Source organism: Methylobacterium sp. GC_Met_2 (genome assembly GCF_026540795.1).
Taxonomy (GTDB): domain Bacteria; phylum Pseudomonadota; class Alphaproteobacteria; order Rhizobiales; family Beijerinckiaceae; genus Methylobacterium.
The window spans coordinates 1-55600 of record NZ_JALNUM010000020.1 but is presented as its reverse complement, the minus strand read 5'-3'; the positions used below and the strand labels follow the sequence as shown (position 1 = coordinate 55600).

Here is a 55600-nt window from a genome sequence, read left to right as displayed (position 1 = left end):
GGTGGGTTCGACCTGCGTGGCGAAAGCCGCCGCGAGCGTGCCGTCCCGGGCGATCAAGTACTTGTGGAAGTTCCAGCGCGGCGTCTCGGCCGGGCGCTCGGCGGCCGCCCACCGGTAGAACGGATGCGCCGCCGGCATCTTCACGTGAGTCTTGGCCGTGAGCGGGAAGGTGACGCCGTGATTCTTCCGGGCGGCCTCCGCGATGGCCGGACCGTCCAGCGGCTCCTGATTGCCGAAATCCGGCGAGGGCACACCGAGAACCGTGAGACCCCGGTCGCCGAACCGCGTCCATAGCGTTTGAAGCCCGGCGAGCTGCCCGGCATAGCCGCAGGCCGTCGCGGTGTTGACCACGAGGATCGGTTTTCCCGCGTAGGCCGACAGCGGCATCGGGCCGCCCTCCGGCGTCTCGAAGGCGAAGTCGGTGGCCCGTGTCGCCTCGGCGGCGCGGGCACCGCCGGCCAAGCCGGCGCCGATCAGGATCAGGGCCTCGCGGCGCAGCAGCGTCATGGCGGCAACCTCGCTCCGCTCGGGGGGGCTCCCCAGTGCTCCCCGAGCGAACGTATGATACGCGATTCCGGTCCGCGTTTCGAGCGCCGGAACGGCAGCGTCGTCGCAGGCATGACGGCGGCCATCCCGACAGACTGCGTGGATCGGTCAGGCCGCCCGGACCGTATCGAGGAAGGTACGGACTTCCGTGTCGAGCTGTCGCGCCTGAACCGAGAGGTCCGAAGCCGAGTCGCGCACGTGCGCGGCAGCCTCCCCCGCCCTGTTCGCCGCCCGGGCGACGCGCGCGATGGTGCGGGTCACCGCGCCGGTGCCTGTCGCCGCATGCCCGACATTCCAGACGATCTCCTGGGTCGCCGCCCCCTGCTGCTCGATCGCGGCGGCGATACCGCTGGCCAGTCCGTTGATCTCGCTGATCCGCGTGACGATGACGGTGATCGCCCCGGAGGCGTCCCCGGTCCAAGACCGGATCTCCGCGATCTGCCGGGCCACCTCCTCGGTGGCCTTGGCGGTCTGGGCCGCGAGTTCCTTCACCTCGGAGGCCACCACGGCGAAGCCGCGCCCCGCTTCGCCCGCGCGGGCCGCCTCGATCGTGGCGTTGAGCGCCAGCAGGTTGGTCTGGCCGGCGATGCCCGCGATGAGGCCGACCACGTCGCCGATCCGCACCGCGCTGGCCTGCAGGTTCTGCATCAGCTCCGACGATCGCCCGGCCTCGGTGACGGCCGTGTTGGCGACATCCGTCGATGTCTGCACCTGACGGCCGATCTCGCCGATCGTCGCGCCCAGTTCCTCGGCGGCCGCCGCCACCGTGCCGACATTCGCGGCGGCCTGCTCGGCCTCGGTGGCCACCGCGTTCGACTGGTCCGCCGTCTCGGCCGCGGCCGTGCTCATGCTCTCAGCGGTGCCCTGCAGCTCGGTCGCCGCGGCGGCGACGGCGCGCACCACGCCGCCGACCGCCGCCTCGAAGCTCTCGGCCATCCCGTGCATCGCGGCCCTGCGCTGCGCATCCAGCGCCGCCCGCGCCTGGATCGCCTCCGCCTCCAGGGTCTTGGCGCACACGAGGCCATCCCGGAAGACCTGCACGGCCTCGGCCATGGGTCCGATCTCGTCGCCCCGGCCCACCCCGGGCACCGCGACCGCGAGATCGTCCGCGGCGAGCTTGCGCATGGTTACCGTGATGGCGCGGATCGGCCTCGCGATGCCGAGTTGGAGGAGCACCAGTCCGATCAGCGCGATGGTCGCCGCCAGCCCGAGACCCCCGAGGCTGGCGACGCGCGATGCGGCAATCGCCGCGCCCGACGCGGCCTCGCGTTCCTGCATCAGGGCCCGCTCGGTCTGCGCGATCTCGGCGATCTTGGCGCGGATGCGGTCCATGATCGCCATGCCGGTCCCCGCGCTGGCAATCTGCCGGGCCTCATCCCGGGTCGCGGCATCGCCCATGAGCGCGATCTCGCGGTCCGCGATCTCACGGCCCCAGCGCTCGGCCAAGCTCTTCAGCTCCGAGACCCGCTCCTGCTGCATGGGATTGTCGATGGTCAGCCGCCGAACCTCCGTCCACGCGCGTAAGAACGTCTGCCGTCCGGCCGTCTCGGGTTCGAGGAACCGCTTGTTCCCGGAAATCACGTAGCCGCGCAGGCCGGCTTCGCGATCGACCATCGCCGTATTCATTTGCTCGACCTCGACGAGCAGCGCGTGCGTGTGCGCATTCCACCGCTCGGCCTCCTCGATGCGGCCGATATTCGTGAGCGAGATCGTCGTAACGGCGACCATGACAGCAAGAATTGCTCCCATGACGAACGCAATCTTGAGGCTGATTCTGACCTTTATCATACGAAATGGCATGCCTCAGCCTCCCAGCCACGGGTCTCTATGATCGTCCGGGCAAAGAATCGGACTTATGAAGCATACGAATCGTACATGAATGTATTATTTATTGTTCGTTGTGATGCAGAACGTCTTTATTAGACCTGCAATCGTCGTTCAATCCCGCTTAAGCAGTAATTCTCGGTTACAGGTAAGATTGTCATCGAAGATCATGACCGGATTTCGGCCCATCGCCTCAACTGCGCCGCCGGAGCGCCCTACTGATACGCCTCTTGCAGATCGATCGTGCAATCCCGGCCGACCGCCTCGTAATTCTCCGTCAGCCACGCCTGCGCGGCGGCGCGGCCCTTGTCGCGCAGGCGCTTGAACACGGTCCAGCGGGCGTCGAGCTTGGAGGCGGCGTTGTAATCCTCCAGGGCGTCGGTGCCGTCGATCCGGTGCACCAGGACCCGGCGGTACTGCCCCTGGCCGAGGGTCCCCTCCTCGATCAGCCCGTCGAGGAAGTCGATCGCCCGCAATTCCCGCATCAGGTTGGCGTTGAAGGTGATCTCGTTCAGCCGGTCGCGGATTTCGCTCTCCGTCCGCGGGGTCTCGCGCCGCTCCACGGGGTTGATCTGTACGAGGAGGATATCGCGCGTCTGGGCCCCGCGGTGGAGCGGGTAGAGCGGCGGGTTTCCGAGATAGCCGCCATCCCAATACGGCACGCCGTCGATCTCCACTGCCTGGAAGACGGTGGGCAGGCAGGCCGAGGCCATCAGGTGATCGACGGTCAGGCGCTCGCGCTCGAACACGGCCAGCTTGCCGGTCCAGACATTGGTGGCCGAGACGAACAGGCCGGCCGTGTCGGCCTCCCGCAGGCGCTCGAAATCCACCTGATCGGCGAGCGCCTTGCGCAGCGGGTTGATGTTGAGTGGGTTCGACACGTAGGGGCTGGGCGAGAACGCCTTGGCCCAGAACTCGGCGACCGGATTGCCCTTCCACAGGCTGAACAGCCCGCTGACGAAGTTGCGCTGGGCCGGGCCGAGGTCACCATCGAGGCTGACCTCCCGCCAGAACCGCTCCAGCCCCTCGCGGGCGCCGTCCGGGCCGCCTTTGAGCCAGCCATCGACCAGCACGACGGCGTTCATCGCGCCCGCGCTCGCCCCGGTCACCGCCTCGAAGCCGAGACGTCCATCCTCGATCAGCGCGTCGAGCACACCCCAGGTGAAGGCCCCGTGCGCGCCGCCGCCCTGGAGGGCCAGGGCCACCGGCTTCTCGGCGTTCGGCCCGGCCAGCATGTGGTTCGGGCTCTGAGCGGGCAGCGCGTCGATCGCGTCCGAGACGGGGGTCTCGGGCACCGCGGTGACGGGATTGTGCGGCTCGGCGCCGCCGTGTTGCTCGCTCATGTCGGCCTCCTGACGTGCCATGAGAGATGGGATGCTGCGCTGCAACATCAACGATGCGCCAGGGTTGCGCGCCCCAGGGAGCCGGCGCGCGGCCGTGAGCGAATCGGCAACAGCGCCGGACGAAAACGCGTTTGCGGCCGTGGTGGGGCCTTGAGCGGGCGCAGGAAACTCGACATCCGCGCCCGGATACGACATGACAGCGGCGATGCTGTCTTGCGCGATGCTGTCCTGCGCGGCGCCGGCTTGACGCGGCACCGGGTCATCCGCAGCTAACCCGCGGCAGCCCCGAAGTTCCGGCGAGGCGTGTCCCCGGGGACCGGCCCGGCAGCCATCAAGGCTCCGGCACCCCGCGAGGCGCGCACGCGAAGGTCCGCGATGGAAGTCATGGAAGCCACCCGTTCCAAGAACCCTGCCGAGAACCTTGCCGAGGCCCCGCTGTCCTATGGCGGCCCGGAGATCGCCGGCCCCACGCCACGGCACCGCACGGTCGGCGTCACGGTCGGCGAGGGCGAAGGGGCAGTCACGGTCGGCGGCGGGGCGCCGATCGTCGTTCAGTCGATGACCAACACCGACACGGCCGACATCGACGCCACGGTGGCGCAGGTCGCCCAGCTCGCCCGGGTCGGCTCGGAGCTGGTCCGCATCACGGTCGATCGCGACGAGGCCGCCGCCGCGGTGCCGAAGATCCGCGAGCGCCTCGACCGGATCGGCGTCCACGTGCCGCTGGTCGGCGACTTCCACTATATTGGGCACAAGCTGCTCGCCGACCATCCGGCCTGCGCCGAGGCATTGGCCAAGTACCGGATCAATCCCGGCAACGTCGGCTTCAAGGACAAGAAGGACACGCAGTTCTCGTCGATCATCGAGCAGGCGATCAAGCACAACAAGACCGTGCGGATCGGCGCCAACTGGGGCTCCCTCGACGGCGAATTGCTCACCCACCTGATGGACGAGAACGCCAAGCTGCCGCGACCGATCGATGCCCGCGCGGTGATGCGCGAAGCGATGGTGCGCTCGGCAATCGGCTCGGCCGACCGGGCCGTGGAACTCGGCCTGCCGCAGAACAAGATCATCCTCTCGGCCAAAGTCTCTGCGGTGCAGGATCTGATCGCCGTCTACCGCGAGGTGGCGCGCCGCTCGGACTACGCGATCCATCTTGGCCTGACCGAGGCCGGCATGGGCTCGAAGGGCTTGGTCGCCGCCTCGGCCGCCATCGGCGTTCTCCTGCAGGAGGGGATCGGCGACACGATCCGCTACTCGCTGACGCCCGAGCCCGGCGGCGACCGGAGCGTCGAGGTGAAGGCCAGCCAGGAACTCCTGCAGACCATGGGGTTCCGCACCTTCGTGCCGATGGTGGCGGCCTGCCCGGGCTGCGGCCGCACGACGTCGACCACCTTCCAGGAGTTGGCCCGCGATATCCAGAACTGGCTGATCACCTCCATGCCGGAATGGAAGAAGACCTATCCGGGCGTCGAGGGGCTGAACGTCGCCGTGATGGGCTGCATCGTCAACGGCCCGGGCGAATCGAAGCACGCCGATATCGGCATCTCGCTCCCCGGCACCGGCGAGACCCCGACCGCCCCGGTCTTCATCGATGGCAAGAAGGCGATGACTCTGCGCGGCGCGACGCTGGCCAAGGATTTCGAGACGGTGGTGATCGACTACATCCAGCGCCGATTCGGCCAGCAAGGCGGCGGGACACGCACCGCGGCCGAGTGAGAGCGGCCGGCAGAGACCCGCGCACCCCCTCCCCCCTCTGTGGGGGCGGGAAACCGCCCATCACGGCCTTACCCTGCCGAGACCCTGCCCCCCACCCTTCGCAACGCAACACGGTTTCCGCCCGCACGCGGCCGTGGTAGCAACGCGCCACGATCCCGTGAGCGGTCGGCCCGGTGGCCGGCCCGCGCGGTTCGGCGGAGTCTTCGCGTTTGCCGCATGGCCCCGACGGGCCCCCTGAGCCGAATCGCGAAACGCCGGCCACGCCCGAGCCTCCGACAATCCGCATGAGCCAGACCTTCGCACCCGGCGTAGACGCCCAGCCCGTGCCCGCGGCCGCGGACACCGCGGCATCCGGCGGTCCTGATGTCGGGCAGGGACCGGCCCCCGCCGGCTCCCTCGATTCCCCCGAGAAGGCCGAGACTCGCCACGGCCATGCCGGGTTCTGGACCCTGCTGGTCGGCTCGGTCGGCGTCGTCTACGGCGATATCGGCACCAGCCCGCTCTACGCGTTCCGCGAGGCGCTGGTCCCGGCCCGGACCGACGGCATCCTGCTGCCCGAGGAGGTGATCGGAACCGTGTCGCTGATCCTCTGGGCGCTGTTCATGATCGTGACCGTGAAATACGTCGCGATCCTGCTGCGCATGGACAACAACGGCGAGGGCGGCATCCTCTCGCTGATGGCGCTGGCCCGCAAGGCGCTCGGCGGCTCGCGCATCGTGTTCATGCTGGGGCTGCTCGGCGCCTCGCTGTTCTACGGCGACGCGGTGATCACCCCGGCGATCTCGGTGCTCTCGGCCGTGGAGGGGCTGAAGCTCGTCACCCCGGCCCTGAACGACTACGTGCTGCCGATTACGGTGACGATCATCGTCATCCTGTTCCTCGTGCAGAATCGCGGTACCGCCAAGGTCGCGGCCTTCTTCGGACCGATGACCGTGGTGTGGTTCGTCGCCATGGCGCTCGCGGCCCTGCCGCATATCGGCCTGCACCCGGAGGTGTTCCGGGCGGTCAACCCCTGGTACGCGGTGCATTACCTGCTCGGCCACGGCAGCGGGGCGCTGGTGGCGCTCGGAGCAGTGTTCCTGGCGGTCACCGGCGCCGAGGCGCTGTTCGCCGATCTTGGGCATTTCGGTCGCAAGCCGATCCAAGTGGCCTGGGTCTGCCTCGTCTTTCCGGCGCTCGCCCTGAACTATCTCGGGCAGGCGGCCCTGGTGCTGGAAAAACCCGACACCGCCGATCCGTTCTTCCAGCTCGTCCCGGCCTGGGGCCTGCTGCCGATGGTGGTACTGGCGACGCTGGCCACAGTCGTGGCAAGCCAAGCGGTCATCACCGGGGCCTTCTCGCTGTCCCGGCAGGCGATCCAGCTCGGCCTGCTGCCGCGGCTTGAGATCCGCCACACCTCCGAATCGCATGCCGGCCAGATCTACCTGCCGCAGATCAACGGGCTGCTGATGGTCGGAGTCGTGCTGCTGGCGGTTCTGTTCAAGACCTCCTCGTCGCTGGCCTCGGCTTACGGCATCGCGGTGACCGGCACGATGCTGCTCACCGCCTCCATGACCTTCCTGGTGATCTGGCGGATGTGGGGCTGGTCGCCGGTGGCGGCCGCCGCCGTGATGCTGCCCTTCATCATCCTCGAATTCCTGTTCCTGCTCTCCAACCTGATCAAGGTGGTGGAGGGGGGCTACGTGCCGCTGCTGCTGGCCGGCGGCCTCGTCATCCTGATGTGGACCTGGGTGCGCGGGGTCACGATCCTGTTCAACAAGACCCGAAAGACCGACGTGCCGCTGGTGGAACTGGTCGGCATGCTGGAGAAGAGCCCGCCCCACCACGTGCGCGGCACCGCGGTGTTCCTGACCAGCGATCCCGAGATCGCCCCGGCCGCGCTCCTGCACAACCTCAAGCACAACAAGGTGCTGCACGAGAAGAACGTGATCCTCACCGTCGAGACGGTGGACACGCCCCGCTCCAACCAGGCTGACAAGGTGCGGATCGAGCCGGTGGGGCCGCATTTCTATAAGGTCGTGATGAAGTTCGGCTACATGGAGACGCCGAACATCCCGAAGACGCTGGTGCTGCTGCGCCGCCAGGGCTTCAAGTTCGACATCATGGCGACCTCGTTCTTCCTGTCCCGCCGCTCGATCCGGCCGGCGGCGCATTCCGGCATGCCGCTCTGGCAGGACCGGATTTTCATTACCCTCGCCAAGAACGCCAACGACGCCACGGACTTCTTCCAGATCCCCACGGGGCGGGTGGTCGAGGTTGGAACGCAGGTGACGGTGTGAGGCTCGCGCCGCTATGGTCATCGGCACCCGCGTCCTGACGATCCGGAGCCCGGATGCGGATATTCCGGTTCCGGTCCAGCTTTGCGCGCCGGAATATGCGGATGAGCACTGGATCCGCCGCTACACGATCGCTTGGCCCGAGCATCCGCGGGACAGCTTCGGAGCCGGCGTCGATGCGTTGCAGGCGCTTCATCTGACGATGCAGAAGATCGGCATCGACCTCTACAGCAGCGCGGCCCACAAGGCCGGAACTCTAATGTGGGATAAGTTTGGCGACGGATACGGCTTTCCCATCCCGAAGAACGGCCGCGATCTGCTGATCGGCATGGACAAGATCTTCGAGGGCTGATGCAGGTGGGGGTGGGGCCAGCAGCTGGTGTAGATCCGCGCGAGCAGTTATCTACACCAGGCATCGAGGGCGTACCCACATGCCAATCAACGTCAACAATCCCGAAGCCGACGCGCTGACGCGCCGGTTCGCCGCCATTGCGGGAGTCGGTATCACCGAGGCGATCGTCATCGCCATGCGGGAGGCGATCGAGCGCAGGCACCGGGCGGAGACGCCGCGGGAGACCGCGGCCCGGTTGCGCGCGCAGCATGGGATCACGCTCGGCGAGACCGCCCGGAAACCTCTGCCGCGGGAGGTCTACGACGCCATGTGGGAAAGCCGCTGATGTTCGTGGATGCGTCCGCGATCGTCGCCCTACTGGGGGACGAGCCGGAGGCCGACCGGATTTCCGCAGCGCTCGCTTCGGCCAGCCATTGCAGAACCTCGCCTGTTGCGGTTCTCGAAACGGTGCTGGCGCTCGCGCGGCCCGACAAATTCGACATGACGGTCGAGGCAGTCGGACCGATCGTCCTCGAATTTCTAGACGCCAGGGGCATCGAGATCTGTGATCTCCCGCCCGCCAGCGAGACGACGGCGCTCGCCTTATCGGCCGCGCACCGATACCGGGCCGGCCGCCACGGACTCAATCTCGGCGATTGCCTCCACTATGCTGCGACGCGGTTCCTTGGCGTGCCGATCCTCGCCACGGCCGACGAATTTCGCAGGACGGATCTGGAGACCGTCCCGTAAAGACGTCAGCTTTCGAGAGCGGCGTTGATCACCAGAGGGGTGGATCTGCGATCCGAACGCCCGCCTTGCGCCGTGGCGATCGTCTCCGCGTGATCCAACGATGTGCGTCGCCGCACGCGACATACCCTGAGTGCAGCCCCCCGGGGATGAGGCGGCCGCCCTCTACGTTGCGCCCGACCAAGGGCCTGCTTTAGAATATTTATTATTCTGAGCTTGAGCGCGGACCCGGCGGCGACCCCGCATCGGTCAGCGTTAGCCGGCAAAACCGGTATCGGCCCCAGGCCCGGCTCGGACCCGACTGAACGCCGCTCCGGCGCCGCCAGACAGGACGCAACGATGATCAAACTCACCGTGAACGGGGCTGCGCGCAGCTTCGACGGCGACCCCGACATGCCGCTGCTGTGGTACCTGCGGGACGAGCTCCAGCTCACCGGCACCAAGTTCGGCTGCGGCGTCTCGCTCTGCGGGGCCTGCACGATCCATCTCGGCGGCGCGGCGACCCGCGCCTGCATCACACCGGTCTCGGCGGCCGAGGGCCAGGAGATCGTGACCATCGAGGGACTGTCGCCGGACGGCAACCACCCGGTGCAGGCGGCGTGGCGCGACCTGAACGTCGCGCAGTGCGGCTTCTGCCAGTGCGGCCAGATCATGCAGGCCGCCGCCCTCCTGAAGGATACGCCGAAGCCCTCCGATCAGGACATCGACGATACGATGAGCGGCAACATCTGCCGCTGCGGCACCTACCCGCGCATCCGCGCCGCGATCCACCAGGCCGCCGGCCAGACGGCGCCCGCCACCAAGGGAGAGCGCCTGTGATTCACGACGCGAAGCTGAGCGCCGAACTCGCCACCGGCACCAAGCCGGCCCTCGACAACGTCAGTCGCCGCGGCATCCTCGGCGGCGCCGGCGCCCTCGTGCTGGCCCTGTCGCTGCGCCCCGCCCGGGCCGACGAGACCCAGACCGAGGAGCAGAAGGCCCAAAAGTTCGGCGCCGACGGCATGCCGCATGGCTGGCGCGACGATCCGAAAGTCTTCGTCGCGATCGCGCCGGACGGCACCGTCACGGTGACCAACCACCGCTCCGATATGGGCCAGGGCATCCGCACCTCGGTGGCCTTCACGGTCGCCGACGAGCTGGAGGCCGACTGGGCGAAGGTGAAGGTGGTCCAGGCCTGGGGCGACGAGACCCGCTTCGGCAACCAGGACACCGACGGCTCGCGCTCGACCCGCCACTTCTTCCAGCATTTCCGCCACGCCGGCGCCGCCGCGCGGCTGATGCTGATCCAGGCCGCGGCCAAGCAATGGGGCGTGCCGGCCTCCGAGGTGACGGCGGTCAACCACACCCTGACCCACGCCAAGTCGGGTCGCACCCTCGGCTACGGCGCGGTGGCGCAGGCAGCCGCCGAGCTTCCGGTTCCGACCGACGTGACGCTGAAGGACCCCAAGGACTTCCGCTATATCGGCACCGGCAAGGTCGGGCTGATCGACAACTTCGACATCACCACCGGCAAGGCGATCTACGGCCTCGACACCAAGCTCGACGGGATGCTGTACGCGGTCGTCGCGCGCCCGGCCGTCTACGGCGGGACGGTGAAGTCCTTCGATGATTCCGAGGCCAAGAAGGTCCCGGGCGTCGTGAAGATCTTCAAGATCGACGCCACCCCGATTCCCACGGAGTTCATGCCGCTCGGCGGCGTCGCCGTGGTGGCCAAGAACACGTGGTCTGCCATGAAGGCGCGCGACGCCCTCAAGATCACCTGGGACGACGGCCCGAACGCGGGCTACGACACCGACGTGTTCCGCAAGGAGCTGGAAGCCGCCGCGCGCAAGCCCGGCAAGGTCGTGCGCACGCAGGGCGACGTCGAGGGCGCGATGGCGAAGGCCAAGACGAAGGTCCAGGCCGAGTACTTCGTGCCCCATCTCGCTCAGGCGCCGATGGAGCCCCCGGCGGCGGTCGCCCGGGTGAAGGACGGGTTCTGCGAGGCCTGGGCCTGCGTCCAGGGCCCGCAGGCGGCCAACGACCGCCTGATGAAGGCGCTCAAGCTGCCCGACGACAAGGTCAAGGTGAACGTCACGCTGCTCGGCGGCGGGTTCGGGCGCAAGTCCAAGCCCGACTACGTGGTCGAGGCGGCGCTCTGCTCGCAGGCGGTTGGCGGCGCGCCGGTGAAGCTCGCCTGGACCCGCGAGGACGACCTCCACCACGGCTTCTACCACACGATCTCGGTGGAGCATCTGGAGGCCGGCCTCGACGACAAGGGCATGCCGGTGGCGTGGCTGCACCGCTCGGTGGCGCCGACGATCGGCTCGATCTTCGCGCCCGATCCGAAGCACGAACTGCCGTTCGAACTCGGGATGGGGCTGGTCAACACCCCGCTGAACATCCCGAACATGCGGCTGGAGAACCCCGAGGCCGCCGCCCATGTCCGGGTCGGCTGGTTCCGCTCGGTGTCGAACATCCCGCACGCCTTCGCGATCCAGTCCTTCGTGTCGGAGCTGGCGCATGCCGCCGGCCGCGAGCCGAAGGCGTACCTGCTCGAACTCCTCGGCCCCGATCGGAAGATCGACCCGACCGAGATCGGCGATGTCTGGAACTACGGCGAGGACCCGAAGCGCTACCCGATCGACACCGGCCGCCTGCGCGGCGTGATCGAGGCAGCTGCCAAGGGCGCGGGCTGGGGGCGTGAGATGCCCAAGGGCCGTGGCCTCGGCATCGCCGGCCATTACAGCTTCGTCACCTACACGGCGGTGGCGGCCGAGGTGGAGGTCGACGACAAGGGCCAGTTGAAGGTGCACGCGATCGACATCGCGGTCGATTGCGGGCCGCAGGTCAACCCGGAGCGCATCCGTTCGCAGATGGAGGGCGCGGTGGTCATGGGGATGGGGCTCGCCCTCACCTCCGAGATCACCTTCAAGCAGGGCCGGGCGGTGCAGAACAACTTCGACGGCTACGAGATCACCCGGATCGACGCCGCACCGAAGGTGATCCGCGTGCACCTCGTGTCGACCGGCGCCTATGACGGTCCGCTCGGCGGTGTCGGCGAGCCCGGCGTGCCGCCGGTCGCACCGGCCATCGCCAATGCGATCTTCGCGGCCACGGGCCGGCGGGTCCGGCAATTGCCGATCCGCGATCAGCTGAGCGCCTGAACCCTCGCAGGTCGCGAGACGTTGGGGCCGTGGGGGAACCCGCGGCCCCTTCTTTTTTGGAAAGCACCCGACTCGATGATGCGTCCCGCCGCCATTACGGCCTGCCTAACCCTGTTCCTCACGGCCCCAGCCCTGGCCTCGCCCTGCGGTGACCGGATCGAGGGCGTCTCCAAGCGGGTGCAGGCCGAGCTGACCCAGTCGATCTCCGCCTCGACCAGCGGCCAGGGCAACGCCGCCAAGCGCGGCGGCGAGGGCGTGACCGGCACGGAGGGTCAGCGGGCGAACGAATCCCCCGAGGCCCCGCCGGAGAAGTCGGCCCAGGCCGGCCAGGGGGCAGATGCCGCCCAGCAGGCGAAGGTTGCCCTCGAGGAGGCCCGCACGGCGGATTCGAAGGGCGACGCGGCGGGCTGCGATGCGGCCGTTTCGCGGGCCGAGCAGCAGCTCAAGAAGGCGCCCTGACCCAAAATCAGGGTTTCAAAAGGCCCGGGACCTTTTGCGGGTGCAGAGCAGAGTCCTGCGATGGAGCTTCGCCCGATACGCCGGGGTTCTGCCTCGGCAACCCGCCAAAGGGCTAGCCCTTTGGAAACCCCGTGCCGCCGGCCCTCACGGGACCGGACGGTCCCGCGGGATCGTCAGGGCATGTTTTTCCGGAGTTTGAATCCGGTCTTTGAGAAACGTGGGGTACCGGTACTCCCGGGATCGGGACGGATCCAGCTCCGGCGGCGCGCCCGCTCATCTCGGAGGAATCGTCCCGTGTGTATCCCGCGTGCGGGATACGGGAGCGGCCGCACCGCTCCCAGCAGCCTCAGGCCGCTTTGGCCGCCAGGGCGTGGCGGTGGCCGCTGAGGCCGGCGCAGAGATCGTCGATCTCCGTCAGGTTCAGGGCCTCGCCGGAATGGACTGCGATCGTGTCGATCAGGTGGTCCTGACGTGGGTCGAAGGGATGTCCCTGCATCCGGTAGAATTGATAATAGCGCAAAGCCGCCAGAACGGTGTCACGCTCGCGGTCGGTTACGGTGAAGTGCTGCATGGGTCGTGGCTTCCCCTTGTGGCTTCAACGAACGCTCGGGAGGGCCGCGACGCCGAGCCCAAGCTTGACCGTTGTAACCGCTAGGCAACTATCCGAACAGTTCTTGACAGCGCGCAACGACGTGATTCGAGTGAATTAGGATATCGATCCTGGGCGATGGCAAGGCCCTTTAGGCCGAAATGCACAGCCTTTACAGGGCTTTGCCAGCTCAGATTCGGTCACAGGCCCAGATCGGCCAAGTAGCGCGGCAGCGCCTCGCTGGCCGGCCCATACCGGGCTGCGTCGAACGCATCGGCGTTGTCGGAGGGTTCGAGGTTGATCTCGCAGGTCGGAATTCCGAGCGCCCGGGCCTGCCGCACGTAGCCGGCCGCCGGGTAGACCGCCCCCGACGTGCCCACCGCCACGAACAGATCGGCCTCTGCCAGTGCCGCCTCGATCGCGTCGAGGTGCATCGGCATCTCGCCGAACCAGACCACGTCGGGCCGCATCCGGCCCGCGACGCGGCAGGCCGGGCAGGCATCCGCACGCGTGAGGTCGGCACGCCAGGGTGTGACCGTCCCGCAGGCGCAGCAGCGCGCCTTGAGCAATTCGCCATGCATGTGGGTGACCGCCCGGGAGCCCGCCCGCTCGTGCAGGTCGTCGACGTTCTGCGTGCAGAGGAACAGCCGCCCGCCCCGCGCGGTGAGCCGGGCTTCCGCCTGCGCCAGGGCGACGTGCGCGGCGTTCGGCTCGGCCGCGATCACGCCCCGGCGGCGATGGTCGTAGAAGTCGAGCACCGTGTCGGGATCGGCCGCATAGGCCTCCGGGGTGGCAAGCTTCATGGGATCGAACCGGGCCCAGATCCCGCCGCGGTCCCGGAATGTGCCGAGCCCGCTCTCGGCCGAGACGCCGGCCCCGGTCAGCACGAAGAGTCTTTTGGGGTGTCCGGTCATGCGCGTGCTCCGGGCGGCTGCGTGGGATGGCCGGAAATGTCCGCTCGTTGGCGGCACGGTTGCTTTCGCGCCGAACCCGCGAGACGGATGCTCACACGGCATTCATCCCTCGGGAGGCACGAAATGTCCGATGTTGCGCTGCTGGTTATCGATGTCCAGGATTCCTTCCGGCATCGGCCGTTCTGGAATGACGCCGATGTCCGGCGCTTTACCGAGCGCCTGCAGGCGCTCATCGACGGCGCCGTAGCGCACGGCATCCCGGTGCTGCAGGTGTTCCACGTCGCCGAGACCGGCCTGTTTTCCCTGGATTCGGGCCATATCCGCACCCTCGATCCCATCGCGATCGCGCCGTCGGCTATCTTTCACAAGCGCCGGCACAGCGCCCTGGTCGATACCGGCTTGGCGGGCTGGCTGACGCAGCACGGCATCCGCCGCCTGATCGTATCGGGGATCCGGACCGAGCAGTGCTGCGAGACCACCACCCGCCACGCCTCCGACAGCGGCTGGCAGGTGGATTTCGTCACGGAGGCGACCCTGACCTTCGCCATGATCCATCCGGACGGCCGCCGCTTCGAGGCCGACGACATCAAGGCCCGCACCGAGCTGGTGCTCACCGAGCGCTTCGCCCGCATCGCCACGGTGGAGGAGGCGCTGGCCGGCTGGGCGCTGCCCGCCGCCGCATGACCGAGCCGGGGCGCCGCATTCCGGTCTTGGTGCTGCTACCGCCCCGCGCGCTGCTGCTCGATCTGGCCGGCCCGGTGGAAGTGCTGCGGATCGCCGGGGCGGTGCAGGACCGGATCACCTTCGACCTGCGCTACGCGGCGCCGCAAGGATCGATCCGCAGCTCGATCGGGCTCGATCTCGGCGGGGCCGGCCCGCTGCCGCTGGAGATCGCGCCCGGGACGGTGGTGCTTCTGCCCGGCGCGACCGAGCACCCGCTCGGCCCCAAGCGGGACCCGGCCGCAGAGGCCGCCGCGGAGGCCGAGATCGTTGCCTGGCTACGCGCGTCGATCCGGCCGGGCCACACGGTCGTGACGGTCTGCGAGGGCGCGCTGCTGGCAGCCCGGGCCGGCCTGCTCGACGGCTACGCCTGCACCACCCATCACGGCAGCTGCGCCCGCCTCCGGGCGGCGGCGCCCCACGCGAACGTGCTGGAGAACAGGCTGTTCGTGCAGGATCGCGACCGGTTCAGCAGCGCCGGCGTCACCGCCGGCATCGACCTGATGCTGCACCTCGTGGCCGAATGGGCCGGCCCAGCGACGGCCGTCGCGGTGGCCCGCACCCTGGTCGTGTACATGCGGCGCGGGCCGGACGATCCGCAGCTCTCGCCCTGGCTGGAGGGCCGCAGCCACCTGCATCCGGTGGTCCACCGGGCGCAGGACGCGATCGGCGCCGACCCGGTGCGGGACTGGTCGCCCGCCACGCTCGGCAAGCTGGCGGGGGCGAGCCCGCGCAACCTCGCGCGGCTGTTCCGGCTCCATGCCGGGATGACCGTGACGGAGGCGGTCAACCGCGTCCGGATCGCGCGGGCCGGGGACCTGATCGCGCAGACCGATCTCGGCCTCGAACAGGTGGCCGAACGGGCGGGCTTCGCCTCGGCCCGGCACATGCGGCGGGTATGGGGGCAGTTCCACGCGACGGCGCCCTCCACGCTCCGCTCCAAGAGCCCGGTTTCGAAAGGTCGGGACCTTTCGCGGGTTCAGGGCGGAGCCCTGATGGGTTCGGGCAAAGCCCGACATCGGGGCCAAAGTACTTGGGTCTCTGCCCGATCCCCCGCCAAAGGGCTGAGCCCTTTGGAAACCCATGACGGGGAGCCGCTGGACCCCGACGGCGGGCTGTGACCTCCTGCCGCCGCGATGACGGTCGCCCGAATCGGCGCGGACCATGCATCGGCCCCTCGGCGCAGAGGAGTGAGCGGCATGCCCGAATTCGATCTGGCGATCCGCGGCGGCACCGTCGTCACGGCGAGCGATACGGTGCGGGCGGATATCGGCGTGCGCGGCGGCCGGATCGTCGCGGTGGCGGAGGCCATCGCCGACGCCGCCCGGGTGATCGACGCCGCCGGCCTGCTGGTCCTGCCCGGCGGCATCGACAGCCACGTCCACATCGCCCAGGATTCCGGTCCCGGCATCGTCATGGCCGACGACTTCGCGAGTGCCACCCGGGCCGCGGCGGCCGGCGGCAACACCTGCGTGATGCCCTTCGCGCTCCAGCCCCGGGGCGCCTCGCTGCGCGGCGCGGTCGACGCCTACCGGGCCAAGGCCGAGGGCCAGTGCCACGTCGACGTGGCGATCCACATGATCATCTCGGACCCGAGCGAGGCCGTGCTCGGCCAGGAGTTGCCGGCACTGGTGGCCGACGGCTACACCTCGTTCAAGGTCTTCATGACCTACGACGATCTCGTCCTGAACGACCGCCAGCTGTTGGACGTGTTCCACGTCGCGCGGCGGCAGGGCGCCCGGGTGATGGTCCACGCCGAGGGCTACGACGCGATCCGCTACCTCAGCGAGCGACTGGAGCGCGCGGGCGAGACCAAGCCCTACGGCCACGCCCTGTCGCGGCCCGAGGTGGTCGAGCGGGAGGCGGCCCACCGGGCGATCAGCCACGCCGAGCTGATCGACCTGCCGATCGTGATCGTCCACGTCTCGGGCCGCGAGGCCACCGAGCAGATTGCCTGGGCGCAAGCGCGGGGCCTGAAGATCCGCGCCGAGACCTGCCCGCAATACCTGACGCTGACGGCCGAGGACATGAAGGGGCTCGGCCAGGACGATCCCATGGCGGGGTCGAAATACGTCTGCTCGCCGCCGACGCGAGACGTCGAGAGCCAGGAGGCAGTGTGGTCGGGGATCCGGCGCGGGATCTTCGACGTGGTCTCCTCCGACCATTGCCCGTTCCGCTACGACGACCCGCAGGGCAAGCTGAACCCGCGCGGAAAAACCTCCTTCCGCTGGATCCCGAACGGCATCCCCGGCATCGAGACGCGGCTGCCGGTATTGTTCTCGGAGGGGGTCTCCAAGGGGCGGATCAGCCTCAACCAGTTCGCGGCGCTGACCGCCACGAACCACGCCAAGCTGTACGGTCTCTATCCGCGCAAGGGCTCGATCGCCCCGGGCTTCGACGCAGACCTCACCCTGTGGGATCCGAACCGACGCGAGACCATCCGCCAGGCGAACCTGCACCATGGCTCGGACTACACGCCCTGGGAGGGGTTCGAGGTCACCGGCTGGCCGGTCATGACGATCGCGGGCGGTGAGGTGATCGCTGAGGACGGGAGGGTCCTGTCCGCGCCGGGTCGCGGGCGGGTGCTCGACCGGGCGGTCGATCCGGCCGAGCGGCGGGACGCCTGACGGCCGCGCTGGCCCGTCGCTTGCGTGATCTCCGGGGGGGAGCACCGTATGAACGTCGAGCTGATCGGCCTGACCAAGCGCTACGGCGCGGCGATTGCGGTCGATGGCATCGACCTGAAGGTGCCGTCCGGCGCCTATTGCTGCCTGCTCGGCCCCTCGGGCTGCGGCAAGACCACGACGTTACGGATGATCGGCGGCCACGAGCGGGCGAGCGCCGGCGACGTGGTGATCGGCCCGAAGGCGGTGGGCGATGCGCCCCCGGCCGAGCGCGGCACCGCCATGATGTTCCAGAGCTACGCGCTGTTCCCGCATCTCGACGCGCGCGACAACGTCGCCTTCAGCCTGAAGATGCGGGGCATCGGCAAGACCGAGCGCCGCGCCAAGGCGATGGCGATGCTCGACCTCGTGCAGATGGGCCACCTCGCCAGCCGCCTGCCGGCCCAGCTCTCGGGCGGCCAGCAGCAGCGTGTCGCCTTGGCCCGCGCCCTCGTCACCGGCCCGAAGGTGCTGCTGCTCGACGAGCCGCTCTCGGCGCTCGACCCGTTCCTGCGGGTGCGGATGCGGGTCGAGCTGAAGCGGATCCAGACTGAGCTGGGGCTCACCTTCATCCACGTCACCCACAGTCAGGAGGAGGCGATGGCGCTCTCCGACCTCGTGGTGGTGATGAATGCCGGCCGGATCGAGCAGGCCGCCGACCCGCGCACCGTGTTCGAGCGCCCCGCCACCGCCTTCGTGGCCCGGTTCATCGGCGGCCACAACGTGATCCGGCTGCCCGACGGGCTCGTCGCCGTGCGCGCCGACCGGATGCGGCTCGGCGCCGAGGCCGGCCCCGCCGCGCTGCCGGCCCGGGTGGTGGCGGTGGAGTACCAGGGCACCAGCGTCCATGTCGGCCTCGACGCCGACGGGCTGGAACGCGCGCCCGAGAGCCCGGCCGCGCTGACCGCAATCCTCAGCGATGCGGATTTCGCCGCCCGCCCGCTCCGCCCCGGCGACACGATCCCGGTCGGCTGGGATGCCGCCACTGCCCACCGCCTCGACGCGTAACAGTCACGGAGACGACCATGGACCTGCCCTCGAAGCCGAGCCGGCGCACGCTGCTGAAGGGCGCCGCCGCGCTGGCCGCCACGCCGGTGACCGGCTTCCCGGCGGTCCATGCCGCCGAGCCCGTGACCCTGCGCTACCTCGGCACCGCGGTGAGCCAATCGTCCGACATCGCCCGGAAGGTGAAGGAAGATCTCGGCATCACCCTGGAGTACATTCCCGTCGTGACCGACGAGGTGACGAAGCGGGCGGTGACCCAGCCGAACTCCTTCGACCTGATCGACACCGAGTATTTCAGCCTCAAGAAGATCATCCCCTCGGGCAACCTCAGCGGCCTGGATGCCAAGCGGATCAAGCTCGCCGACAAGATCACCGGCGTGTTCACCAAGGGCGAGGTGAACGGGAAGCGGATCGGCGACCAGGGCACCGCGCCCCGGAAGGTGTTCTACCTCGAAGGCCAGAATGCCAAGACCTTCGCGTCCGCCCCAACCGAATGGCTGACCCTGATCCCCACCACTTACAACGCCGACACGCTGGGCATCCGGCCCGACCTGATCAAGCGGCCGGTGGAGAGCTGGAAGGACCTGCTCAGCCCGGACTTCAAGGGCAAGGCGTCGATCCTCAACATCCCGTCCATCGGCATCATGGACGCCGCCATGGTGGTGGAGGCGACCGGCGACTACACCTACGGCGACAAGGGCAACATGACGAAGCCCGAGATCGACCGCACCATCAAGGTGCTGATCGAGGCCAAGCGCGCCGGCCAGTTCCGCGCCTTCTGGCAGGACTTCAACGAATCCGTGAACCTGATGGCCTCGGGCGAGACGGTGATCCAGTCGATGTGGTCGCCCGCCGTCACCAAGGTGCGCGCGCAGGGGGTGCCGTGCGTCTACCAGCCGTTGAAAGAGGGCTACCGCGCCTGGGCCCAGGGTTTCGGCGTGCCGAAGACGCTCACCGGCCGGAAGCTCGATGCCGCCTACGACTTCATCAACTGGTTCCTGTCCGGCTGGGCCGGGGCCTACCTCAACCGGCAGGGCTACTATTCCGCGGTGCTGGAGACCGCCCAGGCGAACATGCAGCCCTACGAATGGGCCTTCTGGATGGAGGGCAAGCCCGCCGAGAAGGACATCCTCGGCCCCGACGGCACCCTGATCGAGAAGGCCGGCGCGACCCGCGACGGCGGCTCCTTCGAGCAGCGGATGGGTTCGGTGGCCTGCTGGAACGCCGTGATGGACGAGAACACCTACATGGTGCGCAAGTGGAACGAGTTCATCGCGGCGTGAGCGGGCTGGGCACCGTCACCCCGCACGTCCTCCAGTTCGGGTACTTGGAAACGCCCCTCCTGCGCGACCACGCGGCCGCCGGATGGAACGCGGGTCCCCTCTCCCGCACGGGCTACGATGTTCACGGATTTCTGGTGGACACCGGCGCCGATGACGGAGCGGGACGGTCCCCCTCTCCCGAGCGGGAGAGGGTTGGGGTGAGGGGCGAGAACTCTCAGGACGGGGCACGTGATCGATGCGCCGACAGGGTGCGACTCCTCCGGACAGACCTGATCCCTCACCCTGTCCCTCTTCCGCCCGGGAGAGAAGACCCGCGCTCGATCCTGAGCCGGTATGGCCGGACCCGGTGTGTGAATCCGCAAGTCCGCCTGGGAAAGGAGGCGCGTCGTACCGCGCAGGGGTCGATGTGTGAGCATCGTGATCCGCGGAGGAGAACGGATGCATCCGCACGCGTGGGGCGAATCCAGTGACCGATCTCGCCCTGCCCGCCTCCGCGCCAACCGATCGGATCGTTAAACCGGCCACCCCATCCCGACCCCGCCGCCGCACCCGCGCCTATCTCCAGGCTGCGCCGCTGACGCTCGTCTTCCTGATCTTTTTGGTGGTGCCGCTGGTGCTCACCGGGATCGTCTCGCTCTGGGAGTACAACGAGTACGAGATCATCCCGGCGCTGACCCTGCAGAACTACCTCGACGTGTTCGACGGCTGCCTGTCGGCCGACCTCTGCACCACCGTGCGGACCTACCTCTCGACGGTGAAGTTCGTCGTGCTGACGCTGGCCATCACCCTGCCGCTGGGCTTCGCCATCGCGTACTTCCTCGCCTTCCACATCCGCTCCGGCACGGTGCGGATGGGCCTGTTCCTGCTCTGCACGATCCCGTTCTGGACCTCGAACGTGATCCGCATGATCTCGTGGATCCCGCTGCTCGGCCGCAACGGCCTCATCAACGACACGCTTCGCACCCTTGGGCTGATCCGAGAGCCGATCGAGGGCCTGCTCTACTCCGACTTCGCGGTGGTGCTGGCCTTCGTGCACCTCGACACGGTGTTCATGATCGTGCCGATCTTCAACAGCCTTGCCCGCATCGACCGGCGGCTGATCGAGGCGGCGCGCGACGGTGGTGCGTCCGGCGCACAGATCCTCTGGAACGTGATCCTGCCGCTCGCCAAGCCCGGCATCGCCATCGGGACGATCTTCGTGACGACACTGGTGATGGGCGACTTCGTCACCGTGGGCGTCATGGGTGGCCAGCAGATCGCGAGCGTCGGCAAGGTGATCCAGGTGCAGATGGCCTATCTGCAATTCCCGGCCGCCGCCGCCAACGCCATGGTGCTGCTCGCCGCGGTGCTGCTGATGATCCTGGGGCTGACCCGGATGATCGACCTCCGGCGGGAGCTGTAGCGATGGACCAGCCCCGCGGCCTTGCCTTCTACGGGCTTGCCGGACTCTTCACCCTCTACGTCCTGTTCCTCTACGGGCCGACGCTGACGATCCTGGCGCTGAGCTTCCAGGGCCCGTCCGGCGGCCTGACCTTCCCGATGAACGGGGTCTCGACCCACTGGTTCGCCAAGCTGTGGGCAGGCGTCGGCGTGGTCGACATCTGGGCGGCGCTGCGGCGCTCCCTGGCGCTCGGCCTCGTGGTGATGGCGCTCACCGTGGGAATCGCGTTCTACGCCGGCCTCGCCTTCCGCAAGGGCTTTCGCGGCGCTGGCCTCGTCTTCGCCCTGGCGGTGTCGAGCCTGATCGTACCCTCCATCGTGGTCTCCCTGGGCATCGGGCTGGAGTTCCGGCTCCTCGACGACGCCATCAAGGCGCTCGCCGCCGCCACCGACTGGGGATTCCTGCAGGACCACGGCACCCTGATGGGCCTCTACAGCTCGGCGCTCGGCGCACACCTCACCTGGACGCTGCCCTTCGGCCTGCTGATCATGTTCGCGGTGTTCAACCGGTTCGACCCGGCCTACGAGGAGGCCGCCCGCGATCTCGGTGCCAGCGGCCCACAGACGCTCCGCCACGTGGTGGTGCCGATTCTTGCGCCCGCGCTCGTCGGCGTCGCGCTGTTCGGCTTCACCCTGTCGTTCGACGAGCTCGCCCGCACCAGCCAGGCGATCGGCGGCCGCAACACGCTTCCGTTGGAGCTGCAGGGACTGACCACCACCGTAACGACGCCCGAGATCTACGCGCTCGGCACGGTGACCACCACGGTCTCGGCCCTGGTGATCGGTGCGGCGCTCGGCCTGACCCTGTGGTTGCAGAAGCGCCGGGCGCGGCGGGCGCTGGCGGGGTTGCGTCCATAATGCGGGTGGGCTCGGCCAGCCTTAAAGAGGCACGTCCTGCGCCGACAGATCGCGACCTGCGTAAAGCACCCGCAGGATCGTCACGACGGTGTCGGTGACGGTGAGCGCGACCAGCAGGCGCCGCTCCAGAGCCACCGTGCGCAGCCCGGGCACCAGATCGTCGCGCGGCACGGTCCGCTCGGGCAGGTCAGCCAAGCTCATGCAGAGCCGCCGGATACGATCCAGATAGGCCCCGGCCCGCTCCGGGCCGGATTGCTGCTCGATGAAATCGTAGAGGCTGAAAAGGTCTGCGCGCGCCAGCGGATGAAAGCGGACGCTACGCACCACGCTTGGCCGCTGTCACACGCGCAGCATGGTGGGCCTGCAGTTCGGCGAAGACCTGATCGGCCGGGATCGCCGGGCGCGGATCGTCGAGCGCTTCCTGGACCCGCTGGCGGAGGACGGCATCCAAGGCCGCTTCCTCGCGATCGAGGGCTCGCAGCCCCGCACGGACAACTTCACTCACGCTGGTGTAGCTGCCGGACTGGACGCGCGCATCGACACGGTCCTGCAAATCTCCGAGGGTCACGGTGACGGGCCTGCCAGCACGCATGAGGAGCCCTCCCATCCCGAGCACATCGCGTATGACAATGTCATACACGCCCCTCGAACGTCTACCGGCTGCCGGTCTGTCGAGAATCACGGGTTCGGCGCCGGTCCGCGATGGACCCCGACATTGCCAATCCACCCCCATCCGTGTAAGCGCACCCGGCGCCCCCGAGACACCCTTGGAGGCAGGGGCGCGCCGGGAAGGGGTTGAGCCGTCCGCATCGGGCGGCTTTTCGCGTTCCGGCTCCAGCCATCACTAAGGATCACGCCATGAGCGCAGTAAAGACGCTTGAGGCCGTGGCACGCGACCGGGTCGGCAAGGGGGCCGCCCGGGCCGTTCGTCGCCAGGGCCAAGTTCCCGCCGTTATTTACGGGGGCGGCCAGCCGCCGCAATCCATCGCGGTCGATCTCGTCCGCGCCCGCACGCTGATTTACGCCGGCGGCTTCAAGACCACGCTGTTCGAGATCAATGCCGGCGGCAAGAAGATCCGCGCGATCCCGCGCGACTTCCAGCTCGACCCGGTGAGCGGTGTCCCGCTGCACGTTGACTTCCTGCGCGTCGTCTCGGGCCAGACCGTCACGGTTGAGGTGCCGGTGCACTTCATCAACGAGGACGAGGCCCCCGGCATCAAGAAGCTCGGCGGCACCCTCAACATCGTGGCCCACACGCTCGCCCTGGACGTCGCCCCCGACCAGATCCCCGACGCGATCGAGGTCGACCTGACCGGTCGTCAGATCGGCGACGTGATCCACGTCTCCGACGTCAAGATCCCAGCCGGCACCTACACCGGCGAGCAGACCGATCCGGTCGCCAACATCGTGCCGCCGACCGTGCTCGGCGCCGAGGTGGAAGCCGAAGAAGCCGCCATCGCCGAGGCGCAGTCGGCCGAGGCCGCTGAGGAGAAGGCCGAAGCTGAGGCCGAGGCCGAGGACGAGAAGAAGGACGGCGAGGAGGCCTGAGCCTCGTCGTAACCGCACACGCGAGAGCCCCGGCCTGGCCGGGGCTCTCTTCGTTTCAGGACCCCGGCCTCAGGGGTAGAGCCGCGCCCGGCTCCAGCCGTCGCCGGTCCGGGTGAAGCGGACCCGGTCGTGCAGGCGGAAATCGCCGTTCTGCCAGAACTCGATGCTCGTCGGCGCGATGCGGAAGCCGGTCCAGTGAGCGGGCCGGGGAATCGGCCCGTCGCTGTAGCGTGCGGCAAGCTCCGCCACCGCACCCATCAATGTGGCGCGGTCGGCGAGTGGGCGGGATTGCTGGCTGGCGATCGCGCCAAGGCGGCTTTCCGGGTGACGGCTCGCGAAATACGCATCCGCGTCCTCCGGGCTCACCGGTGAGACTTGGCCCCGGGCGCGCACCTGCCGCCGCAGGCTCTTCCAGTGCAGCACCAGGGCCGCCTGCGGATTCTGCGCCAGCTCCTCGCCCTTGGCGGACTGGGCGTTGGTGTAGAACACGAAGCCGCGGGCATCGAAGCCCTTCAGGAGCACCACGCGGACATCGGGCAGCCCGTCTGAGCCGGCGGTGGCGAGCGCCATTGCGTTCGGATCCTCGGGCTCGGCGGCCTCCGCCTCCTTCATCCAGGCGGAGAACAGGGCGACCGGGTCGTCGCTCTGGGTGAAGTCCGCTCCTCGCGGGTCATCGGTCCTTAACTGATCCACGCCAAGACTCCTGCTTGCCGCGTCCAGGGGCCTGAGGGGGCACCGACATCGGCATGTTCGGTCGAGCGGAAAGCCCGTCGTGAGTCAGGTGTAATGCGGCGATGCGCGTGTAAAGGGCCACGGCTGCGGTCACGCTTCGGTGCGACCACACTGTCGCTGGCGATGATGCTGGTCCTGGGCGGCTGCAGCCAGCCGCTGCTGGTCTTCCGTGGAGAAGACGAGGCGCCGCACGTAGTCGCGGAGCCCACCGTCACCGGCAGCATCGAGAAGCGGCCTCTGAGCTTCGGGAACGAACTCGCCGAGGAGGACTGGCGCCGGGCTCGGGCAGCCCTGACGGTCGCGCTGGATCCGCAGGGCAACGGACGCCCCGTCAAGTGGGACAACCCCGAGACGAGCCTGCATGGCACCGTGAATCCGACCGGCCTACCCTACGTGGCCGACGATCTGATCTGCCGTGACTTCCTGGCGTCCATCGTCGGGCCGAAGCGCAGCCGTTTCGTGCGCGGCACCGGCTGCAAGCCGTCGGGCGGCGCTTGGACGCTCACGCGCATCCGGACAGCGAAGGGTCCGAATGCGTCTGATGACGGCCGGTCCCATAAGGAGGCCGGCGCAGGCGGCACGGCTCAGTAGGGGTAGCCATAATAGGGCCGCATGCGCAGACGCGGCTGGGCAGCCGGCGGTGCGGCATAGCGGGCGGCCGCCTCCGGATCGTAGGTCCGAATGTAGGGATCGAGCGCGGGGTCGCGATAATTGCCGTTGTTCACGCCCGCCGAGCGGTCGTTGCCGCTGAGCGCCGCATAGGGCGAGAGCCCGCTGCCGCTGTCACCGCCACCACCGCCACCGAACGCGAAGGCCGTACCCGGCAGGGCGACGAGAAGCATTGCCGTAAGCGTCAGCGTCTTGCGCGTCATGTCCTGTCTCCAAAACCTCTGACTCGGCGAACGGCGCAGCCGAACGGGGAGTTCCCGAGCGGCCCGGATCAACCGCGTGACATGGTATCTCGCCCGCGCAACAGAGATTTACGATGCCGGACGAAACAGATCAATTTTTCATGACGCCGGCAGGAATCGCCCGGCATGACCGGCCTGCTGTGGTGGACAACCGATCGGTCTTGCTGGATCGTAACGCCAAGCAACAGTTTCCGAGCCCGCATCGACCGTATTGGCGGCCGTCTGAGGGCGTTTTCCAGGGCCCTTCACCGTGCGCGTCGTGACGCAATACGATAGGCCGAGCGCAAGGCCGTTCGGCTGATGGAGCGTGTGATCGGCGGCTCGGACCGACCGATGGCCGGCCTTCGGGCTCCGGCCTGTCCCGACCTCCAGCCGCTGCGTTCAGGCGCCGCCGCGCGGTCCGTCACCGTGCGTCTCGACCGCCGGTCCCTGCGCGGCTGGCATATCCGCCTCCTCGACCAGCTCGGGCAGCGTCCGGACCGGCGCGTCCGGATCGCCTGGGTCACGCAGGGCGGTGGCCTGCCGGCGAATGCCGAGCTGCTGTTCCGCCTGGAGGCGGCGATTCACGGGCTGCCCCGACCCGGCCTCGCCACTGCGGCCGAGCCGGTCGCCCTCGCGCCCTACGAAGCCCGCCCGGACGAGACTGTGACGACCGGGGACGACATTGTTCTCGACCTCTCGGGTGCCCCCGCCGCCCCGACCGACTCCTCGACCACCGCGCCGGTCTGGCGGCTCGATTTCGACGGCCTGCCCGGGGAGGCGGGCCTGCTCGCCGCCCTGTTCGCCCGCCGGGCGCCGGTGGCGGCCCTGCGCGGGCCGGACGGCGCCCCGGTGGCGGTGGGCCGCCTCGGGGCGGAATCCCACACCGTGATGCTCGCCGCCTTCGAGGATTACCTGGCGCGGACGATCACGCTGATCGCCGCCGCCCTCGACGGGGCCGGATCGCTGAATCTGCCGGACGGCGCAGAGGCACCGCTGCAGCCGGGCCGGGCCTTCGACCTCGACGGTTTCGGGGCCGGGCGGCGCGCCGCCGGGGGGCTCGCCCGGCAGATCGCCCGCCGGCTCTACGCCCTCTGCTTCCGGGGTCCGCAATGGCGGGTGGGCTGGCGACAGGTCGTCGGTCCCGACCTGATCGACCTGCGCCGCCACCCGGAGGGCGGCTGGAACGACCTGCCGGACGACGGGCGCCGCTTCTACGCCGACCCCTTCGCCATCGCCCGGAACGGGGCCGTGACCCTGTTCGTCGAGGAGTTCGACTATCGCCGGGGCAAGGGCGTGATCTCGGCAGTCGATTTCGAAGTGGACGGCCCCCGGGGCCGCCCGGAGCCGGTGCTCGAACTCGAAACACACCTCTCCTACCCGTTCGTCTTCGAAGCGGATGGGCAGGTCTGGATGATCCCGGAATCGCACGCCTCCGGGACGATCGACCTTTACCGGGCCACCGCTTTCCCGCGGGGCTGGGTCCACGAGGCGGTGCTGGTGGACGGGGTCGTGGCCAGCGACGCGACCCTGCTGCACCACGGCGGACGCTGGTGGCTGTTCGCCACCGTTCGGGCCGGCGGGGGCAGCTATTCCGACACGCTGCACCTTTGGCACGCGCCGCATTTCCGCGGCCCCTGGACGCCGCACCGGCGCAATCCGGTCCTGATCGATGTCGGCTCGGCCCGGGCCGCCGGGCCGGTCGTGGCGCGGGGCGGCGCGCTGATCCGGCCGGTGCAGGATTGCCGCGGCGGCTACGGCGCGGCGCTCGGCCTCGCCCGGATCCTGCGCCTCGACGAGGAGGGCTACGCCCAGCGGGTCGAGACCCGGCTCGGGCCGGGAGCGGCCTGGCCGGGCTCGCGCCTGCACATGCTGAGCGCGGCCGGGGGCCTCGAATTCATCGACGGCTCGCGCCCGGCCCGGCCGCGTCTGCTGCGCTGATCCGGCCCGCACGATCCCCTCCGGTGCCGAACGGCACGCGCTTGCGGCTCGCATCCCGGCGCCGGCCGCGCTAATCGGATGGCTCACGCGCGAACCGTAGAAGAACCGCCGGGACGATCTTCATGGCGAGCCCCGTCGAACATGCGAGCTTCCTGCCGCCGGTCCTGACCTTCCTGTCGGCGGCGGTCATCGGCGTGCCGATCTTCCGGCTGATCGGCCAGAGCGCCGTGCTCGGCTACCTCGTGGCCGGCGTGCTGATCGGGCCCTCCGGGCTGTCGCTGATCGCCGAGCCCGAGACCGCCGCGAGCGTCGCCGAGATCGGCGTGGTGCTCCTCCTGTTCATCGTCGGGCTGGAACTGCACCTGTCGCAGCTGGTCTCGATGCGGCGCGACATCTTCGGCCTGGGCGCCGCGCAGCTGGTCGTCTGCGCCCTGGTGCTGGGCGGGGCCGGCCTGCTGGCGGGCCTGAATTTCGGCGCGGCCGCGGTGATCGGCCTCGCGCTGGCCCTGTCGGCGACCGCGGTGGCGCTGCAACTCCTGGAGGAGCGGGGCGACCTGAACAGCGCCTACGGCGCCCGCGCCTTCGCGGTGCTGCTGTTCCAGGACCTCTCGGTGGTCGGCATCCTGGCGCTGATGCCGCTGCTGGCCTCGGCGGGTGGGGCGACCGACCCGGCCTGGCTGGGGGATGCCGCGCTCTCCACCGGCAAGGCGGTCGCCGCGATCCTGACGGTGGTGCTGGTCGGCCGCTACGGCCTGAACCCGTTCTTCCGGCTGCTCGCGGCCAGCGGCGCCCGCGAGGTGATGACGGCCGCCGCCCTGCTGGTGGTGCTCGGCACCGCCCTGCTGATGGAGCAGGTCGGCCTCTCGATGGCGATGGGTGCGTTCCTCGCCGGGATCCTGCTCGCCGAGTCGAATTTCCGCCACCAGCTGGAGGCCGATATCGAGCCGTTCCGCGGCATGCTGCTCGGCCTGTTCTTCATGAGCGTCGGCATGTCGATCGACGGCACCCTCGTGCGCGAGGTCTGGCCGGCTTTGTTCGGGGCGACGCTCGCCGCGATCCTGGTGAAGGTCGCCCTGGTGGCCGGCCTGTTCCGGCTGTTCGGCTCGGATACGCTCGGGGCGCTGCGCGGCGCCGCCGTCCTGGCGCCGGCGGGCGAGTTCGCCTTCGTGCTGCTGCCGCAGGCCGCGGATCTCGGCCTCACCGGTGCCACCGCGACGCGCTTCGCGGTGGCGCTCGCCGCGCTGACCATGCTGATCGGGCCGATCGCCGCCAAGGGGCTCGACAAGCTGATCGAGCGGCGCAATGCACGGACCACGCACGACATCGAGGAGCCGTCGACCGAACTCGCCGAGAGCGGCGACGCCCGCGTCCTGGTGATCGGCTTCGGGCGGTTCGGGCAACTGCTGACGCAAGTGCTGCTCGCCGAGGGCATCACCGCCACCGTCATCGACAAGGATGTGGAGCAACTGCGCGCGGCCTCGCGCTTCGGATTCCGTATCTATTACGGCGACGGCACCCGGCTCGACGTGCTGCGCGCCGCGGGCATCGGCCGGGTCGAGCTGGTCTGCATCTGCGTCGACGACCGGGAGGGTGCCCTCAAGATTGTCGACATCGTGCACGAGGAATTCTCGGAGGTGCGCACCTACGTGCGGGCTTACGACCGCCTGCACGCGGTCGAGCTGATGAACCGGGACGTCGATTACCAGATCCGCGAGACCGCGGAATCCGCCCTTGCCTTCGGGCGCGCGGCGCTGGAGGCGCTCGGCCTGTCGCCGGAGGCGGCGGCGGCCCGGACCGAGGACGTGCGCAAGCGCGACATCGCCCGCCTCGTCCTGCAGCAGGCGGGCGCCCTGCCGGACGGCTCCAGCTGGATGCGCGGGGCCGCGGCGGACCTGAAGCCCGAGCCGCTGACCGTGCCCATCCGGCCCGCCCGGGCGCTGAGCACCGAAACCCGCGACCTCGTGGGCAGCGACCTGCGCGAGGCGGCCGAGCGCCTGCTCGACAAGCCCGCGCTCGCCCCGCAGGAGGTGGAGACCGCCGAGGCCGATCCGGAGGCGGAGCTGGAGACGGAAGGCGGCATCCGGGATGCGTGACGGCCACGTCCTCCCTCCCCCCTTTGCGGGTGAGGGAGGCCCCCGAAGGGGGTCGGTAGAGGGGAGCGACGGTGCAGAATTGCGCGTAGCCCGTCCCGCCGGTCGCTCTTCTTCCGGAAGCCGGGTTCCCCCCTTGCGGGACTTCGTCCCGACCCGACCCCTGCTCACGCAGGGGCCACCCTCCCCCGCAAAGGGGGAAGGGGGAGACGCGGAACGGTTCGCGCGAGTATTCCCCGACCGAGATGCGTAACCCCGCAAGCCCACCGGAGACCGGCCGCTTCGTCACGGGCTCGATCCTCCGGCACGTCGTGGTGATGGGCGCCACCGGCTCTGTGGGTCTGCTGGCGATCTTCGCCGTCGACCTGCTGTCGCTGCTCTACGTCTCGACGCTGGGCGACCCGAACCTCACCGCGGCGGTCGGATTCGCCGGCATCGTGCAGTTCTCCGCCACCGCGGTGAATATCGGCCTGATGATTGCCGCGGGTGCCCTGGTGGGGAAGGCCGTGGGTGCGCACGATCTAGCCGCGGCACGCCGCCTCTCGACCTCGGCGCTGACGCTCGGAACCCTCGTCTCCGCCTTGATCGCGGGGCTGATCGCATTCTACGCCGAGCTGCTTCTGACCCTGATCGGCGCACGCGGCGAGGCCCTGCGGGTGGCCACGCTGTTCCTGCACATCACCCTGGTGTCGAACCCCCTGCTGGCCGCCGGCATGTTGTTCACCGGCCTGCTCCGGGCGGTCGGCGCGGCCGGGCAGGCGATGATGGTGACGCTCGCCGGCGCCGTGATCACTGCACTCCTCGACCCGGTGCTGATCTTCGCCGCCGGCCTCGGCGTGGAGGGCGCGGCGATCACCGTCTGCGTGGCGCGGGTGACGTTCGTGGCGGTGGGTCTGCGCGGCGTCGCCCGACATGGCCTCCTGGGTTGGCCCCGCGGCGCCGACCTCCGGGCCGACACGGTCGCCCTGGCGGTCGTCGCGGGGCCCGCCATCCTCACCAACCTCGCGCCGTCGGCGGCGAGCGCGTTCCTGGCGCGCCTTTATGCCGGCTACGGCGCCGAGGCGGTCGCGGCCGCCTCGGTGATCGACCGCCTGACGCCGGTGGCCTTCTGCGGCCTGTTCGCCCTGTCGGGGGCGATCGGGCCGATCCTCGCGCAGAACTGGGGCGCGGGCCGGTTCGACCGGATGCGCGGCGTCCTGCGCGCCGCCGCCGGGGTGACGCTCGCCTACGTGAGCACGGTCTGGCTCGCCCTGGCGCTCGCCCGCGGCCCGATCGCCGCCCTGTTCGGCCTCCATGGGGTCGCGGCCGATCTGTTCGGCTTCTTCTGCCAGGTCGGCGGCGCGATCTGGTTCTTCAACGGGCTCCTGTTCCTGGGCAACGCCGCCTTCAATAATCTCGGCTTTCCCTTACGCTCCACGCTGCTGAACTGGGGCCGGGCGACGCTGGGCACGATCCCGCCTGGCCTGCTCGGTGCCGCGCTCTACGGCCCCCGGGGGGTGGTGGCCGGCATGGGGCTCGGCTCGCTGGTCTTCGGGGTGCTGGGATTTCTGCTCGCGCGTCGCACCGTCGACCGGCTGGAGGGCGCCGGGCCGAACCTGCTGCTGCCCACGGGCGCCTCGGAGGCGCCCCACCGGGTCGCGCCTTTGCCGGTCGGCCAGGCCCATCCCGGTCCGGCAAGCTGAACACGACGGTCGAGCCGCACTGAGCACAAGTTCCGCGGGCGGGAACTGGTATTTCCCCGCGCGACGGGTCACGATGCTCCATCCCGGCTGGTCCGACCGGGCCAGGATCAAGGCGTCATGTTCAACCCGCTCGAGATGTTCCAGGCCCAGGGCGAAGCCGGCTTCCAGGCCCTGGGTCAGCAGTTCGGCCTGACGACCGAACAAACGGCCCGCGCCTTCGAGGCCCTGATGCCCGCCCTGACCCTCGGCCTCCAGCGCGGCGTCGGCATGGATCCGGGCAACCTCGCGCGGATGTTCGGCTTGCCCGATGCGGCACGCCCCGCGGGGCGTCAGGGGCTCGATCCCCTCAGCCAGATGTTCGGTTCGGCCCAGTTGCTGCAGGGGGTGTTGCAGCAGGCCTCGGCCACGAGCGGCGTCGGCGCGCAAGTGCTGCGCCAGATGCTGCCGATGATGGCGGGTGCCGTGGTGGCCAGCATCGTCCACGTGCTGATGAACCAGCCGCAGCCCGCGCCAGCCCAGACACGGGCGAGCGCGCCGCCCCCGCCGGTGCCGTTCCCCTTCGGACCGGCCTGGGCCGAGATGGCCAAGGCGTTCATGCCTGTCGCCGAGCCCCTGGCCCCCAAGCCGGCGCCCAAGCCGCCGGGGACGAAGCCCGGCGAGGGCGGCTCGGACATGCTCCAGCAGATGCTGCGCACCGGAGCCGAGGTGCAGGGCAACAACATCCGGGCGATGCAGGACCTGTTCGAGACCTTCTGGCCCTCGACGGGGACGCCGGCCGACGGCCACCGGGACGCGCAGGCTGGCGGATCACACGAGCCGCAGGCCGCGAAGCCCAAGCGTGGGCGCCCGCCCCAGGGCGGGACCGGGTGACGCAGGGACGCAGCCCCCGCGGCCGTTGCCTCGGCGGATCCAAGCCGCATCTCCTGGCGATACCCGTTCGATCCTATCCGGCTGCCAGGGAAGCCCAGTGACAACCGACCACCTGACCGCCTGGGACGACCGGGCGGAAAGCATCGCGGCCAACGGCGTCGCCAAGCGCACGATTCCGGGCGCGGGGGCGAGCCTCGTGCGCGTGGTGGTGCCGGCGGGCGTCTCCGCTGCGCGCCACAGCCACGATCACGAGCAGTTCGTACAGGTTGTCTCGGGCTCCGGGATCCTGGAGACCGAGCAGGGCCGCAAACCGTTCGCCGCCGGCAGCGTGTTCCACTTTCCCGCCGGGGCGTGGCATGCCGCCGCATTCGAGACTGAGACGGTGTTGATCGAGACCAACATGGCGCTTTGAAGAGCGCCGCCTTCAATTTCTTTCATCCCGGCCGAAAAAAGGCCTGTGCTTGGCCTGAGGGTTCGGCCCGTGTAGAAATCGGGCCTTCAACGCCCGCCCGTGCACGCCGACGAAAGGCCGGGCATCGCCCCTACCAGAACAGAGGCAGACCATGAGCGCCGGTACCGCCGCCGACAAGCACTTCTCCAACAGCTTCTTCGCCGCCCCGCTGACCGAGGCCGATCCCGAGATTGCCGAGGCGGTGGCCAAGGAACTCGGCCGTCAGCAGCATGAGATCGAGCTGATCGCGTCGGAGAACATCGTCTCCCGCGCCGTGCTGGAAGCGCAGGGCTCCGTGCTGACCAACAAGTACGCGGAGGGCTATCCGGGCCGGCGCTACTATGGCGGCTGCCAGTTCGTCGACATCGCCGAGGATCTCGCCATCGAGCGCGCCAAGCGCCTGTTCGATTGCGGCTTCGCCAACGTGCAGCCGAATTCCGGCTCCCAGGCCAACCAGGGCGTGTTCCTGGCGCTGCTGCAGCCCGGCGACACCTTCCTCGGCCTCGACCTCGCGGCCGGCGGCCACCTGACCCACGGCGCCCCGCCGAACGTCTCGGGCAAGTGGTTCAAGCCGGTTTCCTACACGGTGCGCCGGGACGACCAGCGCATCGACATGGAGCAGGTCGCCCAGCTCGCGCAGGAGCATAAGCCGAAGGTGATCATCGCCGGCGGCTCGGGTTACCCGCGCCATTGGGATTTCGCCAAGTTCCGCGAGATCGCGGATTCGGTCGGCGCCTACTTCATGGTCGATGCCGCGCACTTCGCCGGGCTGATCGCGGCCGGCGTGCATCCGTCGCCGTTCCCGCACGCCCACGTGGTCACCACCACCACGCACAAGACGCTCCGCGGCCCGCGCGGCGGCATGATCCTGACGAACGACGAGGCCCTCGCCAAGAAGTTCAATTCGGCGATCTTCCCCGGCATTCAGGGCGGCCCGCTGATGCACGTCATCGCTGGCAAGGCGGTGGCCTTCGGCGAGGCGCTGAAGCCCGAGTTCAAGATCTACGCCCGTCAGGTGGTGGAGAACGCTAAGGCGCTCGCCGACACGCTGATGTCCGGCGGCTACGACATCACCTCGGGCGGTACCGACAACCACCTGATGCTGGTCGATCTGCAGCGGAAGGGCCTGACCGGCAAGGCCGCGGAAGCCGCGCTGTCGCGGGCGGACATCACCTGCAACAAGAACGGCGTGCCCTTCGACACGCAGAAGCCGACCATCACCTCGGGCATCCGGCTCGGCACCCCGGCCGGTACCTCGCGCGGCTTCGGCGTTGCCGAGTTCAAGCAGATCGGCGGCTTCATCGTCGAGGTGCTGGACGGTCTCGTCGCAAAGGGCGAGGCGGGTGACAGCGCGGTCGAGGCCGACGTCAAGACCCGCGTCCATGCGCTGACGGACCGGTTCCCGATCTACGGCTGAGGCGTGAACGGGGCCGGTCTTTCGGGCTGGCCTTCGGTGGATTAGGAAACGGCCGCGGATCCCACCGATCCGCGGCCGTTTCCATGCCTGAGTATCGAAATCCATGCGGTGTCCCTATTGCGGCGGCTCCGAGACCCAGGTGAAGGATTCGCGGCCCTCCGAGGACGGCGCCGCGATCCGCCGCCGCCGGGTCTGCCCGGATTGCGCGGGCCGCTTCACCACCTTCGAGCGGGTGCAGCTGCGCGAGGTCGTGGTCCTCAAGCGCTCGGGCAAGCGCGTGCCCTTCGACCGGGACAAGCTCCAGCGCTCCATCGACGTGGCCCTGCGCAAGCGCAGCGTCGAGCCGGAGCGGATCGAGCGGCTGGTCAGCGGCATCACCCGGCAGCTCGAGAGCGCCGGCGAGCCCGAGGTGACCTCCGAGGCGATCGGCGAGCTGGTGATGGCGGGGCTCAAGGGTCTCGACGACGTGGCCTACGTGCGCTTCGCCTCGGTCTACAAGAACTTCCGCGAGGCCAAGGATTTCGAGGACCTGCTCGGCACACTCGGCGACGGCACGCCGCTGCCGGGGTCCGAGACCGCCTTGGAGGTGGAGCCGGAGCCCGAGGCCCCGGGACGCCGCCGCTCCGGTCGCACATGAGCGACGATTCGACCTTCATGCGCCTCGCCCTCGCCCTGGGCCGGCGGGGCCTCGGTAGCACCTGGCCGAACCCGTCGGTCGGTGCCGTCGTGGTCGAGCCCGCCACAGGCCGCATCCTCGGGACGGCGGCCACGGCGCCGGGCGGCCGCCCGCACGGGGAGCCCCTGGCGCTCGCCGCCGCGGGGGATGCCGCCCGGGGCGCGACCCTCTACGTCACCCTGGAACCCTGCTCGCATCACGGCCGCACGCCGCCCTGCACGAACGCGATCCTGGCCGCCGGGATCGCCCGGGTGGTCAGCGCTCTGGAGGATCCCGACCCGCGGGTGGCGGGGCGCGGCCACGATCTCCTGCGGCAGGCGGGGGTAACGGTCGAGACCGGGTTGATGCGGGCAGGGGCGGCCCGCGACCATCTCGGCCACATCACCCGGGTGACGCGGGGCCGGCCGGCCCTGCACCTCAAGCTCGCCCGCACCCGCGACGGCTTCTGCGCGTCGGCCGGTCCCGAGCGCCTGCGGATCACCGGGCCGGTGGCCGATGGGGCGGTCCATCTCTGGCGGGGCCATGCCGACGCGATCCTGATCGGCATCGGCACCGCCCGGGCCGACGATCCGTCGCTCACCGTACGGCTGCCGGGACTCACCGGGCGCTCGCCTCTGCGGATCGTGCTCGACACGCATCTGCGGCTCTCGCCGGCGAGCGTGCTCGCCCGGACCGCCCGCGACACGCCGACGCTGGTGCTGACCACCCGCTCCGCCCCGGCCCATGCCAAGCGCGCCCTGGAGGCGCTGGGCGTCGAGGTCGCCACCGTGCCGGCGGACGCGGCCGGCGGGATCGACCTTCCGGCCGCCCTGGCGCATCTGGGCGAGCGCGGCCTGACCCGCCTTTGCAGCGAGGGCGGGCCCCGCCTTGCAGAGGCGCTGGCGCGCGCCGATCTGATCGATACCTGCACGCTGGTCACCGGGCCGGTGGAGCTGGGGTCGGCCGGGGGCCTTCCGGCGCTGGGACCCGCCCTGGCGAAAGCTCTGGCAAGTGACCGGTTCCGCGAGGCCGAGCGGCTCCAGCTCGGACCCGACGCGGCCGTGACCTACGAACGCAACAGGACGTAAGCGATGTTCACCGGGTTGGTCAGCGCCGTCGGCACGGTGGTCTCGGTCTCGGGCGAAGGCGACCTGCGCCGGATCGTGATCCAGGCCTCCTACGACCCCACCACGATCACGCTCGGCGCCTCGATCGCCTGCGCGGGCCCGTGCCTCACGGCGGTCTCGGTGGAGCCGGCCGAGGGCGGCTGTGTCTTCGCGGTGGACGCCGCCGCCGAGACCTTGATGCGCACCACGGTCGGCTCCTGGGCGCCGGGCACGCGGATCAACCTCGAACGCTCGCTCAAGGTTGGCGACGAACTCGGCGGCCACCTGGTCACGGGCCATGTCGATGGCCTCGCCGAGATCGTGGAGCGCACAAGCGTCACGGCGGATGCCTGGGGGGCCAGCGAACGCTTCACTTTGCGGGCGCCGGCCGCCGTGAAACACTTCATCGCCGAGAAGGGCTCGGTCTGCCTCGACGGCACCTCGCTCACCGTGAATTCGGTCCAGGACGACCAATTCTCGGTGCTGCTGATCCCGCACACGCTGCAGGTCACCACGTGGGGCGAGCGGCGCGCCGGGGACAGGCTGAACCTGGAGGTCGATCTGATCGCCCGCTACGCAGCCCGGCTCGCCGAGGCACGGGGCTGACAGCTTGTTCGCCCCGAGATGGTCTCCAAGGCTCCGCCCTGGACCCGCAAAAGGTCTCGACCTTTCGAAACCATGACTTGAGATGCGGAACGCCGCGCGCGCTCAGCGCGGTGGGATCGAGTAGGTCCCGGTGGCGTGGCAGACGAGGTCGGGGTTGCCGTCCGCGGTGATCAGAACCTCGCCCACCGCGAGCCGCCGGCCGAGCTTCAGCAGCCGGCATTCGGCCAGGAGATCCCCCGAGGCGGGCTTGCGCAGGAAGTTGAAGTTCAGGCTCGTGGTCACCGCGAGAGCGACAGGGCCGATATTGGCGAGGATCGCCGCGTAGAGGGCGTAATCGGCCAGCGCCATCATGGCCGGCCCCGAGACGGTCGCGCCGGGGCGCAGGAACCGCTCGTGCGCCTCCAGCCGCATCCGGGCCGAGAGCGATCCCACAGCCTCAAGGTGATAGGCCCGGCCGCCCGCCTGCATCTGCGGGAATTCAAGGTCGAGGAAATCGCTGGTCTCTTCGAGGGTGAGGGTCGTGGCGGTCATTGTGTCATGCAGTACGGGTTAGTTGTTCAGAACACGCCGCCTCCCGCACGAACCCTCCCTCTCCCGTCGAGGGGGGAGGGAAACGCCAGGTTGTCGTCATCCAAGTCAGAAAAAAATCGGCCGCGCGCTGGCTGTGATCTCGCCCAGCACCGTGCCGGTGGCCGGTTCGACCTCCTTGAGCACCACGTCGTAGCCCCAGAGGTCGGCGAGGTGCTGCAGCACCCGCTTGGCGTCGTCCTTCTGCAGGGTGATCTTGTTGATCGCCTTGTGGTGCAGGATCAGGCGGCGGTCCCCTTCGAGATCCACATCCACCACCTCGATATCCGGATCGAGCCACGCCACGTCGTACTGACGCGCGAAGGAGCGTCGCATCTTGCGGTAGCCGCGCTCGTCGTGGATCGCCTCCACGCGCAATTCCGGCTCGTCGGGGTCGTCGACCACGTGGAACAGGCGCAGGTCGCGCATCAGCTTGGGCGACAGGAATTGCTGGATGAAGCTCTCGTCCCGGTAATTCTCCCAGCAATCGCGCAACACCGCCATGGCGTCGCCGGTGCCGGCGATCTCCGGGAACCAAGCCCGGTCCTCGTCGCTCGGCTGCTCCACGATGCGGGCGATGTCCTGCATCATCGCGAAGCCGATCGCGTAAGGGTTGTGACCGCCGTAGGAGCGGTCGTCGTAGTTCGGCTGCCGGATGACGTTGGTGTGGGATTGCAGGAATTCGAGGTAGGCCGCCTCGGTGATCTGTCCCGATTCCGACAGGGCGTTCATGATCCGGTAGTGGCTGTAGGTGGCGCAGCCCTCGTTCATCACCTTGGTCTGGCGCTGCGGATAGAAATACTGGGCGACCAAGCGGACGATGCGCAGGATCTCGCGCTGCCATGGCCGCAGGCGCGGCGCGACCTTCTCCAGGAAGTAAAGTATATTCTCCTGCGGTAATTCGAGGAGCGCCTTGCGCCGTTCGGCCGCCACGTCCGGCCGCACGGTGCCGATCTTCTGCGGCAGGGTGCGCCAAAGATCGTTGTAGATCTGCTCGCCGTGCTCGATCCGCTCGCGCTCGCGCCGTTGCTCGGAGGCGAGGTCGGGCCGCTTCTTGCGTGGGTAGCGGTGGACGCCCTGGCTCATCAGCGCATGCGCAGCGTCGAGCACCTGCTCCACCGCCTGATGACCGTAGCGCTCCTCGCAGCGGGTGATGAAGCCCTTGGCGAAATCCAGATAGTCCAGAATACCTTCGGCGTCGGTCCACTGCCGAAACAGATAATTGTTCTTGAAGAAGTGGTTATGACCGAAGGCGGCGTGCGCGATGACCAGCGTCTGCATCGTCGCCGTGTTCTCCTCCATCACGTAGGAGATGCACGGGTCGGAGTTGATGACGATCTCGTAGGCGAGCCCCATCAGGCCGCGGCGATAGCCGGCCTCGTGCTGGGCGAAGTGCTTGCCGAACGACCAGTGCTTGTAGAACAGCGGCATGCCGATCGACGCGTAGGCGTCAAGCATCTGCTCGGCCGTGATGATCTCGATCTGGTTCGGATACCACGACAGGCCGAGCTGCGGCCCGGCGATGGCCTCGCAGGCGTCGTGGATGCGTCGGATCGTGTCGAAATCCCAGTCGTTGCCGATGAACAGGGGTTTCTGGTTGCCGGAGATGATCTGGGGCGTGCGTGCCTTCACGAGCGTCATGCGGCCTCCCGATCGATTGATGCGCGCGCCGCCATCAGGCCTCCGCCTCCGCCCGCGCATCCTGGCGGCCGAACAGCTCGCGGAAGACCGGGTAGATCTCGCGCCGGTGGTTGACCTTGCGCATGGCGATCGGGCCGCCCGCCTTGGCGATCGCCTCGTAGGTCCGCCAGAGGGTGGTGCGGTGCTCCACGAAGCCGGCGCGCGGACCGTTCTCGTCGCCCACCTCCAAGTAGGCGAAGTGCTGGCAGGCCGGCAGGATGTGCGCTCGCAAGAGCTCCGTGGAAGTCGGCCCATCCGAGGAGACGTTATCGCCGTCCGAGGCCTGCGCGGCGTAGATGTTCCAGTCGTTGGGGTCGTAGCGCTCGGCGATGATGCGCTTCATCTCGACCAGCGCCGACGAGACCAGCGTGCCGCCGGTCTCCCGGGAGCCGAAGAAGGTCTCCTCGTCCACCTCGGTCGCCCGGTCGGTGTGGCGGATGAACACGATCTCCACGTGCCGGTAGCGGCGCGTCAGGAAGATGTGAAGCAGGATGTAGAACCGCTTGGCGAGGTCCTTCATGTGCTCGGTCATCGAGCCGGACACGTCCATCAGGCAGAACATCACCGCCTGCGCGATCGGCCGCGGATAGGGCTCGAACCGGCGGAAGCGCAGGTCGAGCGGGTCGACATACGGGATGCGCTTGGCCCGCTCACGCAGCTTCAGCAGCGCCTGCTCCAGTTCCGCGCGCTCGGGGTCACCCTCCGACAGCGCGTCGAGTTTCGCCTGCAGGGCCGCGACCTCCTCGGGCTTCGGTCGCTTGAGGGCGATCCGCCGGGACATCGAATTGCGGAGGGTGCGGGTCAGCGCGAGGTTGGCGGGCGAGCCCGTCACGGTGTAGCCGGCCCGGCGCAGGCCCTCGGTCTCGACCACTGCCAGCCGCCGCTTGGCGAGGTCCGGCAGTTCCAGGTCCTCGAGGAACAGCTCCAGAAACTCCTCGCGGGTGAGCACGAAGCGGAACGCATCCTCGCTGTTCTCGCCGCCATCCCCGCCCTCGCCGGAGCCGCGCCCGCCACCGCCGCCCGGCGGCCGCTCGATCGTATCGCCCTCCACGTAGGTCTTGTTGCCCGGCAGGATGTGGTCCTGAAGCCCGGTGCCGGGCTGGCGGGAGAAGCGCGGCTCGCGCACGCCATCGGCCGGCACCGAGACCCGGCCGTCCTTGCCCAGCTCCTTGATGTCCTTCTCGCGGGCGGATTCGCGCACGGCGCGCTGGGCCACGTCCTTGACGCGGCGCAGGAAGCGCTGGCGGTTGGGGAGGCTCTTGCCGCCCGGGTTCAAACGTCGGTCGACGATGTGCATCCGCTGCGAAAACCCTCGTCCGCGTGTGCCGGCCGGGTTCCGACCCTTGTCGTACCATGCTGCGGCCGAAGGAAAGGATCCCGGGTTCGCAGCAGGGCCGACATCGTCACCGGCCGGTCGTCCGAAACTGTGCCAGCGGAGGGTCGGAACGGGGCCCGACTGACTGGGCCCCGTCGTCCCTCAGCCGGCCTGCTTGACCCGCATGTACCATTCCACCAGACGGCGGACCTGCCGCTCGGTGTAGCCGCGCGACACCATCCGCTCGACGAACTCGCCGTGCTTCTTCTCGGTGTCGCCGTCCTTTTTGGAGCCGAAGGAGATCACCGGCAGCAATTCCTCCACCTGGGAGAACATCCGCCGCTCGATCACCTCGCGCAGCTTTTCGTAGGAGGTCCAGCTCGGGTTGCGGCCGCCATGCTGCGCCCGGGAGCGCAGGGCGAACTTCACCACCTCGTTGCGGAAATCCTTCGGGTTGGCGATGCCCGCAGGCTTCTCGATCTTGGTGAGCTCCTGGTTCAGCAGCTCGCGATTCATGAGCTGGCCGGTCTCGGCATCCTTGAAATCCTGGTCCTCGATCCAGGCGTCGGCGTAGTCGATGTAGCGGTCGAACAGGTTCTGGCCGTAATCGTGGTACGATTCGAGATAGGCCTTCTGGATCTCGTGGCCGATGAACTCCGCGTAGCGCGGGGCCAATTCGGTCTTGATGAATTCCAGATACTTCTTCTCGGTCTCGGGCGGGAGCTGCTCGCGCTTGAGCGCCTGCTCCAGCACGTACATCAGGTGCACCGGGTCGGCCGAGACCTCGGTGGTGTCGTGGTTGAAGGTCGCGGCCAGAACCTTGAAAGCGAAGCGGGTCGAGATCCCGTCCATGCCCTCGTCGACGCCAGCCGTGTCCTTGTATTCCTGCATCGAGCGGGCGCGGGGATCGACCTCCCGCAGGGACTCGCCGTCATAGACCCGCATCTTCGAGAAGGCGTTGGAATTGGCGTGCTCGCGCAGGCGCGACAGGACCGAGAACCGCGCCAGCATCTCCAGCGTGCCGGGTGCGCAGGCCGCATCCGACAGTTCCGAGCCGGAGATCAGCTTTTCGTAGATGTGCTGCTCTTCGGTGACGCGCAGGCAGTACGGGACCTTGATCACGTAGATCCGGTCGATGAACGCCTCGTTGTTCTTATTGGTCTTGAAGGTCTGCCACTCGGACTCGTTCGAGTGGGCCAGGATCACGCCGGTGAACGGGATCGCGCCGATATTCTCGGTGCCGACATAGTTGCCCTCCTGCGTCGCCGTGAGCAGCGGGTGCAGCATCTTGATCGGCGCCTTGAACATCTCGACGAATTCGAGAACGCCCTGGTTCGCGCGGTTCAGGCCGCCCGAATACGAGTAGGCGTCGGGATCCGCCTGCGACAGGGTCTCCAGCCGGCGGATGTCGACCTTGCCGACCAGCGAGGAGATGTCCTGGTTGTTCTCGTCGCCCGGCTCGGTCTTGGCGATGGCGATCTGGCGCAGGCGCGACGGCCGGACCTTGATCACCTTGAAGCGGGAGATGTCGCCGTTGAACTCGTCGAGGCGCTTGAGTGCCCAGGGGCTCATCAGGCCGGTGAGCCGCCGGCGCGGGATGCCGTAGCGCTTCTGGATCTCCTCGCCCATCGTGTCGGGGTCGAACAGGCCCAGCGGGCTCTCGAAGACCGGCGAGACCTCGTCCCCGGCCTTGAGCACGTAGACGGGGTGGACCTCCATCAACAGCTTCAGCCGTTCGGCGAGCGACGACTTGCCGCCGCCCACGGGGCCGAGCAGGTACAGGATCTGCTTGCGCTCCTCCAAACCCTGCGCAGCGTGGCGGAAGAACGAGACGATCCGCTCGATCGTCTCCTCCATCCCGTAGAACTCCCGGAAAGCCGGATACGTCCGGATTGTCCGGTTCATGAAGATCCGGCCGAGGCGCGAATCCTTCGAGGTATCAACGAATTCGGGCTCGCCGATCGCCGCCAGGATCCGCTCGGCGGCCGAGGCGTACATCAGGGGCTCGTCGCAACAGGCTTCGAGATACTCGGAGAGCGTCATCTCCGTGTCGCGGCGGGCCTCGTAGCCTCGGGCGAAGCTCTGGAAAAGGTCGTTCGTCGCATGCATCGGCATTCGATAACCCTCTCAGACCGTGACAGCTTCATCCTGTCTCGGCTCGGATGCAACCGACAGGCCCGCTTTTGTCGCAGTGCGGCGAGCATGTCGCCGGGCATGTCGATTGCATGCAACACTCTCCGGCCGTGAAGGCGGCGCAAACGAGAGTCTGTGCCGCCTTTGAGCATGTGTCGAGAGCTGAAAAACTGCGCAGGTGCCGCAGTTGTTCGCCGCAGCTCACAAATCGGTGCCCTCTTTCTTGGCATCGTCTCCGGATTTGGCACCGCTTCCACCGACCGTGATTTTCACGGTCTGCGTCTGGACTTGCCCGTCGGAGGCTCTCACCTCGAAGGTGACTTCGTCGGCACCCGTGAAGCCGGCATTGGGCTGATAGAACAACGCTTGGACCGCGGCCTCCTTGTTGGGGCAGCGGTAGCTCGCCGGGGTCTTCAGCTTGCCGACCTTGGTGATCACCGAGCCGTTCTTCGGCGGGCCGGAGACCTTGAACTCCGGCATCGGGCCGGTCGAGCAGTCCTTCTTGAGATTGGGGGCGATCTCGAGCCGCACCGTCTTGCCGGGGGCGACGGTCTTCGATCGGCTCGTCGGGGATTGGGCCAGGGCCGGCCCGGCTAGCGCCAGACTCCCTGCGAGCAGCACGGCGAGCGGACGAAGGGCGATCATGAAAGCGTCTCTCCGGTGCCGATGCGGGCGCGCTCTCCGGAGGCCGCTCCGGGCGCCCCTTCCATCGGTGACGAGCATGTGGGGACGGCCGGCACGGGCGTCGAGTGCGCCCAGCACCGGTTCATCGGGATGCTGCTTAATTTTGAAGCACTGCCGCCACGATCCCGGTGACGCGGGCGATTTGCGCCGCGTCAAGCTCGCCTGCCAGGGCGGCGTTGAGGCGTGCCTCGACGCGGGCGCGCTCGCCGGCGTCGGCGATCGGCATGGAGGGTATCTCGTCCTCGGCGAGGCGGCAGACGCGGCGGATCGCCTCCGCGGCCGAGAGCAGCTTCTCCCGGTCGGCCGGGCCCATCTCCCAGAGCGGGTTGCGCAGACGGCTGATCACGCGCTTCGCATCACGGTATTCCCGGTCGACGCTGGTGGCAGCTTCGATCTGGCTGACGAGGAACATCAGTTCCAGCATCTCCCCGGCCGCCTCCGGGCAGGTGCGGACGATCCGCATGATACGGGCCATCAGTTCCTGGCTGGGCGACAGCTTGGATCGGGGCGAGGCCATGCGGGCGACAACGCGGGGTCCTGGCGAAAGTTCGCCCAGCCCCTGCAAGAGCTTTGCCGTGAGCTTTGCCGTGAGCTTGGCCGTGGCTTGGCCGCGCGCCCCGGGACCGGGTCGTCAGGCGTCCGGGGGCGTGCGCAGGCCGTCCAGCAGGGCGCGGCAGGCGCGCAGCTCGTCGAGGGCTGCCGCGAGGGCCGCGCGGTCCGGATCCGCGAAGGCGCCGGTTTCCGCCTCGGCATCCTGGACCAGCGGCTCGGCCGCAACGGCCTCGCCACGGCCCACCGCCTGGACGAAGCGGACGCCGTTCTCCTTGAGCACCCGCTGCGCGCCCGCGATGGTGTAGCGCTGAACATGCAGGAGCTGGCGGATGCCGGCGACGAGTTCGACATCGTGGGGCCGGTAGTAGCGCCGCCCACCCGCGCGCTTGACGGGGCGGATCTGGCCGAAGCGGGTCTCCCAGAAGCGCAGCACGTGCTGGGGCACGTCGAGCTCCTCGGAGACCTCGCTGATCGTGCGGAAGGCATACGCGCTCTTCTCGCCGGCTTCGGGGAGGTGTTCGGCGGCGAGGGCTGGCGGCATGGCGGTTCGACGGCGGTTCAGCGGCGGTCCGGTGCAATCTTGACGGGTCATGGGGCCAAGCTCAAGCCTGTTCGGCCCCGGAGCGGATCGTACCGCTTGTGGCGCCGGCCGCTTCGGTCTAACCGTCCTCCCCTCGCGGGCGCCCCGTGCCGCCCGCCAACCCCCAAAAAACCGGCTGGACGAGAGCCATGGTCGCCCATACCCGCGCCGACGCGGCGCCGAAGCCCCAGGACCCGGCGCTCGCCGGGGCCCGCATCCTCGTGGTCGAGGCGCGCTACTACGATGCCCTCGCGGACGAACTCCTGGCCGGCGCCCGCGCGGCGATCGAAGCGGCCGGCGCGCACGCGACCGTGGTGACGGTGGCGGGCGCCCTGGAGATCCCCGCCACCGTGGCGATCCTACTCGACGCGGAGGCCTACGACGCCGTGGTGGCGCTGGGCTGCGTGATCCGCGGCGAGACCGGCCATTACGACATCGTGGCCGGCGAGAGCGCCCGGGCGCTGATGGATCTCTCGGTCGACCGCCGGATTCCCCTCGGCAACGGCATTCTCACCGTCGAGACCGAGGCGCAGGCGCTGGCCCGCGCCCGGGTGGCCGAGATGAACAAGGGTGGCGGCGCGGCCGAGGCAGCGCTCGGCGTCCTCGCCCTCAAGCGCGCCGCGGAAGCTGCGCGCTCGCGATGACGGATACTCAGATGACCGACACGAAGCCGGAGACGGGCGGCAAGACGATCAGCCTGCGCACCGGAGCACGCCTCGCCGTCGTGCAGGCGCTCTACGAGATGGATGTGTCCGGCAAGGGCGTCCTCGAAGCGCTCGCCGAGTTCGAGGCGTTCTGGATCGGCCAGGAGATCGACGGGATCGAACATCCCCAGGCCGAGACCGCCTTCTTCCGCGATCTGCTGCGCGGTGCCGTCGAGGAGCAACGGGCGATCGACCCGAAGCTCGATCAGGCGCTGGCGCAGGGCTGGCCGCTCCGGCGGATCGAGATCGTGCTCCGGGCGATCCTGCGGGCCGGCGCCTACGAGTTGATGTTCCGCCTCGACGTACCGGCGGCGGCGGCGATCTCCGAATATGTCGACGTGGCCCACAGCTTCTATCCGGGTGACGAGCCGGGTCTCGTCAACGCGGTGCTCGACCGGCTCGCCCGGGAGGTCCGGCCCGGCGAGGTCGGCCCCGCCAAGGGCTCGAACAAGCCCGGCTCGTCCAAGCCGCTGCCCACGAAGACGGCGCCCGGGAAGGCCTGACCCGTGGCCGGCCCGGTCCGCGCCTCCGAGGAGGGGCTGATCGCGCGTTACTTCGCGCCGCTGGCCGGGCCGGGTGCCGACGGGCTCCGGGACGATGCCGCGACCCTGACCCCCGCGCCCGGCCACGACCTCGTCCTCACCGCCGACGCCGTTGTGGCGGGGATCCACTACTTCCCCGACGATCCGCCGGCCTCCATTGCCCGCAAGGCCCTCGGGGTGAACCTCTCCGACATCGCCGCCAAGGGCGCGGTGCCGCGGGGTTTTCTTTTAACGTTGGCGCTGCCCGACGACTGGACCGAGGACTGGCTCGCTGCCTTCTCGGCGGAACTCGGCGTGGCCGCCGCGGAGGCGGGCTGCCCGCTTCTCGGCGGCGATACGGTGCGCTCCGGCGGACCGGCCCTGATCAACATCAGCCTCATCGGCGAGGTCCCGGCCGGCACGATCGTCCGGCGCCATACGGCGCGGATCGGCGACCGGATCTGCGTCACCGGCACGATCGGCGACGCGGCGCTGGGCCTGCGGCTGCGGCTAAAGCCGGAAGCGCCCTGGGCGACCGCCCTCGATCCGGCGCTGCGGGCGGTGCTGGCCGACCGCTACCTGCACCCCCGCCCACGCCTCGCCGCCGCGCCGGCGATCCGCCGCCACGCCACCGCGTCCATGGACGTCTCCGACGGGCTCGCGGGGGATCTCGCCAAGATGCTGGGCGCGGGCCGCACGGCCCGGATCGCTCTGCCCGCGGTGCCGCTCTCGGAGGCGGCCCGGCATGCCTGCGCGGCGGAGCCGGGCCTGATCGCGACGGCTCTGACCGGCGGCGACGATTACGAGATCCTCTGCACGGTGGCTCCGGAGGCGTTGGCGGCTCTCCAGGCCGAGGTGGAGGCGGCCGGGATAAAGCTGACTGTCATCGGCACCGTCACCGCGGGCGAGGGGCCGCCGCGCTTCGAGACGGGAGACGGCGGGGTCCATGTCTTCGCCGCCGGGGCCTTCAGCCACTTCTGAGGCCTATCGTTCCAGGAGGCCCAGGAACGGCCGCGGTGAGAGCTGATCTGCGACCCGGCAACGTCCGGAAGCGGCTTCCGTGCCCGAGGACGCACAGGGTGTCCATGCCGGTGTGACGTCCGTTAGGACCTCAACCCTGGTGATGCGAATCGAACGACGCGCGCCTTACCCGGCCTGATGTTCGGGACGCGACGTTGTGTCGAAACCCACCGATCCGGTGGGCCTGAGACCGCATAGGCGATCGTGCCAAGCGCAGACCACGCGGACAGTCTCTACTGGTGGACCTGTCTGAAACAGATCCCATCGCAGCCATTCGGCTTTATGTATAATAATTCTAGTTCGATCTCGTTGTGCGATGCAGCGTTCGCGCGCTGAGCTGCGAGGCCGTCAAACACAGCGTTTGCGCTCCCCGGCGAAGTTTGGCAATCAAGGCCTTGTTCTGGGAAGGAAAGCCCCGGATCCGAGCACCGCGTCCCATGGCCATCCCCCCGGCGGCCAAGCTCGACAAGCATAAGCCCCAGCCAGGCACGATAATGACAAGGACGGTCGCATGATTCCCTTGATTCTGATCATCGTGGGCGGGCTCTGCGCCATCGCCTACGGCATCGTCACGATCCTCGACGTGATGCGGCGCGATGCCGGCACGCAGCGCATGCAGGAGATCGCCTCCGCCATCGCGGAAGGCGCGCAAGCCTATCTGAAGCGCCAATACCTCACGATCGGTCTCGTCGGCGTGGTGCTGTTCGTGCTGCTGGCCGTGTTCCTCGGGATCAAGGTCGCGGTCGGTTTCCTGATCGGCGCCGTGCTCTCCGGCGCGGCCGGCTTCATCGGCATGAACGTCTCGGTGCGGGCCAATGTGCGCACCGCGCAGGCCGCCTCGACCTCGCTGGGCGGCGGCCTCGATGTCGCTTTCAAGTCCGGGGCGGTGACCGGCATGCTGGTGGCGGGCCTCGCCCTCCTCGGGGTCGCCTTCTACTACCTGTTCCTGACCCGCGGAGCCCATCTCGATCCGTCGAGCCGCGAGGTGATCGACGCGCTGGTGGCGCTCGGCTTCGGCGCCTCGCTGATCTCGATCTTCGCGCGCCTCGGCGGCGGCATCTTCACCAAGGGCGCCGATGTCGGCGGCGACCTCGTCGGCAAGGTCGAGGCCGGGATCCCGGAGGACGATCCACGCAATCCCGCGACCATCGCCGACAACGTCGGCGACAATGTCGGCGATTGCGCCGGCATGGCGGCCGACCTGTTCGAGACCTACGCGGTCACGGTGGTGGCCACGATGGTGCTGGCCGCGATCTTCTTCTCCGGCCCCACCGGCAGCGGCCGGGACGTGCTGGAACCGATGATGCTCTACCCGCTGGCCATCGGCTCGGCCTGCATCCTCACCTCGATCGCCGGCACCTACGCGGTGCGGCTCGGGGCCAACCAGTCGATCATGGGCGCCCTCTACAAGGGGCTGATCACCGCGGGGGTGCTCTCGGTGGTGGCGATCGCGGCCGTCAACATGACCCTGCTCGGCGGCTTCTCGACCACCTTCACCACGTCGACCGGCGTCACCTTCACGTCGGCCGGCCTGTTCGGCTGCGCGGTGATCGGGCTCGCCATCACGGCGCTGATCGTGGTGATCACCGAGTACTACACCGGCACCAACTTCCGCCCGGTGAAGTCGATCGCGGACGCCTCGGTGACCGGCCACGGCACCAACGTGATCCAGGGGCTGGCGATCTCGCTCGAATCGACCGCTCTGCCCGCCATCGTGATCGTGGCCGGCATCATCAGCACCTACGCGCTGGCCGGCCTGTTCGGCATCGCCATCGCGGTCACCGCCATGCTGGCGCTCGCCGGCTTCATCGTGGCGCTCGACGCCTTTGGGCCGGTCACCGACAATGCCGGCGGCATCGCCGAGATGGCGGGCCTGCCCCCGGACGTGCGCAAGTCGACCGATGCCCTCGACGCGGTCGGCAACACCACCAAGGCGGTGACCAAGGGCTACGCAATCGGCTCGGCCGGCCTCGGCGCGCTGGTTCTGTTTGCCGCCTACACGTCGGACCTGAACTACTTCATCGCCAATGCCAGCCCGACCCAGTACCGCTTCTTCCAGGGCGTCAGCGTCGATTTCTCTCTGTCGAACCCCTACGTGGTGGTCGGGCTGCTGCTCGGCGGCCTGATCCCGTTCCTGTTCGCCGGCATCGCCATGACGGCGGTGGGGCGGGCCGCGAGTGCGGTGGTCGAGGAGGTCCGGCGCCAATTCCGGGAGAAGCCCGGAATCATGCAGGGCACCGACCGGCCGGATTACGGCCGAGCGGTCGACATGCTGACCCGGGCGGCGATCAAGGAGATGATCGTCCCGTCGCTGCTGCCGGTGTTGTCACCGATCGTGCTGTTCTTCGTGATCCAGCTGATCGCCGGCAAGAGTCAGGCCTTCGCCACGGTGGGCGCGAGCCTGCTCGGCGTGATCCTGACCGGCCTCTACGTGGCGATCTCGATGACCTCGGGCGGCGGCGCCTGGGACAACGCGAAGAAGTACATCGAGGACGGCCACCACGGCGGCAAGGGCTCGGACGCCCACAAGGCGGCGGTGACCGGCGATACGGTCGGCGACCCCTACAAGGACACCGCCGGCCCGGCGGTGAACCCGGCGATCAAGATCACCAACATCATCGCCCTGCTGCTGCTGGCGGTGCTGGCGCATAGCTGAGGGATCCCGTCCCCGCGTCGCCCCGGAGCGGATTCCCGGGGCGACGCGATTTGTCCTGCGGACTTCGAGTGCGTGCGGAATCGCGGTATGCTCCGGAACCGCCGAGCCGATGCGTCTGGATGCGTCTGATGACTGAGGGGGAACGCTTCGTCGGCAGTCTGCCCGTGAAGACCGATTTTCACGATCGCAGCAAGCGGCGCTCGTATGACCTGACGCGGCGTGTCGCCGTGCATCTCATCGACGATCCAGGTCTCCTCGCCAACGGCCAGGCCTACCTGGAACGGTGCGTGCGCCCGGATTTCGCGCAGGCCCGATATTACGCACTATGGGCGGATCTTCTGGGCCAGAATGTCCGGCAGATCGTCCGGCAGTTGCTGGAGGACAGCCCGCAGGGCGAACTTCTGCGCGACACGCAGCCCGTCTTCGTCGTGATCCCGTCCCTGGAACGCTCCGCCGAGAGCCTGGGCCGGCGAGTTCCGGACCTCACCGGATGATGCGGAAGGACAAGCTCGATCATCTCTTCGGGGCAGCCGGGGAGGTGACGGGACATCGGCGCTTCGTCCTGGTCGGCTCCGCCGTCGTCCTGATCCGGTGCCGCAACATTCCCGGCGACATGTTGCTGACTCCGGAGGCGGACCTCTACGTTCCGGACGTGCCGAATTCCGACGATCTGTCCGACGCGATCGATGCCAATATCGGCCAGGGGTCGAGCTTCCATCTGCAGTACGGCTATTATTGCGACGGCGTATCGCCTGAAACGTCATTGATGCCGAGCGACTGGTCGGCGCGCACCACGCTGTATGCGAGTGCCGGCTGTCCCGGCATCACGGTGATCGTTCCGGACCCCGACGATGTGGCTTTGGCCAAAGCCGTCGCGTGGCGGGAGAAGGACAAGGATTGGCTCACGTCGGGCCTGCGATCCCGGCTCCTCTCGATCGACGCGATGGCCGGACGGCTTCCCGGCATGCCGGCTGCGGCACCGTCCGGTGGAGAGATGAAACGCCGCCTCGTCTGGCTGGCATCCGAATGCGAGCTGGTCTTCGTTCCCCCTCCGTGACCGAAGGCGCACCCGCCGCGCCATGTGCGCCCCCGCACGCCGCCGCACGCCCCGCTGCGCTGCACCTTGGCATCGCCGCGCCGCAGCGCCACCTCGACCTCGGCTTTAAACCGGCTGCGGCGCGACCGCAGCAGCACGAGGTACCCCATGCCGTCCCTGCTCGACCCGATCCGCATTGGCGCCATCGAAGCGAAGAACCGGATCTTCATGGCCCCGCTCACCCGCGGCCGCGGCACCCGCGCGCACGTGCCGACCCCGATCATGGCCGAATACTACGCCCAGCGCGCCGGCGCCGGCCTCATCATCAGCGAGGCCACCGGTATCTCTCAGGAGGGGCTGGGCTGGCCGTTCGCGCCGGGTATCTGGTCCGACGCCCAGGTCGATGCGTGGCGGCCGATCGTGAAGGCGGTCCACGACAAGGGTGGCAAGATCGTCTGCCAGATCTGGCATATGGGCCAGCTGGTCCACCCGGACTTCCTCGGCGGCGCCCAGCCGGTCGCGGCCTCGGCCACGACGGCGCCGGATCAGGCCCACACCTATGAGGGCAAGAAGCCCTACGCCGAGGCCCGCCCCCTGGAGATCGCCGAAATCCCGCGCCTGCTCGGTGACTACGAGCGCGCCACCGCCAACGCGCTGGCGGCCGGGTTCGACGGCGTGCAGATCCACGCGGCGAATGGCTACCTGATCGACGAGTTCCTGCGCGACGGCACCAATCACCGCACCGACCAGTACGGCGGCGCGATCGAGAACCGCGTGCGGCTGCTGCGCGAGGTCACCGCGGCGGTGGCCAAGGTCGCGGGACCCGAGCGTACCGGCGTGCGCCTCTCGCCGAACGGCGCGATCCAGGGCTGCAACGATTCGAACCCCGAGCCGCTGTTCGTGGCCGCCGCCCAGGCGCTCGCCGATCTCGATGTCGCCTTCCTGGAGATGCGCGAGCCCGGCCCGGATGGGACCTTCGGCAAGGCCGACCATCCGCCGATCGCCCCTGCGATGCGCCGGGTGTTCCGCAACCCGATGATCCTCAACGCCGATTATGACGGCGTCAGCGGCCAGAAGGTGCTGGATGCCGGAGAGGCGGACGCGATCGCGTTCGGGCGGACCTTCATCGCCAATCCCGATCTCGTCGAGCGGATCGCCAAGGGTGCGCCGCTCAACAAGGACGAGGCTGCCACGTGGTACAGCCAGGGTCCGCAAGGGTACATCGACTACCCAACCCTGGGTGCGGCCCGCGCCGCCTAAGGCATCACGGGCCCGATCGGCCGCCGCGCCCGTTGCGGGCGCGGCGATCGTCTACGCAGCCACCTAGGCAGGGAAGCTCAACAGGCCTATGTGACGGCCGAACCATGGATGTGCCGGCACCTCACGCGCTCCCAGCTTCCCCACCGGCCAGCGGCGCCTGGCGCACCGCGGAACGGCTCGCGGAGCTACGCGATCTCGCGATCCTCGATACGGAGCCCGAGCCGCTTTATGACGATCTCGTGCGGGTCGCCGCCTATGTCTGTCGCGCGCCGGTCGCCCTGGTCAGTCTGGTCGATGCCGAGAGGCAATGGTTCAAGTCGGAGGTCGGGCTCGGTGAACGGGAGCTGCCGATCAATTGCTCGGTCTGCGCCTACACGATCGAGTCCGACGGCCTGCTCGTCATCCCCGATCTGACAGCCGATCCGAGGACCATCGAGAATCCTCTGGTAACTGGCCCGGAGGGGTTCCGCTTCTATGCCGGCGCCACGATCCGGGGTGGCCAGGGCATCCCGCTCGGCGCGCTCTGCGTGCTCGACCGGGCGCCGCGGCCGGATGGGCTCGACACGGAACAGACCGCCACGCTCACCGCGCTCGCCCGTCAGATCTCCAGCCTGCTCGAGCACCGGCGGACCCTGGCACAGGTGGCGAGCCGCGAGGCCGAGATCGCCGCGAGCGAGCGCCGCTTCCGGGTGATGACCGCGGCGATGCCCCAGATGGTCTGGACCACACGGCCCGACGGGTTCCACGATTACTACAACGACCGCTGGTACGAGTTCACCGGCGTGCCCTCCGGCTCCACCGATGGCGAGGGCTGGAACGATGTGTTCCACCCCGCCGACCAGGAGCGGGCCTGGGCGCGCTGGCGCCACTCGCTGGCCACCGGCGATCCCTACGAGATCGAGTACCGCCTGCGCCATCGCGACGGCGCCTATCGCTGGACGCTGGGCCGCGCCATGCCGATCCGCGATGCCGACGGGCGGATCGAGCGCTGGTTCGGCACCTGCACCGACATCGACGACCTCAAGCGGGCCGAGGCCGAGGCGCGCAAGCTCGCCGCCATCGTCGAGACCTCCAAGGACTTCATCGGTCTCTGCACTCTGGACGGCGCGGTCACCCATCTCAACGAGGCCGCCCTGGCGCTGATCGGCCTGCCCGATCTCGCCACCGCCCGCCAGCACCGGATCCCCGATTTCTTCACCGCGGACAGCCGCCGCATCCTGGAGGAGACCGCGATGCCGGCGGTGCGCCGGAACGGGTTCTGGGAGGGCGAACTGGCGTTCCGGCACTTCGTCACGGGCGAGCCGGTGGCGGTGCTCTACAACATCTTCCCGGTGCAGGACCCGACCGGGGCCGAGATCGGCTACGCCACCGTGACCCGAGACCTGCGCGAGGCCAAGCGCGCCGAGGAGGCCCGCGACCTGCTGATCCGCGAGCTGTCGCACCGGATCAAGAACATCTTCGCGGTGGTCGGCGGTTTGGCAGCGCTCACCGCCCGCAGCGATCCCGCGGCCCAGCCCTTCGCCAAGGCGTTCCGCGAGCGCCTCGGTGCCCTGGCGCGGGCGCACGAATATGTCCGGCCGCACTCCCCCGACAGCGCGCCCGCGGTGGCGGGGCAGACCGTGCTGGGCCTGATGCGCCTGATCATGGCCGCCTACGAGGAGGGCGGGCAGGCGCGCGTCGCCATCGCGGGGGACGATGTGGAGATCGGCGAGCGCACCGCGACCGCGCTGGCGCTGATCATGCACGAGCAGGCCACCAACGCCATGAAGTATGGCGGCCTCTCCACCAAGGAGGGCGGCGTCTCCTTGAGCGGGCTGCGGGAGGCGGGGCGCTATACCCTGACATGGCAGGAGGCCGGCGGCCCGCCGGTCACCAGAACCCCGTCCCGGAAGGGATTCGGCACGGTGCTGGCCGAGCGCAGCGTCGTCGGCCAGCTCGACGGCGTGCTGGAACACGATTGGGCGCCCGGGGGCCTGTTGATGCGGCTCAGCGTGCCGATCGAGAACCTCCGGGCCTGAGACTGTGATTCCGTCCTATCGGTGCATCGCAGTGGGCGCCCTGGTCGGTCGGGGCCGCCTTCTCGGCCCGCGAGAGTGCGTCATCACAAGGCGTAGGAGTTAAGCTTTTTCCCGATGGCAACGCGCACCGGACACGACAGCGATGCCGTCTTCGCCGAGCGAGGCGCGGGTCCCCTCTCCCGTGCGGGAGAGGTCTGCTTTCGCAGAAAGCCGGGTGAGGGATTTGCGGCTTCCGAAAGGGGCGCAACCGGCACGGGCGGCGCTGGCGTGCTCGATCCTGAGACTTCCCGTCCCTCACCCCAACCCTCTCCCGCACGGGAGAGGGAGCCTGGCGCGCTCGCCAGAACCTTCGCCGCTTCGCTGCGCCTCGTCGTGCTCGACTTCGACGGGACCCTGGCCGACAGCTTCGACTGGTTCTGCTCGGTCATGAACGGCGTCGCCGAGCGCTACCGCTTCCGCCAGGTCGAGGCGCACGAGGTCGAGGGCCTGCGCCTCCAGGGGGCCCGCGCGATCGTCGCGCATCTCGGCATCCCGCGCTGGAAGCTGCCGCTCATCGCCCGCCACATGCACGCGCTCGCGGCCCGGGACGCGGCGCAGATCGCGTTGTTCCCGGGCGTGCCGGAGATGCTGGCGGGACTCGCGCAGGCCGGCGTGCCGATGGCGATCCTGTCGTCGAACCGGGCCGACACGGTGCGGCGGGTGCTCGGACCGGACAACGCCGCGCAGATCGACGCCTATGCCTGCGGGGCTTCACTGTTCGGAAAGGCGCGGCGCCTGCGGCGGCTCCTCGCGCGCCGGGGCGTGGTGCCGGCGCAGGCGCTGTGCATCGGCGACGAGATCCGCGACCTGGAGGCGGCGCGCGCCCTTGGCTGCCCGTTCGGTGCTGTGGCGTGGGGTTACACGGCCCCCCAGGCGCTGGCGGCGCAGGGGCCCGAATACCTGTTCTCGAATCCCGGGGAGATCGCCCGCCTGCTGGCGGGCGCTCCGGCTCACTGGCCGCGGTTGGCGCCCGGAACGACGCTGGCGCCGTTGCCGCTGCCGAACGGCTCGTAGCGGGTCAGGCCGCGGAACAGCTGGCTGATGAAGGCCCGGTCGGCGCCGCTCGTCGGCGTGGTGCGCTCGATGAAGTCGAACACCCGCCCGTCCTGCAGGCCGTAGAGCGCCACGCGCTCGACCTTGAAGGCGGGGCTGAAATAGACGGCCGTGACCTTCTGATCCTCGACCTGCTCGCCCATGAACATGATCGTGCGGCGGGTGTTCTGGGAGATGTAGTACCAGGACTTGTTGCCCACCGTGGACACGGTCGAGGGCGTTCCGAGGATCTGCAGCACCTGCTCGGGGCTCATGCCGGGCTTGACCATGGCGAGCGCCGCCTGGTCGACCTGATAGCCGTGGCGCAGCTCCTCGCCGATGCAGCCGGACAGGCCGGCTCCCGCGAGCCCGACCAGGGCGAGACGCGCGAAGGACTGGACGAGACGGCGCCGCATCGGGCCCCCAGAAAACGTGTGGACGGACAGGATGCAAACGATGCCGCGGACACGGAATTCCGACGACGCTTGCGCCCTGGGCGTGGGTTGCCGTACCGCGGGGTTATGGCTTTGACAAGGCAAGCTTGGCCACAGAACACCGGGGTGTGGCATCGATGATCGCGCGGCTGTTCCGACGGGCGAATGCGCGGCGGCAGGCCGTCGAAGGCCTGCACGTGGCGCTCAGCATGGCGGCCCGCCACCCGGGCCTCTACCTCCGCCTCGGCGTGCCCGACACCGTGGAGGGCCGGTTCGAGGCCCTGTGCCTGCACGCCATCCTGGTCCTGCGCCAGCTGAACCGGCTGCCGGCCCCGGCTGCCGAGGTGGCGCAGGATCTCGTGAATTCCGTCTTCACCCAGCTGGACGCCTCCTTGCGCGAGCTGGGTGTCGGCGACATGGGCGTGGGCAAGCGGATGAAGAAGCTCGGCGCGGCCTTCTACGGCCGGGCCACCGGCTACGACACCGCCCTGGACGCGGGCGACACGGCGGCCCTGCGCGCGGTCCTCATCCGCAACGTTCTGGGCGGCGAGGGCGACGGGGCTGGGCTTGCCACCTATGTGCAGGCGGCGGACGAAGCCCTCGCCGGCGCCGATCTCGACACCCTGCTCGGGTCCGGGCCGCCCTTCCCGGAACCGGAGGGTTTCGCGCAGGCTGAAGAAGCAAGAGGAGCCATTGCATGAGCCGGGACAGCCGCCGGGAGAATCCGCACGAGAGCGGCCCGCTCGTGCGCTGGGTCAATGTCGAGCGCCTGCCCCAGGGACGGGGCGCCGTCACGGTCGAGGCGAGCCCGGCCGAGTGCGCGGCGCTCGCAGCGGACTTCAAGATCCCGGGACTCCGCGATCTGGTCGGGCGGTTCGCAATTTCGGGCCCCACCAGCCGCCTCATCGTGACCGGCACCGTGGACGCCCTGGTGACGCAGGTCTGCACCGTCAGCCTCGAACCGTTCGAGGGGCCGGTCCACGAGCTGGTGGAGGTCGTGTTCACCGACACCGACCAACTCGCCGGCACCGATGCCGAGGATGCCGACATCCCCGATCCCCTGGTGGGCGGACGCGTCGATTTCGGTACGCTCACCGCCGAGTTCCTGGCGCTGGGGCTCGACCCCTATCCGCGCAAGCCCGGCACCGCCTTCGAGCCGGTGGTGGCCGGCGACGATGCGGGGCCGCTCGCCGCCCTGGGCAAGCTGCGGGACGGCGACGGCTGACCTTTCGCGGCGTGGCGCGCCGGCCCTCCCCCGGGCGCATGCAGCGCCAGCGGAAGCGGCCCGGGATCCCCCGCGCGCAAGGACGCGAAGCGCTCTTATGCAACACGCTGTGCCGCTTGCGCGACGCTCCGTGTGCCGGATCAGGTTCCGCTGACGCTCCACCCGTCCGGGAAAAAAGGTGTGCTTGAGGGACTCGGGCGGCGAGCGGGCGTGACGCCCGCAGGCGAACACCCCGAAAACGCTGCCTTCGCCCCCTCCGGCGAAGAACGGAACCGTCCGGCGCCCGATTTCAT

The 55600-nt window shown here is 69.2% G+C and carries 54 protein-coding genes (1 of these 54 cut by a window edge); 37 read left to right on the top strand and 17 right to left on the bottom strand.

Translation table 11 applies throughout. The features are described from left to right. The 3 genes from OXS49_RS10005 to OXS49_RS09995 all read right to left on the bottom strand — a co-directional run. Nucleotides 1-507: the 5' portion of a glutathione peroxidase gene (locus OXS49_RS10005; RefSeq protein WP_267423851.1), read on the bottom strand. The gene continues 48 nt to the left of window position 1, outside the view; only the first 507 of its 555 coding nucleotides appear in the window; the start codon lies at nt 505-507; its stop codon lies beyond the left edge, outside the window. 147 nt (nt 508-654) lie between these two features. Then, on the bottom strand, nt 655-2274 hold the full coding sequence (locus tag OXS49_RS10000; protein ID WP_267423850.1) for a CHASE3 domain-containing protein: 1620 nt from the start codon (nt 2272-2274) through the stop codon (nt 655-657). Nucleotides 2275-2585: 311 nt separating this feature from the next. Then, complete coding sequence (locus tag OXS49_RS09995) at nt 2586-3713, bottom strand: patatin-like phospholipase family protein (RefSeq protein WP_244006033.1); 1128 nt, start codon at nt 3711-3713, stop codon at nt 2586-2588. A 375-nt stretch (nt 3714-4088) separates the two neighbouring features. Between OXS49_RS09995 and ispG the strand changes: the two genes are divergently transcribed. From ispG to OXS49_RS09955, 8 genes are all read left to right on the top strand, one after another. Beyond that, the gene (ispG, locus tag OXS49_RS09990) at nt 4089-5432 is read left to right on the top strand and encodes a flavodoxin-dependent (E)-4-hydroxy-3-methylbut-2-enyl-diphosphate synthase (protein ID WP_267423849.1); all 1344 of its coding nucleotides are present in this window, start codon (nt 4089-4091) and stop codon (nt 5430-5432) included. 284 nt (nt 5433-5716) lie between these two features. Next, complete coding sequence (locus tag OXS49_RS09985; RefSeq protein ID WP_267423848.1) at nt 5717-7711, top strand: potassium transporter Kup; 1995 nt, start codon at nt 5717-5719, stop codon at nt 7709-7711. A 13-nt stretch (nt 7712-7724) separates the two neighbouring features. Then, nucleotides 7725-8060, top strand: a complete 336-nt coding sequence (locus OXS49_RS09980) for a hypothetical protein (RefSeq protein WP_267423847.1) — start codon at nt 7725-7727, stop codon at nt 8058-8060. A gap of 79 nt (nt 8061-8139) precedes the next feature. Next, nucleotides 8140-8385: a type II toxin-antitoxin system VapB family antitoxin gene (locus OXS49_RS09975; RefSeq protein ID WP_244006028.1), complete on the top strand. Its 246-nt coding sequence runs from the start codon at nt 8140-8142 to the stop codon at nt 8383-8385. Continuing rightward, nucleotides 8385-8789, top strand: coding sequence for a type II toxin-antitoxin system VapC family toxin (locus tag OXS49_RS09970; RefSeq protein WP_267423844.1), 405 nt, complete (start codon nt 8385-8387; stop codon nt 8787-8789). The genes OXS49_RS09975 and OXS49_RS09970 overlap by 1 nt, the downstream gene beginning before the upstream one ends. A 336-nt stretch (nt 8790-9125) precedes the next feature. Continuing rightward, on the top strand, nt 9126-9605 hold the full coding sequence (locus OXS49_RS09965) for a (2Fe-2S)-binding protein (protein WP_244006026.1): 480 nt from the start codon (nt 9126-9128) through the stop codon (nt 9603-9605). Next, nucleotides 9602-11932 (top strand): xanthine dehydrogenase family protein molybdopterin-binding subunit, encoded by a 2331-nt coding sequence (locus tag OXS49_RS09960; protein WP_267423841.1) that lies wholly within the window; start codon nt 9602-9604, stop codon nt 11930-11932. Before OXS49_RS09965 ends, OXS49_RS09960 begins: the two co-directional genes overlap by 4 nt. A gap of 75 nt (nt 11933-12007) precedes the next feature. Next, nucleotides 12008-12391 (top strand): hypothetical protein, encoded by a 384-nt coding sequence (locus OXS49_RS09955; protein WP_244006024.1) that lies wholly within the window; start codon nt 12008-12010, stop codon nt 12389-12391. A gap of 346 nt (nt 12392-12737) precedes the next feature. On the opposite strand, the gene OXS49_RS09950 is transcribed toward OXS49_RS09955, so the two are convergent. Together OXS49_RS09950 and OXS49_RS09945 are read right to left on the bottom strand one after the other, a co-directional pair. Then, nucleotides 12738-12962, bottom strand: a complete 225-nt coding sequence (locus OXS49_RS09950) for a hypothetical protein (protein WP_244006023.1) — start codon at nt 12960-12962, stop codon at nt 12738-12740. A gap of 218 nt (nt 12963-13180) precedes the next feature. Beyond that, on the bottom strand, nt 13181-13894 hold the full coding sequence (locus tag OXS49_RS09945; protein WP_267423839.1) for an NAD-dependent deacylase: 714 nt from the start codon (nt 13892-13894) through the stop codon (nt 13181-13183). 123 nt (nt 13895-14017) lie between these two features. Between OXS49_RS09945 and OXS49_RS09940 the strand changes: the two genes are divergently transcribed. From OXS49_RS09940 to OXS49_RS09910, 7 genes are all read left to right on the top strand, one after another. After that, the gene (locus OXS49_RS09940) at nt 14018-14578 is read left to right on the top strand and encodes an isochorismatase family protein (protein ID WP_267423837.1); all 561 of its coding nucleotides are present in this window, start codon (nt 14018-14020) and stop codon (nt 14576-14578) included. Continuing rightward, nucleotides 14575-15735 (top strand): helix-turn-helix domain-containing protein, encoded by a 1161-nt coding sequence (locus OXS49_RS09935; RefSeq protein ID WP_267423835.1) that lies wholly within the window; start codon nt 14575-14577, stop codon nt 15733-15735. The genes OXS49_RS09940 and OXS49_RS09935 overlap by 4 nt, the downstream gene beginning before the upstream one ends. Before the next feature lie 78 nt (nt 15736-15813). Then, complete coding sequence (hydA, locus tag OXS49_RS09930) at nt 15814-17241, top strand: dihydropyrimidinase (RefSeq protein WP_244006018.1); 1428 nt, start codon at nt 15814-15816, stop codon at nt 17239-17241. 48 nt (nt 17242-17289) lie between these two features. Then, nucleotides 17290-18285 (top strand): ABC transporter ATP-binding protein, encoded by a 996-nt coding sequence (locus OXS49_RS09925; RefSeq protein WP_267423831.1) that lies wholly within the window; start codon nt 17290-17292, stop codon nt 18283-18285. Nucleotides 18286-18302: 17 nt separating this feature from the next. After that, entirely contained in the window at nt 18303-19565 is a 1263-nt protein-coding gene (locus tag OXS49_RS09920; RefSeq protein WP_267423829.1) for an extracellular solute-binding protein, read from the top strand. 466 nt (nt 19566-20031) lie between these two features. Then, nucleotides 20032-20967 carry an ABC transporter permease gene (locus OXS49_RS09915; protein ID WP_267423827.1) on the top strand — a complete coding sequence of 312 codons (936 nt, stop codon included), beginning with the start codon at nt 20032-20034 and terminating at the stop codon, nt 20965-20967. A 2-nt stretch (nt 20968-20969) separates the two neighbouring features. Continuing rightward, nucleotides 20970-21863, top strand: coding sequence for an ABC transporter permease (locus tag OXS49_RS09910; RefSeq protein ID WP_244006012.1), 894 nt, complete (start codon nt 20970-20972; stop codon nt 21861-21863). A gap of 21 nt (nt 21864-21884) precedes the next feature. Here the strand turns inward: OXS49_RS09910 and OXS49_RS09905 are convergent, their stop codons facing one another. Further along, the gene (locus OXS49_RS09905) at nt 21885-22187 is read right to left on the bottom strand and encodes a type II toxin-antitoxin system RelE/ParE family toxin (RefSeq protein WP_267423825.1); all 303 of its coding nucleotides are present in this window, start codon (nt 22185-22187) and stop codon (nt 21885-21887) included. Continuing rightward, nucleotides 22180-22455 carry a type II toxin-antitoxin system ParD family antitoxin gene (locus tag OXS49_RS09900; protein WP_267423823.1) on the bottom strand — a complete coding sequence of 92 codons (276 nt, stop codon included), beginning with the start codon at nt 22453-22455 and terminating at the stop codon, nt 22180-22182. The genes OXS49_RS09905 and OXS49_RS09900 overlap by 8 nt, the downstream gene beginning before the upstream one ends. A gap of 266 nt (nt 22456-22721) precedes the next feature. Here OXS49_RS09900 and OXS49_RS09895 point away from each other — a divergent pair, with 266 nt between their 5' ends. Beyond that, nucleotides 22722-23411, top strand: a complete 690-nt coding sequence (locus tag OXS49_RS09895; protein ID WP_267423821.1) for a 50S ribosomal protein L25/general stress protein Ctc — start codon at nt 22722-22724, stop codon at nt 23409-23411. A 69-nt stretch (nt 23412-23480) separates the two neighbouring features. Here OXS49_RS09895 and pdxH read toward each other — a convergent pair whose 3' ends face one another. After that, on the bottom strand, nt 23481-24104 hold the full coding sequence (gene pdxH, locus OXS49_RS09890) for a pyridoxamine 5'-phosphate oxidase (protein ID WP_267423819.1): 624 nt from the start codon (nt 24102-24104) through the stop codon (nt 23481-23483). A gap of 93 nt (nt 24105-24197) precedes the next feature. Here pdxH and OXS49_RS09885 point away from each other — a divergent pair, with 93 nt between their 5' ends. Continuing rightward, nucleotides 24198-24734, top strand: coding sequence for an RT0821/Lpp0805 family surface protein (locus OXS49_RS09885; protein WP_244006007.1), 537 nt, complete (start codon nt 24198-24200; stop codon nt 24732-24734). Here OXS49_RS09885 and OXS49_RS09880 read toward each other — a convergent pair. Continuing rightward, nucleotides 24728-25015, bottom strand: a complete 288-nt coding sequence (locus OXS49_RS09880; protein ID WP_243919205.1) for a hypothetical protein — start codon at nt 25013-25015, stop codon at nt 24728-24730. The genes OXS49_RS09885 and OXS49_RS09880 overlap by 7 nt on opposite strands. Before the next feature lie 339 nt (nt 25016-25354). Here OXS49_RS09880 and OXS49_RS09875 point away from each other — a divergent pair, with 339 nt between their 5' ends. The 9 genes from OXS49_RS09875 (at nt 25355) to OXS49_RS09835 (ending at nt 35851) form a co-directional block, all read left to right on the top strand. Then, entirely contained in the window at nt 25355-26974 is a 1620-nt protein-coding gene (locus OXS49_RS09875; protein WP_267423816.1) for a formyl transferase, read from the top strand. 122 nt (nt 26975-27096) lie between these two features. Continuing rightward, the gene (locus OXS49_RS09870; protein ID WP_267423814.1) at nt 27097-29067 is read left to right on the top strand and encodes a monovalent cation:proton antiporter-2 (CPA2) family protein; all 1971 of its coding nucleotides are present in this window, start codon (nt 27097-27099) and stop codon (nt 29065-29067) included. A gap of 242 nt (nt 29068-29309) precedes the next feature. After that, entirely contained in the window at nt 29310-30746 is a 1437-nt protein-coding gene (locus OXS49_RS09865; protein WP_267423813.1) for an MATE family efflux transporter, read from the top strand. A 117-nt stretch (nt 30747-30863) separates the two neighbouring features. After that, nucleotides 30864-31616, top strand: coding sequence for a DUF937 domain-containing protein (locus OXS49_RS09860; protein ID WP_267423812.1), 753 nt, complete (start codon nt 30864-30866; stop codon nt 31614-31616). Nucleotides 31617-31713: 97 nt separating this feature from the next. After that, nucleotides 31714-32028, top strand: a complete 315-nt coding sequence (locus tag OXS49_RS09855) for a cupin domain-containing protein (protein ID WP_244005999.1) — start codon at nt 31714-31716, stop codon at nt 32026-32028. A 151-nt stretch (nt 32029-32179) separates the two neighbouring features. Continuing rightward, nucleotides 32180-33484 (top strand): serine hydroxymethyltransferase, encoded by a 1305-nt coding sequence (gene glyA / locus OXS49_RS09850; RefSeq protein ID WP_267423810.1) that lies wholly within the window; start codon nt 32180-32182, stop codon nt 33482-33484. A gap of 103 nt (nt 33485-33587) precedes the next feature. Beyond that, on the top strand, nt 33588-34121 hold the full coding sequence (nrdR, locus tag OXS49_RS09845) for a transcriptional regulator NrdR (protein ID WP_244005997.1): 534 nt from the start codon (nt 33588-33590) through the stop codon (nt 34119-34121). Continuing rightward, nucleotides 34118-35227 carry a bifunctional diaminohydroxyphosphoribosylaminopyrimidine deaminase/5-amino-6-(5-phosphoribosylamino)uracil reductase RibD gene (gene ribD / locus OXS49_RS09840; RefSeq protein ID WP_267423808.1) on the top strand — a complete coding sequence of 370 codons (1110 nt, stop codon included), beginning with the start codon at nt 34118-34120 and terminating at the stop codon, nt 35225-35227. The genes nrdR and ribD overlap by 4 nt, the downstream gene beginning before the upstream one ends. A 3-nt stretch (nt 35228-35230) precedes the next feature. Further along, a complete protein-coding gene (locus tag OXS49_RS09835; RefSeq protein ID WP_244005994.1) occupies nt 35231-35851 on the top strand; it encodes a riboflavin synthase in 621 nt (206 codons plus the stop codon). 102 nt (nt 35852-35953) lie between these two features. Here OXS49_RS09835 and OXS49_RS09830 read toward each other — a convergent pair whose 3' ends face one another. From OXS49_RS09830 to OXS49_RS09800, 7 genes are all read right to left on the bottom strand, one after another. Next, entirely contained in the window at nt 35954-36382 is a 429-nt protein-coding gene (locus OXS49_RS09830) for a PaaI family thioesterase (RefSeq protein ID WP_267423805.1), read from the bottom strand. Nucleotides 36383-36487: 105 nt separating this feature from the next. Then, on the bottom strand, nt 36488-38059 hold the full coding sequence (locus tag OXS49_RS09825) for a SpoVR family protein (protein ID WP_267423803.1): 1572 nt from the start codon (nt 38057-38059) through the stop codon (nt 36488-36490). Nucleotides 38060-38093: 34 nt separating this feature from the next. Next, entirely contained in the window at nt 38094-39395 is a 1302-nt protein-coding gene (locus OXS49_RS09820; RefSeq protein WP_244005991.1) for a YeaH/YhbH family protein, read from the bottom strand. Nucleotides 39396-39575: 180 nt separating this feature from the next. Next, on the bottom strand, nt 39576-41528 hold the full coding sequence (locus tag OXS49_RS09815) for a PrkA family serine protein kinase (protein WP_267423799.1): 1953 nt from the start codon (nt 41526-41528) through the stop codon (nt 39576-39578). Between the two features lie 219 nt (nt 41529-41747). Further along, complete coding sequence (locus OXS49_RS09810) at nt 41748-42191, bottom strand: cadherin-like domain-containing protein (RefSeq protein WP_244005988.1); 444 nt, start codon at nt 42189-42191, stop codon at nt 41748-41750. 136 nt (nt 42192-42327) lie between these two features. After that, nucleotides 42328-42747: a hypothetical protein gene (locus OXS49_RS09805; RefSeq protein ID WP_243919239.1), complete on the bottom strand. Its 420-nt coding sequence runs from the start codon at nt 42745-42747 to the stop codon at nt 42328-42330. 114 nt (nt 42748-42861) lie between these two features. Then, nucleotides 42862-43323 (bottom strand): MerR family transcriptional regulator, encoded by a 462-nt coding sequence (locus tag OXS49_RS09800; protein WP_244006129.1) that lies wholly within the window; start codon nt 43321-43323, stop codon nt 42862-42864. A 188-nt stretch (nt 43324-43511) separates the two neighbouring features. Between OXS49_RS09800 and ribH the strand changes: the two genes are divergently transcribed. The 9 genes from ribH to OXS49_RS09755 all read left to right on the top strand — a co-directional run bounded on the left by ribH (nt 43512) and on the right by OXS49_RS09755 (nt 53630). After that, nucleotides 43512-44006, top strand: coding sequence for a 6,7-dimethyl-8-ribityllumazine synthase (gene ribH, locus OXS49_RS09795; RefSeq protein ID WP_267423797.1), 495 nt, complete (start codon nt 43512-43514; stop codon nt 44004-44006). Between the two features lie 11 nt (nt 44007-44017). Next, nucleotides 44018-44569 carry a transcription antitermination factor NusB gene (gene nusB / locus OXS49_RS09790; RefSeq protein ID WP_267423796.1) on the top strand — a complete coding sequence of 184 codons (552 nt, stop codon included), beginning with the start codon at nt 44018-44020 and terminating at the stop codon, nt 44567-44569. Between the two features lie 3 nt (nt 44570-44572). Further along, the gene (gene thiL / locus OXS49_RS09785; protein WP_267423794.1) at nt 44573-45568 is read left to right on the top strand and encodes a thiamine-phosphate kinase; all 996 of its coding nucleotides are present in this window, start codon (nt 44573-44575) and stop codon (nt 45566-45568) included. Nucleotides 45569-46118: 550 nt separating this feature from the next. Continuing rightward, nucleotides 46119-48263 (top strand): sodium-translocating pyrophosphatase, encoded by a 2145-nt coding sequence (locus tag OXS49_RS09780; protein WP_267423792.1) that lies wholly within the window; start codon nt 46119-46121, stop codon nt 48261-48263. Nucleotides 48264-48391: 128 nt separating this feature from the next. Then, a complete protein-coding gene (locus OXS49_RS09775; protein WP_267423790.1) occupies nt 48392-48757 on the top strand; it encodes a hypothetical protein in 366 nt (121 codons plus the stop codon). After that, the gene (locus tag OXS49_RS09770) at nt 48754-49320 is read left to right on the top strand and encodes a DUF6036 family nucleotidyltransferase (RefSeq protein ID WP_267423788.1); all 567 of its coding nucleotides are present in this window, start codon (nt 48754-48756) and stop codon (nt 49318-49320) included. Before OXS49_RS09775 ends, OXS49_RS09770 begins: the two co-directional genes overlap by 4 nt. Before the next feature lie 147 nt (nt 49321-49467). Beyond that, complete coding sequence (locus tag OXS49_RS09765) at nt 49468-50559, top strand: alkene reductase (protein WP_244005978.1); 1092 nt, start codon at nt 49468-49470, stop codon at nt 50557-50559. Nucleotides 50560-50663: 104 nt separating this feature from the next. Beyond that, on the top strand, nt 50664-52577 hold the full coding sequence (locus OXS49_RS09760) for a PAS domain S-box protein (protein ID WP_267423786.1): 1914 nt from the start codon (nt 50664-50666) through the stop codon (nt 52575-52577). A gap of 360 nt (nt 52578-52937) precedes the next feature. Further along, complete coding sequence (locus tag OXS49_RS09755; protein ID WP_267423868.1) at nt 52938-53630, top strand: HAD hydrolase-like protein; 693 nt, start codon at nt 52938-52940, stop codon at nt 53628-53630. On the opposite strand, the gene OXS49_RS09750 is transcribed toward OXS49_RS09755, so the two are convergent. Then, the gene (locus tag OXS49_RS09750; RefSeq protein ID WP_267423784.1) at nt 53567-54064 is read right to left on the bottom strand and encodes an outer membrane protein assembly factor BamE; all 498 of its coding nucleotides are present in this window, start codon (nt 54062-54064) and stop codon (nt 53567-53569) included. The genes OXS49_RS09755 and OXS49_RS09750 overlap by 64 nt on opposite strands. A gap of 155 nt (nt 54065-54219) precedes the next feature. Here OXS49_RS09750 and OXS49_RS09745 point away from each other — a divergent pair, with 155 nt between their 5' ends. Both OXS49_RS09745 and OXS49_RS09740 read left to right on the top strand, forming a co-directional pair. After that, nucleotides 54220-54783: a ubiquinol-cytochrome C chaperone family protein gene (locus OXS49_RS09745; protein ID WP_267423783.1), complete on the top strand. Its 564-nt coding sequence runs from the start codon at nt 54220-54222 to the stop codon at nt 54781-54783. After that, nucleotides 54780-55307, top strand: coding sequence for a DUF177 domain-containing protein (locus tag OXS49_RS09740; protein WP_267423782.1), 528 nt, complete (start codon nt 54780-54782; stop codon nt 55305-55307). The genes OXS49_RS09745 and OXS49_RS09740 overlap by 4 nt, the downstream gene beginning before the upstream one ends. The last annotated feature ends 293 nt before the right edge of the window (nt 55308-55600 follow it).

Coding starts and splice junctions, on each gene's coding strand:
- OXS49_RS09820 (WP_244005991.1), bottom strand. CDS start 39,395: ATGCACATCGTCGACCGACGTTTGAACCCGGGCGGCAAGAGCCTCCCC.
- glyA (WP_267423810.1), top strand. CDS start 32,180: ATGAGCGCCGGTACCGCCGCCGACAAGCACTTCTCCAACAGCTTCTTC.
- OXS49_RS09860 (WP_267423812.1), top strand. CDS start 30,864: ATGTTCAACCCGCTCGAGATGTTCCAGGCCCAGGGCGAAGCCGGCTTC.
- OXS49_RS09815 (WP_267423799.1), bottom strand. CDS start 41,528: ATGCCGATGCATGCGACGAACGACCTTTTCCAGAGCTTCGCCCGAGGC.
- OXS49_RS09935 (WP_267423835.1), top strand. CDS start 14,575: ATGACCGAGCCGGGGCGCCGCATTCCGGTCTTGGTGCTGCTACCGCCC.
- OXS49_RS09950 (WP_244006023.1), bottom strand. CDS start 12,962: ATGCAGCACTTCACCGTAACCGACCGCGAGCGTGACACCGTTCTGGCG.
- OXS49_RS09870 (WP_267423814.1), top strand. CDS start 27,097: ATGGCGAGCCCCGTCGAACATGCGAGCTTCCTGCCGCCGGTCCTGACC.
- OXS49_RS09765 (WP_244005978.1), top strand. CDS start 49,468: ATGCCGTCCCTGCTCGACCCGATCCGCATTGGCGCCATCGAAGCGAAG.
- OXS49_RS09955 (WP_244006024.1), top strand. CDS start 12,008: ATGATGCGTCCCGCCGCCATTACGGCCTGCCTAACCCTGTTCCTCACG.
- OXS49_RS09895 (WP_267423821.1), top strand. CDS start 22,722: ATGAGCGCAGTAAAGACGCTTGAGGCCGTGGCACGCGACCGGGTCGGC.
- OXS49_RS09760 (WP_267423786.1), top strand. CDS start 50,664: ATGGATGTGCCGGCACCTCACGCGCTCCCAGCTTCCCCACCGGCCAGC.
- OXS49_RS09900 (WP_267423823.1), bottom strand. CDS start 22,455: ATGCGTGCTGGCAGGCCCGTCACCGTGACCCTCGGAGATTTGCAGGAC.
- OXS49_RS09800 (WP_244006129.1), bottom strand. CDS start 43,323: ATGCCGCCAGCCCTCGCCGCCGAACACCTCCCCGAAGCCGGCGAGAAG.
- OXS49_RS09750 (WP_267423784.1), bottom strand. CDS start 54,064: ATGCGGCGCCGTCTCGTCCAGTCCTTCGCGCGTCTCGCCCTGGTCGGG.
- ispG (WP_267423849.1), top strand. CDS start 4,089: ATGGAAGTCATGGAAGCCACCCGTTCCAAGAACCCTGCCGAGAACCTT.
- ribD (WP_267423808.1), top strand. CDS start 34,118: ATGAGCGACGATTCGACCTTCATGCGCCTCGCCCTCGCCCTGGGCCGG.
- OXS49_RS09775 (WP_267423790.1), top strand. CDS start 48,392: ATGACTGAGGGGGAACGCTTCGTCGGCAGTCTGCCCGTGAAGACCGAT.
- OXS49_RS09985 (WP_267423848.1), top strand. CDS start 5,717: ATGAGCCAGACCTTCGCACCCGGCGTAGACGCCCAGCCCGTGCCCGCG.
- OXS49_RS09865 (WP_267423813.1), top strand. CDS start 29,310: ATGCGTAACCCCGCAAGCCCACCGGAGACCGGCCGCTTCGTCACGGGC.
- OXS49_RS09780 (WP_267423792.1), top strand. CDS start 46,119: ATGATTCCCTTGATTCTGATCATCGTGGGCGGGCTCTGCGCCATCGCC.
- OXS49_RS09940 (WP_267423837.1), top strand. CDS start 14,018: ATGTCCGATGTTGCGCTGCTGGTTATCGATGTCCAGGATTCCTTCCGG.
- OXS49_RS09995 (WP_244006033.1), bottom strand. CDS start 3,713: ATGAGCGAGCAACACGGCGGCGCCGAGCCGCACAATCCCGTCACCGCG.
- OXS49_RS09770 (WP_267423788.1), top strand. CDS start 48,754: ATGATGCGGAAGGACAAGCTCGATCATCTCTTCGGGGCAGCCGGGGAG.
- OXS49_RS09740 (WP_267423782.1), top strand. CDS start 54,780: ATGAGCCGGGACAGCCGCCGGGAGAATCCGCACGAGAGCGGCCCGCTC.
- OXS49_RS09880 (WP_243919205.1), bottom strand. CDS start 25,015: ATGACGCGCAAGACGCTGACGCTTACGGCAATGCTTCTCGTCGCCCTG.
- OXS49_RS09980 (WP_267423847.1), top strand. CDS start 7,725: ATGGTCATCGGCACCCGCGTCCTGACGATCCGGAGCCCGGATGCGGAT.
- nrdR (WP_244005997.1), top strand. CDS start 33,588: ATGCGGTGTCCCTATTGCGGCGGCTCCGAGACCCAGGTGAAGGATTCG.
- ribH (WP_267423797.1), top strand. CDS start 43,512: ATGGTCGCCCATACCCGCGCCGACGCGGCGCCGAAGCCCCAGGACCCG.
- OXS49_RS09745 (WP_267423783.1), top strand. CDS start 54,220: ATGATCGCGCGGCTGTTCCGACGGGCGAATGCGCGGCGGCAGGCCGTC.
- OXS49_RS09970 (WP_267423844.1), top strand. CDS start 8,385: ATGTTCGTGGATGCGTCCGCGATCGTCGCCCTACTGGGGGACGAGCCG.
- nusB (WP_267423796.1), top strand. CDS start 44,018: ATGACCGACACGAAGCCGGAGACGGGCGGCAAGACGATCAGCCTGCGC.
- OXS49_RS09875 (WP_267423816.1), top strand. CDS start 25,355: ATGGAGCGTGTGATCGGCGGCTCGGACCGACCGATGGCCGGCCTTCGG.
- OXS49_RS09945 (WP_267423839.1), bottom strand. CDS start 13,894: ATGACCGGACACCCCAAAAGACTCTTCGTGCTGACCGGGGCCGGCGTC.
- OXS49_RS09825 (WP_267423803.1), bottom strand. CDS start 38,059: ATGACGCTCGTGAAGGCACGCACGCCCCAGATCATCTCCGGCAACCAG.
- OXS49_RS09835 (WP_244005994.1), top strand. CDS start 35,231: ATGTTCACCGGGTTGGTCAGCGCCGTCGGCACGGTGGTCTCGGTCTCG.
- OXS49_RS09925 (WP_267423831.1), top strand. CDS start 17,290: ATGAACGTCGAGCTGATCGGCCTGACCAAGCGCTACGGCGCGGCGATT.
- OXS49_RS09805 (WP_243919239.1), bottom strand. CDS start 42,747: ATGGCCTCGCCCCGATCCAAGCTGTCGCCCAGCCAGGAACTGATGGCC.
- OXS49_RS09810 (WP_244005988.1), bottom strand. CDS start 42,191: ATGATCGCCCTTCGTCCGCTCGCCGTGCTGCTCGCAGGGAGTCTGGCG.
- OXS49_RS09885 (WP_244006007.1), top strand. CDS start 24,198: ATGCGGCGATGCGCGTGTAAAGGGCCACGGCTGCGGTCACGCTTCGGT.
- OXS49_RS09910 (WP_244006012.1), top strand. CDS start 20,970: ATGGACCAGCCCCGCGGCCTTGCCTTCTACGGGCTTGCCGGACTCTTC.
- OXS49_RS10000 (WP_267423850.1), bottom strand. CDS start 2,274: ATGGTCGCCGTTACGACGATCTCGCTCACGAATATCGGCCGCATCGAG.
- hydA (WP_244006018.1), top strand. CDS start 15,814: ATGCCCGAATTCGATCTGGCGATCCGCGGCGGCACCGTCGTCACGGCG.
- OXS49_RS09830 (WP_267423805.1), bottom strand. CDS start 36,382: ATGACCGCCACGACCCTCACCCTCGAAGAGACCAGCGATTTCCTCGAC.
- OXS49_RS09965 (WP_244006026.1), top strand. CDS start 9,126: ATGATCAAACTCACCGTGAACGGGGCTGCGCGCAGCTTCGACGGCGAC.
- OXS49_RS09975 (WP_244006028.1), top strand. CDS start 8,140: ATGCCAATCAACGTCAACAATCCCGAAGCCGACGCGCTGACGCGCCGG.
- OXS49_RS09920 (WP_267423829.1), top strand. CDS start 18,303: ATGGACCTGCCCTCGAAGCCGAGCCGGCGCACGCTGCTGAAGGGCGCC.